54 protein-coding genes (2 of these 54 only partly in view) are annotated in these 55,425 nt (G+C 63.8%); 25 read left to right on the top strand and 29 right to left on the bottom strand.

From position 1 onward, the window contains the following. From WH265_RS01740 to arfB, 6 genes are all read right to left on the bottom strand, one after another. Positions 1–1,494, bottom strand: the 5' portion of a protein-coding gene (locus WH265_RS01740; protein WP_339557128.1) for a TonB-dependent receptor domain-containing protein. It extends 642 nt beyond the left edge of the window; the window shows 1,494 of its 2,136 coding nt (coding positions 1–1,494); it begins with the start codon at positions 1,492–1,494; the stop codon falls past the left edge of the window. 284 nt (positions 1,495–1,778) lie between these two features. After that, complete coding sequence (locus tag WH265_RS24205) at positions 1,779–2,219, bottom strand: SUKH-3 domain-containing protein (protein ID WP_445228129.1); 441 nt, start codon at positions 2,217–2,219, stop codon at positions 1,779–1,781. Positions 2,220–2,240: 21 nt separating this feature from the next. Further along, on the bottom strand, positions 2,241–2,738 hold the full coding sequence (locus WH265_RS01735) for an ankyrin repeat domain-containing protein (RefSeq protein ID WP_339537136.1): 498 nt from the start codon (positions 2,736–2,738) through the stop codon (positions 2,241–2,243). 10 nt (positions 2,739–2,748) lie between these two features. Then, positions 2,749–4,167, bottom strand: a complete 1,419-nt coding sequence (locus WH265_RS01730; protein ID WP_339557127.1) for an ATP-binding protein — start codon at positions 4,165–4,167, stop codon at positions 2,749–2,751. Next, positions 4,164–4,913 carry a response regulator gene (locus tag WH265_RS01725; RefSeq protein ID WP_339557126.1) on the bottom strand — a complete coding sequence of 250 codons (750 nt, stop codon included), beginning with the start codon at positions 4,911–4,913 and terminating at the stop codon, positions 4,164–4,166. Before WH265_RS01725 ends, WH265_RS01730 begins: the two co-directional genes overlap by 4 nt. 73 nt (positions 4,914–4,986) lie before the next feature. Beyond that, positions 4,987–5,403: an alternative ribosome rescue aminoacyl-tRNA hydrolase ArfB gene (gene arfB / locus WH265_RS01720; protein ID WP_339557404.1), complete on the bottom strand. Its 417-nt coding sequence runs from the start codon at positions 5,401–5,403 to the stop codon at positions 4,987–4,989. 356 nt (positions 5,404–5,759) lie between these two features. On the opposite strand from arfB, the gene WH265_RS01715 reads away from it, so the two are divergent. From WH265_RS01715 to WH265_RS01675, 9 genes are all read left to right on the top strand, one after another. Next, the gene (locus WH265_RS01715; RefSeq protein WP_027010657.1) at positions 5,760–7,994 is read left to right on the top strand and encodes an NADP-dependent isocitrate dehydrogenase; all 2,235 of its coding nucleotides are present in this window, start codon (positions 5,760–5,762) and stop codon (positions 7,992–7,994) included. Between the two features lie 355 nt (positions 7,995–8,349). Further along, a complete protein-coding gene (locus WH265_RS01710; RefSeq protein WP_445228472.1) occupies positions 8,350–9,975 on the top strand; it encodes an inorganic phosphate transporter in 1,626 nt (541 codons plus the stop codon). Between the two features lie 556 nt (positions 9,976–10,531). Continuing rightward, positions 10,532–11,635 (top strand): porin, encoded by a 1,104-nt coding sequence (locus tag WH265_RS01705; protein WP_339557125.1) that lies wholly within the window; start codon positions 10,532–10,534, stop codon positions 11,633–11,635. Between the two features lie 88 nt (positions 11,636–11,723). Beyond that, positions 11,724–12,797, top strand: a complete 1,074-nt coding sequence (locus WH265_RS01700; RefSeq protein WP_339518508.1) for a sensor histidine kinase — start codon at positions 11,724–11,726, stop codon at positions 12,795–12,797. Continuing rightward, positions 12,794–13,402 (top strand): response regulator transcription factor, encoded by a 609-nt coding sequence (locus WH265_RS01695; protein ID WP_339557124.1) that lies wholly within the window; start codon positions 12,794–12,796, stop codon positions 13,400–13,402. The genes WH265_RS01700 and WH265_RS01695 overlap by 4 nt, the downstream gene beginning before the upstream one ends. A 374-nt stretch (positions 13,403–13,776) precedes the next feature. Beyond that, on the top strand, positions 13,777–15,885 hold the full coding sequence (gene efeU / locus WH265_RS01690) for an iron uptake transporter permease EfeU (RefSeq protein WP_339557123.1): 2,109 nt from the start codon (positions 13,777–13,779) through the stop codon (positions 15,883–15,885). 45 nt (positions 15,886–15,930) lie between these two features. Beyond that, positions 15,931–17,277, top strand: coding sequence for an iron uptake transporter deferrochelatase/peroxidase subunit (gene efeB / locus WH265_RS01685; RefSeq protein WP_339557122.1), 1,347 nt, complete (start codon positions 15,931–15,933; stop codon positions 17,275–17,277). 140 nt (positions 17,278–17,417) lie between these two features. Further along, the gene (gene efeO, locus WH265_RS01680) at positions 17,418–18,257 is read left to right on the top strand and encodes an iron uptake system protein EfeO (RefSeq protein WP_339557121.1); all 840 of its coding nucleotides are present in this window, start codon (positions 17,418–17,420) and stop codon (positions 18,255–18,257) included. A 130-nt stretch (positions 18,258–18,387) separates the two neighbouring features. Continuing rightward, on the top strand, positions 18,388–18,894 hold the full coding sequence (locus WH265_RS01675) for a DUF6882 domain-containing protein (RefSeq protein WP_021025890.1): 507 nt from the start codon (positions 18,388–18,390) through the stop codon (positions 18,892–18,894). Positions 18,895–18,967: 73 nt separating this feature from the next. Here WH265_RS01675 and WH265_RS01670 read toward each other — a convergent pair whose 3' ends face one another. From WH265_RS01670 to WH265_RS01655, 4 genes are all read right to left on the bottom strand, one after another. Then, complete coding sequence (locus tag WH265_RS01670) at positions 18,968–19,330, bottom strand: VOC family protein (RefSeq protein WP_339557120.1); 363 nt, start codon at positions 19,328–19,330, stop codon at positions 18,968–18,970. Positions 19,331–19,732: 402 nt separating this feature from the next. After that, positions 19,733–20,728 carry a Bug family tripartite tricarboxylate transporter substrate binding protein gene (locus tag WH265_RS01665; protein WP_339557119.1) on the bottom strand — a complete coding sequence of 332 codons (996 nt, stop codon included), beginning with the start codon at positions 20,726–20,728 and terminating at the stop codon, positions 19,733–19,735. Positions 20,729–20,793: 65 nt separating this feature from the next. Beyond that, positions 20,794–21,999: a CaiB/BaiF CoA transferase family protein gene (locus WH265_RS01660; protein ID WP_339557118.1), complete on the bottom strand. Its 1,206-nt coding sequence runs from the start codon at positions 21,997–21,999 to the stop codon at positions 20,794–20,796. Between the two features lie 58 nt (positions 22,000–22,057). Beyond that, positions 22,058–23,011: a hydroxymethylglutaryl-CoA lyase gene (locus WH265_RS01655; protein WP_339557117.1), complete on the bottom strand. Its 954-nt coding sequence runs from the start codon at positions 23,009–23,011 to the stop codon at positions 22,058–22,060. 98 nt (positions 23,012–23,109) lie between these two features. Here WH265_RS01655 and WH265_RS01650 point away from each other — a divergent pair, with 98 nt between their 5' ends. The 4 genes from WH265_RS01650 (at position 23,110) to WH265_RS01635 (ending at position 25,783) form a co-directional block, all read left to right on the top strand. Next, positions 23,110–24,054, top strand: a complete 945-nt coding sequence (locus WH265_RS01650; RefSeq protein ID WP_339557116.1) for a LysR family transcriptional regulator — start codon at positions 23,110–23,112, stop codon at positions 24,052–24,054. After that, complete coding sequence (locus WH265_RS01645) at positions 24,029–24,274, top strand: hypothetical protein (RefSeq protein ID WP_339557115.1); 246 nt, start codon at positions 24,029–24,031, stop codon at positions 24,272–24,274. The genes WH265_RS01650 and WH265_RS01645 overlap by 26 nt, the downstream gene beginning before the upstream one ends. Before the next feature lie 140 nt (positions 24,275–24,414). Beyond that, the gene (locus tag WH265_RS01640) at positions 24,415–24,900 is read left to right on the top strand and encodes an Rrf2 family transcriptional regulator (RefSeq protein ID WP_021025883.1); all 486 of its coding nucleotides are present in this window, start codon (positions 24,415–24,417) and stop codon (positions 24,898–24,900) included. Then, positions 24,884–25,783 (top strand): NAD(P)/FAD-dependent oxidoreductase, encoded by a 900-nt coding sequence (locus WH265_RS01635; RefSeq protein ID WP_339557114.1) that lies wholly within the window; start codon positions 24,884–24,886, stop codon positions 25,781–25,783. Before WH265_RS01640 ends, WH265_RS01635 begins: the two co-directional genes overlap by 17 nt. Before the next feature lie 69 nt (positions 25,784–25,852). Here WH265_RS01635 and WH265_RS01630 read toward each other — a convergent pair whose 3' ends face one another. The 6 genes from WH265_RS01630 to WH265_RS01605 all read right to left on the bottom strand — a co-directional run bounded on the left by WH265_RS01630 (position 25,853) and on the right by WH265_RS01605 (position 32,321). Then, positions 25,853–26,767, bottom strand: a complete 915-nt coding sequence (locus WH265_RS01630) for an NAD(P)-dependent oxidoreductase (protein ID WP_021025881.1) — start codon at positions 26,765–26,767, stop codon at positions 25,853–25,855. Between the two features lie 53 nt (positions 26,768–26,820). Continuing rightward, entirely contained in the window at positions 26,821–28,245 is a 1,425-nt protein-coding gene (locus tag WH265_RS01625; protein WP_339537148.1) for an aldehyde dehydrogenase family protein, read from the bottom strand. An 80-nt stretch (positions 28,246–28,325) separates the two neighbouring features. Then, positions 28,326–29,537, bottom strand: a complete 1,212-nt coding sequence (locus WH265_RS01620) for an ABC transporter substrate-binding protein (protein WP_021025879.1) — start codon at positions 29,535–29,537, stop codon at positions 28,326–28,328. A 68-nt stretch (positions 29,538–29,605) separates the two neighbouring features. Then, a complete protein-coding gene (locus WH265_RS01615) occupies positions 29,606–31,084 on the bottom strand; it encodes an aldehyde dehydrogenase (RefSeq protein WP_339557113.1) in 1,479 nt (492 codons plus the stop codon). Between the two features lie 107 nt (positions 31,085–31,191). Continuing rightward, positions 31,192–31,788, bottom strand: a complete 597-nt coding sequence (locus WH265_RS01610; protein ID WP_339557112.1) for a thiamine pyrophosphate-dependent enzyme — start codon at positions 31,786–31,788, stop codon at positions 31,192–31,194. Next, on the bottom strand, positions 31,788–32,321 hold the full coding sequence (locus WH265_RS01605; protein ID WP_339557111.1) for a phosphonopyruvate decarboxylase: 534 nt from the start codon (positions 32,319–32,321) through the stop codon (positions 31,788–31,790). Before WH265_RS01605 ends, WH265_RS01610 begins: the two co-directional genes overlap by 1 nt. A gap of 108 nt (positions 32,322–32,429) precedes the next feature. Here WH265_RS01605 and WH265_RS01600 point away from each other — a divergent pair, with 108 nt between their 5' ends. Then, complete coding sequence (locus tag WH265_RS01600) at positions 32,430–33,386, top strand: LysR family transcriptional regulator (RefSeq protein WP_339557110.1); 957 nt, start codon at positions 32,430–32,432, stop codon at positions 33,384–33,386. A gap of 61 nt (positions 33,387–33,447) precedes the next feature. On the opposite strand, the gene katG is transcribed toward WH265_RS01600, so the two are convergent. From katG to WH265_RS01585, 3 genes are all read right to left on the bottom strand, one after another. Beyond that, entirely contained in the window at positions 33,448–35,655 is a 2,208-nt protein-coding gene (katG, locus tag WH265_RS01595; protein ID WP_339557109.1) for a catalase/peroxidase HPI, read from the bottom strand. Positions 35,656–35,981: 326 nt separating this feature from the next. Continuing rightward, on the bottom strand, positions 35,982–36,968 hold the full coding sequence (gene rocF / locus WH265_RS01590) for an arginase (RefSeq protein WP_339557108.1): 987 nt from the start codon (positions 36,966–36,968) through the stop codon (positions 35,982–35,984). Then, a complete protein-coding gene (locus WH265_RS01585) occupies positions 36,952–38,040 on the bottom strand; it encodes an ornithine cyclodeaminase (RefSeq protein ID WP_339557107.1) in 1,089 nt (362 codons plus the stop codon). The genes rocF and WH265_RS01585 overlap by 17 nt, the downstream gene beginning before the upstream one ends. A 163-nt stretch (positions 38,041–38,203) precedes the next feature. Here WH265_RS01585 and WH265_RS01580 point away from each other — a divergent pair, with 163 nt between their 5' ends. Next, complete coding sequence (locus tag WH265_RS01580; RefSeq protein ID WP_339557402.1) at positions 38,204–38,629, top strand: Lrp/AsnC family transcriptional regulator; 426 nt, start codon at positions 38,204–38,206, stop codon at positions 38,627–38,629. Between the two features lie 12 nt (positions 38,630–38,641). Here the strand turns inward: WH265_RS01580 and WH265_RS01575 are convergent, their stop codons facing one another. Further along, entirely contained in the window at positions 38,642–39,331 is a 690-nt protein-coding gene (locus tag WH265_RS01575; protein ID WP_339557106.1) for a DUF4336 domain-containing protein, read from the bottom strand. Between the two features lie 117 nt (positions 39,332–39,448). On the opposite strand from WH265_RS01575, the gene WH265_RS01570 reads away from it, so the two are divergent. Next, the gene (locus WH265_RS01570; RefSeq protein WP_230776782.1) at positions 39,449–40,729 is read left to right on the top strand and encodes an NAD(P)/FAD-dependent oxidoreductase; all 1,281 of its coding nucleotides are present in this window, start codon (positions 39,449–39,451) and stop codon (positions 40,727–40,729) included. Positions 40,730–40,772: 43 nt separating this feature from the next. Here WH265_RS01570 and WH265_RS01565 read toward each other — a convergent pair whose 3' ends face one another. Next, positions 40,773–41,363 carry a PAS and helix-turn-helix domain-containing protein gene (locus WH265_RS01565; RefSeq protein WP_021025868.1) on the bottom strand — a complete coding sequence of 197 codons (591 nt, stop codon included), beginning with the start codon at positions 41,361–41,363 and terminating at the stop codon, positions 40,773–40,775. 91 nt (positions 41,364–41,454) lie between these two features. Here WH265_RS01565 and WH265_RS01560 point away from each other — a divergent pair, with 91 nt between their 5' ends. The 6 genes from WH265_RS01560 to mnmH all read left to right on the top strand — a co-directional run bounded on the left by WH265_RS01560 (position 41,455) and on the right by mnmH (position 46,314). Further along, complete coding sequence (locus WH265_RS01560; RefSeq protein WP_021025867.1) at positions 41,455–42,156, top strand: CoA transferase subunit A; 702 nt, start codon at positions 41,455–41,457, stop codon at positions 42,154–42,156. A gap of 10 nt (positions 42,157–42,166) precedes the next feature. After that, positions 42,167–42,805, top strand: a complete 639-nt coding sequence (locus tag WH265_RS01555; RefSeq protein ID WP_021025866.1) for a 3-oxoacid CoA-transferase subunit B — start codon at positions 42,167–42,169, stop codon at positions 42,803–42,805. 163 nt (positions 42,806–42,968) lie between these two features. Next, positions 42,969–43,715, top strand: a complete 747-nt coding sequence (locus WH265_RS01550) for an aldolase (RefSeq protein WP_339557105.1) — start codon at positions 42,969–42,971, stop codon at positions 43,713–43,715. Positions 43,716–43,823: 108 nt separating this feature from the next. Then, positions 43,824–44,438, top strand: coding sequence for a helix-turn-helix domain-containing protein (locus tag WH265_RS01545; RefSeq protein ID WP_339557104.1), 615 nt, complete (start codon positions 43,824–43,826; stop codon positions 44,436–44,438). After that, a complete protein-coding gene (locus tag WH265_RS01540) occupies positions 44,431–44,961 on the top strand; it encodes a GNAT family N-acetyltransferase (protein WP_339557103.1) in 531 nt (176 codons plus the stop codon). The genes WH265_RS01545 and WH265_RS01540 overlap by 8 nt, the downstream gene beginning before the upstream one ends. Positions 44,962–45,261: 300 nt before the next feature. Further along, a complete protein-coding gene (gene mnmH / locus WH265_RS01535; protein ID WP_339557102.1) occupies positions 45,262–46,314 on the top strand; it encodes a tRNA 2-selenouridine(34) synthase MnmH in 1,053 nt (350 codons plus the stop codon). Positions 46,315–46,327: 13 nt separating this feature from the next. On the opposite strand, the gene WH265_RS01530 is transcribed toward mnmH, so the two are convergent. Genes WH265_RS01530 through WH265_RS01515 form a run of 4 tightly spaced genes read right to left on the bottom strand, consistent with a single transcriptional unit; the run spans position 46,328 to position 48,333 of the window. Continuing rightward, positions 46,328–47,011 carry a DUF1294 domain-containing protein gene (locus WH265_RS01530; RefSeq protein WP_339557101.1) on the bottom strand — a complete coding sequence of 228 codons (684 nt, stop codon included), beginning with the start codon at positions 47,009–47,011 and terminating at the stop codon, positions 46,328–46,330. Then, positions 47,001–47,507, bottom strand: a complete 507-nt coding sequence (locus WH265_RS01525) for a DUF523 domain-containing protein (protein WP_312988312.1) — start codon at positions 47,505–47,507, stop codon at positions 47,001–47,003. The genes WH265_RS01530 and WH265_RS01525 overlap by 11 nt, the downstream gene beginning before the upstream one ends. Next, positions 47,501–47,944, bottom strand: a complete 444-nt coding sequence (locus tag WH265_RS01520) for a hypothetical protein (protein WP_339557100.1) — start codon at positions 47,942–47,944, stop codon at positions 47,501–47,503. The genes WH265_RS01525 and WH265_RS01520 overlap by 7 nt, the downstream gene beginning before the upstream one ends. Continuing rightward, the gene (locus WH265_RS01515) at positions 47,941–48,333 is read right to left on the bottom strand and encodes a GFA family protein (protein ID WP_339557099.1); all 393 of its coding nucleotides are present in this window, start codon (positions 48,331–48,333) and stop codon (positions 47,941–47,943) included. Before WH265_RS01515 ends, WH265_RS01520 begins: the two co-directional genes overlap by 4 nt. 386 nt (positions 48,334–48,719) lie before the next feature. Between WH265_RS01515 and WH265_RS01510 the strand changes: the two genes are divergently transcribed. After that, complete coding sequence (locus WH265_RS01510; RefSeq protein ID WP_339557098.1) at positions 48,720–49,358, top strand: C40 family peptidase; 639 nt, start codon at positions 48,720–48,722, stop codon at positions 49,356–49,358. Positions 49,359–49,578: 220 nt separating this feature from the next. Here the strand turns inward: WH265_RS01510 and WH265_RS01505 are convergent, their stop codons facing one another. From WH265_RS01505 to WH265_RS01490, 4 genes are all read right to left on the bottom strand, one after another. Then, a complete protein-coding gene (locus WH265_RS01505) occupies positions 49,579–50,181 on the bottom strand; it encodes an isochorismatase family protein (protein WP_021025856.1) in 603 nt (200 codons plus the stop codon). Between the two features lie 114 nt (positions 50,182–50,295). Continuing rightward, positions 50,296–50,847 carry a hypothetical protein gene (locus tag WH265_RS01500; protein WP_021025855.1) on the bottom strand — a complete coding sequence of 184 codons (552 nt, stop codon included), beginning with the start codon at positions 50,845–50,847 and terminating at the stop codon, positions 50,296–50,298. Between the two features lie 79 nt (positions 50,848–50,926). After that, positions 50,927–51,172 carry a GlsB/YeaQ/YmgE family stress response membrane protein gene (locus tag WH265_RS01495; RefSeq protein WP_021025854.1) on the bottom strand — a complete coding sequence of 82 codons (246 nt, stop codon included), beginning with the start codon at positions 51,170–51,172 and terminating at the stop codon, positions 50,927–50,929. 264 nt (positions 51,173–51,436) lie between these two features. After that, the gene (locus WH265_RS01490; RefSeq protein WP_021025853.1) at positions 51,437–52,636 is read right to left on the bottom strand and encodes an amino acid aminotransferase; all 1,200 of its coding nucleotides are present in this window, start codon (positions 52,634–52,636) and stop codon (positions 51,437–51,439) included. Positions 52,637–52,780: 144 nt separating this feature from the next. On the opposite strand from WH265_RS01490, the gene uvrB reads away from it, so the two are divergent. Both uvrB and iscR read left to right on the top strand, forming a co-directional pair. Continuing rightward, positions 52,781–54,874, top strand: coding sequence for an excinuclease ABC subunit UvrB (gene uvrB, locus WH265_RS01485; protein ID WP_339521217.1), 2,094 nt, complete (start codon positions 52,781–52,783; stop codon positions 54,872–54,874). A gap of 219 nt (positions 54,875–55,093) precedes the next feature. Next, positions 55,094–55,425, top strand: the 5' portion of a protein-coding gene (iscR, locus tag WH265_RS01480; RefSeq protein ID WP_021025851.1) for a Fe-S cluster assembly transcriptional regulator IscR. It continues 205 nt past the right edge of the window; 332 of the gene's 537 nt are visible here — the first part of the coding sequence; the start codon lies at positions 55,094–55,096; its stop codon lies off the right edge, out of view.

The raw sequence follows: 55,425 nt of genomic DNA, 5'->3' as shown, positions 1-55,425 counted from the left end.
ACCGCCGCCGGCGTAGCCGGCAAAGCCGCAGCCCGCGCCTTGCGACTGGCTCACAAAGTTCTCGTTCGACTGGCGCAGGTTGGGCGCGCGGAAGCCTTCGGAGTAGCCGCCACGCAAGGTCCAGGCAGCGCTGGGGTGGTAGACCAGGTAGGCACGCGGGCTGATGTGCGAGCCGTAATCGTCATGGCGGTCACCGCGCAGTCCCAGGGTCAGGGTCAGGTTGTCGCGCAAAAAGATCTGGTCTTCGACAAACAAGGCCTGCGACTTGGCCTGCTTGTAGCTGAGGCCGACCACGCCCGCTTCATTGGCGACCGAGCCCACCGAGTTCGGGTTGTCCAGCTCCTGGCGCTGCCACTGCGCGCCCACGGTCAGCATCTGGTCAAAGCCCCATTTGAAGGGCATGGTCACCGAGCCGTCGAGGATCAGGTCTTCCGAGACCGAATGCGTGCTGTAGGTCTGGGTGGCGGTGCCGCCGGGCACGGGCACAAACTGGCCGTTTTCAATGCGCGGGGCGGTCGTCTCGTTGCTGTATTTGCTGTGGCTGAGCGAGAGCTTGGACGTACCAAAGCTGTATTTGCCCTGGTGGGTCAGGCTGGTGCTTTCGCGCTCCATGTTCGATGGCCCACGGGTGGTGGCAGCCGCCGCAAAGCCGCCCGGGTTGCTGGTAGAGGGCGAGGGGCCACCCAGGGTCTTCCACTCGGCGCGCTGCACATCCAGGCTCAGCTTGTGGCTGTCGTTGATGTCCCAATCGAGGCGCGCGCCCAGCGACTGGCGCTTGGCGCCTTCCCGCCCGCCACCCCAGCGGAAGGCGGTGGTGCCGTCTTCCAGGCCACTGTCGGCCTGGCGGTAGGTTTGCTGGCCATTGAGCTGCAGCTTGAAGCCCTTGCCCAGTGGGCCGCTGATGTTGAAGCCACCGCTGTAGTCATTGCCACGGATGGATTCGGGATTGATCTCGGCACCGGCCGAGACCTGGCCGCTCCATGTATCGCCGCCTTTTTTGGTGATGATGTTGATCACGCCGCCCATTGCGTCCGAGCCGTAGAGCGAGGACATGGGGCCGCGCACCACTTCGATGCGCTCGATCGCCTCGGGCGCAATCCAGTTGAGCTCATTGCGGGTGTAGCGATCAAAGGTCTCGCTGGAGCTGCCTACGCGCACACCATCGACCAGGATCAGGGTGTACTGCTGGGGCAGGCCGCGAATCTGGATGCTGGTGCCGCCATCGGGCGTGGTGGCTTGCGTGAGGCCCGGCACGCGGCGCAGTACCTCGTTCAAATCAGTGGCAGGCACGCGCGCTATGTCTTCGGCGGTCAGCACCGTCAGGCTGGCGGGTGCGTCCTTGACGGCCGTGGCCGTCGCAGCCGCCGTCACGGTGATCGTGTCCAGCGTGGTGCCGGGCTCCGTGTTGCTTTGCGCCGATGCGGCCGATGACAGGCACAGGCCTGCGGCCAGCGCAATGGGAAGAAGGGGGAATGAAGCAGCGGGATGGGACATGACAACAAACAAGGGCAGTAAGACAGCCTGCAGGCGACGCAGCCCTGGGCATTGCCGGGCGGGCCAAAGGTATGCAGAGCGGAGCTGGCTGGCGTGGACGCGGCGCAGAGCCGATCACGTTGGCTGGGTGAGCAAATGAATTCGCAATCAGAATCATTTGCGATGCATGTGGCTGGCGTTTGCCTGTTTGTGTCAGTTTGTGACTTGACTGCAAGACCTCTGGCTTCTGGCAGCCGTCCACGAATGTACTTTGCAGCGAAGCACCAAGTGGAGGTGCATATTGACTAAGAATCTCGAGCTAGCGGTGACGCAAATTTGTAACCCAGAAGCAAGGTGAGCATGGCGTTGCCAAACGAATCTCCCAATGGGTAAAGGCAACTGTCCGGGTCCGTGAATACGAAGTACCGACCCTGGTCGTTGACAAACAGGATCATGTGGTCGTTGTGTGCAGTTGCAAAGGCAGCGCAATTGCCGACCTGGAGTCGCCACGGCGAGGTCACAGCGCTGACGGTCGGGCGGAGCTGGGAATAAAAACTGATATCGCTTTTGGCTTGCTCTACTCCTGAGCCAATTTCGCCTACATGAAGCGCTGCGAACTGTCGCAGTATTGCTGTTGCTAGCCCCTCTGAGTTTGCATTGTCAGCATCCACAGACTTGGACGTGGGATGCGGCCGCCATCCTGCCGTGAGGAAGAGCTGCTCAATGGATGGAGGGAGGCTGAGCATATGGAGTGGGCTGATTTTGGGCTACCGTTGAGCGCAAGCTGAGCCAGCGTCGGCTTGAAGCAGTTTTATGATTTCCTGATGGCCATGAATTACTGCGGATCGAATGGGCGTGTCGCCGTCATCGTTTTTGGCATGGGCCGAAGCCCCACGCTCCAGCAGCAGCTGGACTGCGTCAATATGGCATTGCTCTACCGCTTCATGTAAGGGGCTATAACCGTGCTCACCGGGGCTGTGGATATCGGCTCCAGCATCCAGCAGTGCGGCGATGGCTGCAATATCGCCTTGGGTGGCGGCTATGTGCAGTGGTGTGGAGTTCCAGTTACCACGGGTGTGAACAGCAATGCTTGCGATGCCGATGAATTCAGGCAAAGAGGCAATTTTCTCCAAGAAGTTTTCAAGTACGGAGTCGTTCACAGTATTCAATGCGCGGCGAAAAATAGTCTGGGCTTGATACTGGAGCAGTTTAGCGGCTGGCATTGGCTGTATGGCCTGCTGCACAAATGCCTTGAAATCTGGCATCCAGATGCATTCAAGCCGGCAACTCAATCACCGCCCTTAGCCCACCTTCGCTGCGGTTATGCAGCTTCAGCTCTCCTCCATGCGCCCGCACGCATGAGCGCGCAATCGCCAGCCCCAACCCAAAGCCACCGGTCTCCCCGTTGCGGGCGACCTCCAGCCGGCTAAAGGGCCGAAAGGCCCGCTCCATGTCCTGGGGCGCAATGCCGGGGCCTTCGTCTTCGATTTCCATGCGCAGCGTGCCGGCGGTGCCCGGGTCTGCGGCATCCGGCACGGTCAGCCGGACCTGCACACGGCCGTAGCGCGCGGCATTGTCGATCAGGTTGGCGAGGGCGCGCTTGAGGTGGGCCGGGCGGCAGCGGTAGCTGATGCTGGGGGGCGGCATCCAGTCCACCTGGCGGCCCAGGCTGCGCTGCTGCTCGACGACCTCGCCGACCAGCGCATCCAGGTCTACCGGCTGGGTGGTTTCGCGCATCGCATCGTCCTGGGCAAAGTGCAGGATTTCTTCGACCATGCTGTGCATTTCGTTGATGGTGCTCACCATCGCCTGGCGCAGCTCGTCATCGTCCACCAGCTCGGCGCGGATGCGCAGCGAGGTGAGGGGGGTGCGCAGGTCGTGGCCAATGGCGGCAACCATGCGGGTGCGGTCGTTGACGACGCCGAGCAAGCGGTCCTGCATCTCGTTGAAGGCCTCGATGATTTCGCGCACGCCTTCGGGCCCGGACAGCGGCAGGTGCGCGGAGCGCTCGCCCCGGCTGATGCGCTGGGCCGCCTCGGTGAGCATGCGCAGCGGCTGCATGATGCGCCGGCCAAACAGTACCGCAATGACGATGATGGGCAGCATGCCCACGGGGATGGAAAAACTCAGCACCCGGCTCCAGTGGCTGAGCAGCATGGTCGGCAGGTGCCAGCTGCTGAGCCACTGGCCATCGGGCAGGCGCACATCGACATGCAGCATCCAGCTGCCATCTTCTTCAAACGCCGGGCTCAGCAGCGCGAGGATGTCCTGGTCCACATCGCCGGCCTGGCTGGCTGCCAGGGGTGAGCGCATGCGCAGATGGATGCGCACCGGCGGGTCCGCAGCGTTGGCACCCGCATCCAGCCCCAGGCGCTCTTGCAGCCTGGCGGTGAGCTTGGCTTCCTGCTCGGTGACGGGCTGGCCGTCATCAAAAGGGCGCGGGCGGATGCGGAACTGCGAATCGGGCAGGCTGATGCTTTGCACCAGGCGCTGGGCGGATTCGGGGCTGCTCTCCAGCGCGCGGTAGGCGGCAGCCACCCGGGTCTCGATGGTGTGGGCCGACAACGGGTGGACCACGTCACTGTCCTGGCGCAGCCAGGTGAGCAGCAAGACGGCGGCCAGGTGGGCGACGACCAGGGCCAGCAGCAACAGCGCGAGCAACTGGCCGGCCAAGGTGCGCGGCAGCAGCTTCATGGCGCCAGGCGGATGTTTCTGGCCGCCAGCAGGTAGCCGTCGCCGCGCACGGTCTTGAGCATGCGGGGCTGGCGCGGGTCGGATTCGAGCTTTTTGCGCAGCCGGCTGATCTGGGTGTCGATGCTGCGGTCAAAAAACGCGGCGCCTTCGCGCTGGGTCAGGTCCATCAATTGCTGGCGGCTGAGCACGCGGTTGGGGTTCTCCAGCAGCGCGCGCAGCAGGTGGAACTCCGCGGTGGTCAGCGGCACGGGGCTGAGGCCGGGGTCCTGCAGCTCGCGCGTGGTCAGGTCAAAGGACCAGCCTTCAAAGGTGTAGCGCTTTTCTGCCAAGGCTTCTTGCGCAGGGGGCGATTGCGCTGCATCTTCAGCCCGCCTGCGCGCGCCGCGCCGCAGCACGCTGCGCACCCGGGCCACCAGCTCGCGCGGGTCAAAGGGCTTGAGCACATAGTCATCGGCGCCAATCTCCAGGCCTGCCACCCGGTCGGCCTGGTCGGTCATCGCGGTCAGCAAGATGACGGGGGTGCCGATGTGCTCGGCAACAAAGCCGCACAGCGACAGGCCGTCCTCGCCGGGCAGCATCACGTCCAGGATGATGAGATCGTAGCGGTGGTCCTTGAGCAGTTGCCGCATGGCGATGCCATCACCGGCGGTGTCGACATCGAAGTCATAGCGGCGCATGAATGTGGCAAGAGGGTCGCGGATGCTTTGGTGGTCATCGACGATCAGGATGCTGCGTCGCACGTTCATGGAAATTCAGGCGTTGGCAAATGAGATTACTTCTTATTATCACCGGCCCTTTGCCAGTGGGCGCGGTGCATGGTCAATCCCGCACCTTGCCGCGTTGGGCTTTGACATTGGCACGCAGGCTCTTGCTTTGCAGGCGGCGCTGCTGCGAGCCCCAGGTCGGCTTGGTGGCGCGGCGCTTGCGCGGCTCCACCGCCACGCTGGCCACCAGCGCGTTGAGGCGCTCGAGCGCATCCCAGAGGTTTTGCTCCTGGGTGCGGTAGCTCTGCGCCTTGATGACGACCACCCCATCCTGGGTGATGCGTGAATCGGCCAGTGCCAGCAAGCGGGTCTGCACGGGCTCAGGCAGACGCGATGCACGCACATCAAAGCGCAGGTGGATGGCGCAGCTGACCTTGTTGACGTTCTGCCCGCCGGGCCCCTGGGCGCGGATAGCCGTCCACTGCACATCGGCTTCATGCAAGGTGAGGGCGGAGGGCAGGGGCGTGGTCATGTCGGCAGGCGTGTCGCGGTGAAAAGAGCTGCAAGGCGGTGGATCGGAGGCGGATTGGGGTTTCACAGCGCTGTCGTGCAGCGCTGGCATAACGGCAGCTAGCCCCGTATTTTGCGTCAGCAGGCTCAGATGCCTCAACAAATCGCTGGGCCAACTCTTGTATAAGACTTAAAAAGCAGCGACAATCCTTGGCGTTGAATTCCGTATTGTGATATTGCATTGCAGCATTTGAGGGACAGGCTTCCCAACGGCAGGCGAGCAGTACATCATGACGGAGTTTACGCGGGCGCGCCCTGGGCTGTGGAGACCGGCCAAGGCGCGACGCACATCAGAACTTTTGCCACTTGAAAGACCAGATGACTACCCAGCAACCCACCATCATCTACACCCTGACCGACGAAGCGCCTCGTCTGGCGACCGCAGCGTTCTTGCCGGTTGTTCGCAGCTTTGCGAGCGCCGCTGGCATCAATGTGGCCGAGAGTGATATTTCGCTGGCAGCCCGCATTCTGGGTGAATTCCCCGAGTTTCTGACCGAAGCACAGCGCGTGCCCAACAACCTGGCCGACCTGGGCAAGCTGACCCTGACGCCCGATGCCAACATCATCAAGCTGCCCAATATTTCCGCGTCGGTGGGCCAGCTGCAAGAAGCGATCAAGGAGCTGCAAGACCACGGCTACAAGCTGCCTGACTACCCAGACAGCCCTGCCAACGATGCAGAAAAAGACATCAAGGCGCGCTACAGCAAGTGCATCGGCTCGGCCGTGAACCCCGTGCTGCGCGAAGGCAACTCGGACCGCCGCGCACCGCTGGCTGTGAAGAACTACGCCAAGAAGCACCCCCATTCGATGGGCGAGTGGAAGCAGTGGTCGCAAACCCATGTCTCGCACATGGAAGAGGGCGACTTCTACCACGGCGAAAAGTCCATGACGCTGGACAAGGCCCGCGAAGTGAAGATGGTGCTGGAGACCAAGTCCGGCAAGACCGTGGTGCTCAAGGACAAGGTCAAGCTGCAGGACGCCGAAGTGGTCGACTCGATGTTCATGAGCAAGAAGGCCCTGCTGGCTTTCTACGAAAAGGAAATCGAAGACTGCAAACAGTCGGGCATTTTGTTCTCGCTGCACGTCAAGGCCACGATGATGAAGGTGTCCCACCCCATCGTGTTCGGCCACTGCGTGCGCATTTTCTACAAGGAAGCGTTCGAGAAGCACGGCAAGCTGTTCGATCAGCTGGGCGTGAACGTGAACAACGGTATGGCCAATCTGTACGAAAAGATTGAAACCCTGCCTGCCTCGCAACGCGAAGAAATCATCCGCGACCTGCACAAGTGCCAGGAAGGCCGCCCCGCGCTGGCCATGGTGGACTCTGCCAAGGGCATCACCAACTTCCATTCGCCCAACGACGTGATCGTGGACGCATCGATGCCTGCGATGATCCGCGCCGGCGGCAAGATGTGGGGCGCCGATGGCAAGCCTTACGACTGCAAGGCCGTGATGCCTGAGTCGACCTTTGCCCGCATCTACCAGGAAGTGATCAACTTCTGCAAGTGGCACGGCAACTTCGACCCCAAGACCATGGGCACCGTGCCCAACGTGGGTCTGATGGCGCAAAAGGCCGAGGAATACGGCTCGCACGACAAGACCTTCGAGATCAGCGAAGACGGCGTGGCCAACATCGTCGACATCGCCACCGGCGAAGTGCTGATGAGCCAGAACGTGGAGCAGGGTGACATCTGGCGCATGTGCCAGGTCAAGGATGCGCCAATCCGCGACTGGGTCAAGCTGGCTGTCACCCGCGCCCGCAACTCCGGCATGCCTGCCGTGTTCTGGCTGGATCCCTACCGCCCACACGAAGCCGAGCTGATCAAGAAGGTGCAAACCTACCTGAAGGACCACGACACGAACGGCCTGGACATCCACATCCTGTCGCAAGTGCGCGCGATGCGCTTCACGCTGGAGCGCGCAGCCCGTGGCCTGGACACCATCTCGGTGACCGGCAACATCCTGCGTGACTACCTGACCGACCTGTTCCCGATCCTGGAGCTGGGCACCTCGGCCAAGATGCTGTCGGTGGTGCCGCTGATGCAAGGCGGCGGTCTGTACGAAACCGGCGCTGGCGGCTCGGCCCCCAAGCATGTCGAGCAGCTGGTCGAAGAAAACCACCTGCGCTGGGATTCGCTGGGCGAGTTCCTGGCGCTGGCCGTGTCCTTCGAAGAGCTGGGCATCAAGAACAACAACGAGCGCGCCAAGCTGCTGGCCCAGACCCTGGACCAGGCCACCGGCAAGCTGCTCGACGAGAACAAGTCGCCATCGCGCCGCACCGGTGAGCTGGACAACCGTGGCTCGCAGTTCTACATCGCGCTGTACTGGGCCCAGGCGCTGGCCGCGCAAACCACCGATGCCGAACTGGCAGCCAAGTTTGCGCCCCTGGCCAAGAGCCTGGCCGAGAACGAAGCCAAGATCGTCGGCGAGCTCAAGGACGTGCAAGGCAAGCCTGCCGACATCGGCGGCTACTACCAGCCTGACGCAGCCAAGCTGGACGCCGTGATGCGCCCCAGCAGCACCTTCAACGCAGCGGTGGCTGCACTGGGCTGATAAAGCCCAGGCCTGGGCTGGCTGATGCCGCCCGGGTTGCGATCATCCAAGTAAAACCGGCAGACCCGTGAGGGCTGCCGGTTTTTTTGCGTGTGTTTTATCGCAGCGTGCGGAAGTGCGCCTGGCAGGCAGCGCTGTGTTCGGGAAGGCTCGATCAGCGCCATCCATGGCAGCGGCAGCTGAGTCGGTATGAAGCATTTACGGGTATTTTTTAACAAGATGAAATACGAATGGATGATTTGCAAAAGCAATCAGACATTAGCAAACATTATCTTATGGTAATGATCTTGTCACACACGTTGAACAAAATTGCAAATGTCTAAACACAACACAGTGCCACCGGCACATAAACGACATGAGCAGTTCCATGGCCTCTTCGGCAGGTTTGTCAGCGGGCGCTGTCAAACCAAATTTCGATCAAAGAACCAGCCCCGTGCAGGTCGTGATCTTTCTGGGTTTGCTGGGCATTGGCCTGGGCTATATGGCCTGGGCCTTGGTGACGGACGTCACCGGCTCGCCGGGCGGCAACAGCATCACCATGGTGGCATTCCTGCTGCTGGCGGTGGCGCTGCTGATTGCGCTGGGCTTTGAGTTTGTCAACGGCTTCCACGACACGGCCAACGCCGTAGCCACCGTTATCTACACCCATTCGATGCCACCCAATGTGGCGGTGGTCTGGTCGGGCCTGTTCAACTTTCTGGGCGTGCTCACCTCCAGCGGCGCCGTGGCCTACGGCATCATCTCGCTGCTGCCGGTCGAGCTGATCTTGCAAGTCACGTCCGGCGCGGGCTTTGCGATGGTGTTTGCGCTGCTCATTGCCGCGATCATCTGGAACCTGGGCACCTGGTGGCTGGGTCTGCCCGCGTCGTCATCGCACACCATGGTGGGCTCGGTGATTGGCGTGGGCGTGGCCAATGCGCTGATGCGCGGCCGTGACGCGATGAGCGGTGTGGACGGCCACCAGGTCTGGGGCGTCTTCAAGGCCTTGCTGGTCTCGCCGGTGGTGGGCTTTGTCTGCGCCGCGTTGCTGCTGCTGGCCATGAAGGCGCTGGTCAAGAACCGCACCCTGTACGAAGAGCCCACCGGCAGCGCGCCTCCGCTGTGGATCCGCATTTTGCTGATCTTCACCTGCACCGGTGTCTCATTTGCCCACGGCTCCAACGATGGGCAAAAGGGCATGGGCTTGATCATGCTGATCTTGGTGGGTGTGGTGCCGATGGCCTATGGCTTGAACCATGCCGTGACCGAGCAGCACACGCCCCAGTTTGTCGAGGTTGCCTATGCCACGCAGGCCAACCTGGCCAAGGTCTCGACCCTGCCAGCGCCTGCGACCGATGCGCTGGCGCGCAGCACCGTGTCCGAGTTCATCCGCACCAAGGAGGCCAAGCCCGAGGTGGTTCCCGCCCTGGCCGAGCTGGCCGGCAGCATTGGCAAGCAGGTGCAGGAATACGGATCGCTGGCCAAGGTGCCCGCCACGGCGGTGGGCAATGTGCGCAACGACATGTTCCTGGCCTCAGAGACCATTTCCGTGCTGACCAAGAGCGATGCGATGGCACTGAACGATGCCAGCAAGGCACAGCTCCAGGCCTTTCAGGCCGAGTTGAACACCTCCACCAAGTTCATTCCTGTCTGGGTCAAGGTGGTGGTGGCCATTGCCTTGGGGCTGGGCACGATGGTGGGCTGGAAGCGCATTGTGAAGACCGTTGGCGAAAAGATTGGCAAGACCCATCTGACCTATGGCCAGGGCGCGGCGGCTGAACTGGTCGCGATGACCACCATCGGCGCAGCCGATGCCTTTGGCCTGCCGGTCTCCACCACCCATGTGCTGTCATCGGGCATTGCCGGCGTGATGACCGCCAATGGATCGGGCCTGCAGGCCTCCACCTTGCGCAATATTGCGCTGGCCTGGGTGCTGACCCTGCCATGCGCGATGCTGCTCTCGGGTAGCCTGTACTGGCTGTTCAGCCATGTCTTTGCCTGAGCGAAGCCTGGCTTATGGAGGGCCTGGACGCGGCGCGCAGGGCGCTGGGTAGGCGCCTTGTCCAGGCCTGTTGTCTGCCATCTATACCAAGGTATATGCATGCCATCCCAATGGCGGTGACATGCATGCCCAGGGCCACTGGCAAAGCAGCGATCGGCCTGCGAGAATCCGCTCTGTCGTCGCCGAAGGCATGGCCTGCATAAAAAGCGATGACGCTGCGCCCTGTTCCGTCTCGGCGATTGCCGCCGATGTGCGCTTCAGTTGTTGAAGCAGGGCATGGGTATCCCTCCAAGTTCTTCGCAGGAGAAAAGCCATGGACCCCGATCCTGAGCCTGCCATGCGCTGCTGCAAGCGCTGCCTTGCTTTGCCGTACACAACCTCCTCCTCCTCCTGGGCTGCCGCGCCAAGGCCATCTCGCCGCTGAATGCATGAGAGGGTCCCTGGCGGCGTGCTGCCGCTGTGACATCCCATGCTGCTTTTTCCAATCCTCTCCCACCCTCGCTCCACCGGGCCCCGGCAGCCTCTGCGGCACCAGCCTCGGGCCTGCATATGGCCCTTGTGTGCAGCTTTGCTGGCCGCCATGGTGGCGATGCCGGCCCAGGCGCAGACGAGCGTGCGCCTGTATGGCACCGTCGATGCCGCCATCAGCGCAACCCGGGTGAGCGGGGCGCCAACGCAAAAGAGCCTGCTGAGCGGCGGCCTGTCCGATTCGCTCTGGGGCTTGCAGGGCCGTGAGGCGCTGGGTGGTGACAGCTACGCCGCCTTTGCGCTGGAAGGCGGGCTGGATGCCGCCCACGGCGCGCCCGATGACCCAGCAAGGCCGTTCAACTACCAGTCCTGGGTGGGGGTGGGCAATGCGAGCCTGGGCGAGCTGCGCCTGGGGCGCCAGTACACCGTGGGCCAGGCCTATGTCAGCGCGATCGAGGTGGGGGCCTGGCGCGACTTTGGCGTGGGTGCCTTGTTGCGGGCCTCGGACAACTACCAGGTGTCCAAGCAGCTCAGCTGGCGCAGCCCGCAGTGGGGCGGTGTCCAGCTGGGCGCCAGTTACAGCTTTGACGCAGGTGACGCGCCAGCCGCAGGCACGACGGGCAGCGCCACCTACAAGCTCTATAGCTTGGCGCTGCGCTATGAGGACGGCCCCTGGCTGCTGGCTGCGAGCTGGGAGCAAGCCAGTGCCGTCCGTTGGGACGCCGCCTTGGCTGGCCGGCGCCCCAGCACCGCGCAGTTGGGCGCCAGCTACAACTTTGGCGTGGCACGCCTGGCGGCGGGCTGGAGCCGCCAGCGCAATGGCTTTGTCGGGCGCAATGGCGGCGATGGCCCGGCGCAGTTGCAGGCGGCCGGGCTCAAGGGTTTGGGGCCCATCGAGTTCATCGATGGAGGCCGGCTGGATGCGCTCTATCTGGCTGCGTCCATTCCCTTGGGCCGTGGCGAGTTCCAGATGCAGTGGTCCCAGGCGCGGCCCAACTGGGATTGGCAGGACAGCGGCGCGCGCGCCCGGACCAGCCAGGTGGTGTCGCTGGGCTACATCTACCCGCTGTCGCTGCGCACCAGTGTCTATGCCTTTGCTGCCCATGGCCGGGCTTACGCGATGGATGTGGCCTTGGATGCCAGCCAGCCCTCGGTGAGCCAGCTGGCTTTTGGGCTGAACACCCGTTTTTGATGGGGTGGGCTTTTGCGCCCCATGGCGCCTGGCGTGGTAGCCTTTTGCGGTCCCTGCTACCCAGCGCCGCCTTGTCTGCGTGTTTCTGATGAAGATCCCGTTCCTGCCACCCCAACTCTGGCGCCGCCCAGGCCTGCATGTCATGGGCATGGGGCTTGCGCTGGCGCTGCTGTTTCTGATCGACACGGCGACCCGCTATGAGGTGGCGGTGTCGGTGTTCTACACCGTGGTCATTGTGGCGATGGCCCATGTGCTGGCCTTGCGCGGGCTCATGGCGCTCACCGGCAGCTGCGTCGCCCTGACCTGGCTGAGCTTTTTCATCACCAGCTATGGCGACCAGCAAGCAGGCCGGATCAATATGCTCATCAGCACAGTGGCGATTCTGATCACCGGCTACCTGGCCTGCAGGGCGGAATTGGCGCGCGCTGCCGCCCATGAGGCCCAGGCCAGGCTCTTGCGCATCTCGCGCATCCACAGCCTGGAGGGCCTGACCACCTCGATTGCGCATGAGCTGAACCAGCCCTTGGCGGCGATCGTCACCAGCGGCCATGCCTGCCAGCGCTGGATGGACCAAGACCCGCCCAACCTGGACAAGGCCCGGCAGGCGCTCCTGCGCATCCTGGGCGATGCGGACCGGGCCAGCGCCATCATTGGCCGGGTGCGCAAGCTCAGCAAGGGCGAGCCCGCCAGCCCCAGGCCCTTTGTCTTCAATGCCGCCGTGCGCGAAGTGCTGGCGCTGTCGCAGGCCGAGATGCAGCGCCTGAACATCGCGATGCGTGCCGATCTGGCGCCCGGCCTGCCGCTGGCGCTGGCCGATCCGGTGCAGGTCCAGCAGGTCATCGGCAATCTGGTGCTCAATGCGATGGAGGCCACGGCCTTGGTCGATGTCGCGCGCCGCACCATCCTGGTGGAATCGCTGCAGCAGCAGGACAAGCTGGTGTTTCGGGTATCGGATGGCGGCCCGGGCCTGCCCGCTGGTGCGCAGGAGCAGGTGTTTGAACCTTTCTGGACCACCAAGCACGAGGGCATTGGGGTGGGGCTGAGCATCAGCCGCAGCATTGTCGAGGCCAATGGCGGCCATATCTGGGCGCAGCCCCATGCGCCAGCCGGGGCGGTGTTTGCTTTCAGCCTTCCGGTGGCGCAGGAGGAGGGTGCGGCATGACGGGGCCTGCCATGGTCTATGTGGTTGATGACGACCACTCGGTGCGTGCCGCGCTGGAGGATCTGCTCGCCTCTGTCAGCCTGCCGGTGCGCGCTTTTGCATCGGCTGCCGAATTTCTGGCGCATCCGCCCGCCGATGCGCCCGCCTGCCTGGTGCTCGATGTGCGCATGCCCGGGCAAAGCGGCATGGAGTTCCAGCGCCAGATGCAGAGCCTGGGCCTGCTGCTGCCCGTGGTCTTCATCACCGGGCACGGCGATATTGCGATGGGCGTCAAGGCCATCAAGCAGGGCGCGATTGACTTTCTGGCCAAGCCTTTTCGCGACCAGGATCTGCTCGACGCCATCCACCACGGCATTGCACAAGACCGCGCCCGGCGCCTGCAGGATGCCGACCGCGCCGAGAGCCTTGGCCGCTGGCAGTCGCTCTCTGATGGCGAGCGCGAGGTGGTGCGGCTGGTGGTGCAGGGCCTGCTCAACAAGCAGATTGCCCACCAGCTGCAGCTGAGTGAGGTGACGGTCAAAGTGCGGCGTGGCAATGCGATGCGCAAGCTGCAGCTGAGCTCGCTGGCCGATCTGGTGCGGTTCACCGAAAAGCTCGGCCTGTAGTGGCGTGTCGCAGCGCCTGCCGCTGGCCTTGGGTCAGCTGACTCTGAAGGCAGCCTTACGCCATGTTGGCGGCAGGGGTGTTTTGCGAATGGCGGTTGCTATGTAATTGATAGCTTCAAAGCCTTGTGCGCGATGATAAGATATACGTTTTTGCTTGTAAATGCTGTGCCCGCGTGTAGGCGGCCTTCGGATGCGCTGCCGGGGACGGTGGTTTGGTCTTAACATGCTGCACCTGCCTTTGCTGCATCGCCGCATTGTCTGCCTGCGGCAGGCCCTGGGCCGTTCGGCACGGTTGGGCATTTATCGACAGAACTGAGAAAGATCAGCGGGCGGCGCGGCCCTTGGCCTGCGCCCCAGCTTGAGCAACACATTACATGCTGGTTCCATTTTTGATTATGTTGCGCGAGGGCATCGAGGCCGCGCTGATCGTTGGCATCATTGCCAGTTTCCTTCGCCACACGGGCCGCGCACGCCTGATGCCCGCCGTCTGGGCCGGGGTGTTTCTCGCGCTGGGCCTGTCGCTTTTCGTGGGCGCCGGCCTGCAGTGGATGGCCGCCGAGTTTCCGCAAAAGCAGCAGGAGCTGTTTGAGGGCCTGGTCGGTTTTATCGCGGTGGGCATGCTGACGGGCATGGTGTTTTGGATGCGCAAGGCCTCGCGCTCGATCAAGGGCGAGTTGCAGGCCTCGGTCGACAAGGCGCTCAGCACCTCGGGCAGTGCCAGCTGGGCGCTGATCGGCATGGTCTTTTTGGCCGTGGCCCGCGAAGGCGTCGAATCCGTCTTCTTCTTGCTCGCCATCTTCCAGCAAAGCTCGGGCTGGAGTGCCGCTGCCGGCGCCTTCCTCGGCGTGGCACTGTCGGTGTTGCTGGGCATTGGGCTCTACAAAGGCGGCGTGCGCATCAATCTGCGCCAGTTCTTCCGCTACACCGGTATCTTTATCCTGGTCGTGGCCGCTGGCCTGCTGGCCGGCGCCGTGCGCCGCCTGCATGAGGCCGGTGTCTGGAACCAGCTGCAGCAAGTGGTGTTCGACAGCAGTGCTGTGCTGCCCGAAGACAGCCCGCTGGGCGTGATTCTGGGTGGCTTGCTGGGCTATATGCATGCGCCGGTCGCCGGCGAAGTGCTGGCCTGGGCGTTGTACCTGGCCGTGACCTTGGTGATGTTCTTCTGGCCAGTCAAGGCGGCGCCTGCGGTGGCCGGCGCGCCTGCCGCATCCACCCCCGCCGCTGCACCGACCTCCGTGCCCGCTGCCGAGCCCGCGCCCCGTCTGGGCCCGGTGGTGCTGGGCAGTGTCGTCGTGTTCCTGCTGGGTGCTGCAGCCTTCTTGCAGGCATCGACGGCGCCGCATGCCAGCGGTGCTGCGGCGGGTAGCGCCACCTCGGCCGATGGTGTGCCGGTGGTGACCATTGAAATCAACCAAGGCACCTGCACCCCCAATGCGGTAACGGTGCCGGCCGGCAAGGTGATTTTCCGCATCGTCAACCAATCGCAGCGCGCGCTGGAGTGGGAAATTCTGGACGGCGTGATGGTGCTCGAAGAGCGCGAGAACATTCTGCCGGGCATGACGCAGCAGCTGAGCGCACGCCTGGTGCCTGGCAACTACGAGATGACCTGCGGCCTGCTCAATGCTGCGCGCGGCAGCCTGACGGTGACGACCTCGGACGCCTTCAAGGCCGAGGCGGCCAAGCCGCCGGTGACCGCCTTCCTGGGCGCACTGGCCGAGTACCAGGTCTATATGCTGACCGAGACGGCCAGCCTGCAAGAGATGGTCGATGCGCTGCAGCAGCGCCTGGCCCACCCAGTCGACGCCGGTGCGACGCCGCAGGACGGCTACCCTGCCGATGCACAGCAGCTGGCTGCGCTGGCGCGCGGCCAGTACCAAAAGCTGGCGCCGTTGGCGGTGCAGTATGGTGATTTGAATGCCCGCATCGATGCGCGTGCTGCAGACTTTGCATTGCGCGACAAGGACCCGGCCTTTGTGGGGCTGCAGCGCATTGCCGCTGGCCTGCAAGCGGGTGAGGCAGCGGACCAGCTGCTGCCGCTGGCCACCAGCTTGCAGCAGGATGTGCAGCAACTGGCCCAGCGCCTGGGTGATGCGGCTCTGCAACCCCAGTCGATTGCTGCCGCTGCGGCCAAGGCGCTCGAGCGCGCCTCCACCTTGATTCCTGGCGAGGCGACCACGCCCGAGCAGGGCCTGGCCGTGCTGCAGTTTGTCTACGGCAGCTGGGCTGCGGCCAACAAGGCCCAGCAAGTGCTGGGCCCCGTGCTGGCCAATGCTAACCCGGGCCTGAACCAGCAGCTGCAAGACAGCCTGGCCAAGCTGCGCCAGCGCATGCAAGAGCTGGGCGAGCCCGCCGATGACAGCCAGGTGCCGGGCACCGCCGGTACCGCGTTGAACCCGGTGCAGTGCCAGAACCTGGCCCAGGCGCTCTACCAGGCATCGCAAAGCATGGCCAAGGTCAATGCAGCGCTGGGCTTGCAGCCCTAAACTTTCCGCCTTCTATTTCTACAAATAACACACAGAAAGCACCACATGTCTTTATTCAAGAACAGGAACGCGTCTCAATCCGTCGTGCCGGGCAGCACCGACCCCGCCAGGCGGCGCTGGCTGGGTGAGGCCGCAGGCGTCATGGGCGCCGGTGTGCTGGCCGGCATGCCCGCGCGCCAGGCGCTGGCTGCTGAAGACGCCTCGCCCGGCAACACCCAGGTGGCCGATGCCCCGCATACCAGTGTGTCGCAGCAGCGCGTGCCGTTCTACGGCAAGCACCAGGCCGGTATCGTCACGCCCCGGCCGCTAGCCGGCATGTTGGTCAGCTTTGATGTGCTGGCCAGCAACCAGGCGGAGCTCGAGCGCCTGTTCAAGACCCTGACCGAGCGCATCCACTTTCTGACCCAGGGTGGCACCCAGCCGGTGCTCGACCCCAAGCTGCCGCCTGCGGGCTCGGGCATTCTCGGCCCGGTGGTGCAGCCCGATGCGCTGACGGTGACCGTGGCTGTGGGCCACAGCCTGTTTGATAGCCGCTTTGGTCTGAAGGACCAGTGCCCCAAGCGCCTGACCCCCATGCAGCAGCACCCCAATGACGCGCTGCAGGCCGCGCTCTGCCATGGCGATCTGTCGATCCAGTTCTGCGCCAACACGCCCGACACCAATATCCATGCGCTGCGCGACATCATCAAGAACCTGCCCGATCTGCTGATGGTGCGCTGGAAGCAGGAGGGCTCGGTGCCGCCCATCCCCGCCGCTGTGGGCCAGCCGGCAGAGAGCGCGCGCAATTTCCTGGGCTTCCGCGATGGCTCGGCCAACCCCCAGTCCGATGATGACGCGATGATGCGCCGCATTGTCTGGGTGCAGCCCGAGTCGGGCGAGCCCGCTTGGGCCGCTGGCGGCAGCTACCAGGCCGTGCGCATCATCCGCAATTTTGTCGAGCGCTGGGACCGCACGCCGCTGGGCGAGCAAGAGGCCATCATGGGCCGCGACAAGGACAGCGGTGCGCCGCTCGATGCGCGCAAGAAGACCGAACACGACACGCCGGACTATGCGGCCGATCCCGAAGGCAAGAAGACGCCGATGGACGCCCATATCCGCCTGGCTAACCCACGCAACCATGGCAGCGAGGCCAACCTGATCCTGCGCCGCCCCTTCAACTACTCGAATGGCGTCACCAAGTCGGGCCAGCTGGAGATGGGCCTGCTGTTCATCTGCTACCAGGCCGACCTGGAAAAGGGCTTTGTCACGGTGCAAAAGCGGCTCGACGGCGAGCCGCTCGAAGAATACATCAAGCCCATTGGCGGCGGCTTTTTCTATGTGCTGCCCGGCGTGGCCGATGCCCATGACTGGCTGGGCAGCAGCCTGCTGGCTGCTGCCGCCAAGCAGGCCTGATCCCGTTTCCTAACCAGCCACTGGTGTCTGTACTGCAAGGCCTGGGCGCGTCCATCTTCATGAAGGACGCCAGCCTGGGTTTGGCATTGGGATACTGGAAGCCAAAAATTATCAATCTAACAGTATCTAGGAGTTCTCGTATGTCCATGCGTCGCCAATTCTTGCAAGGCCTGCTTGTGGCCGGCAGTGCCAGCGTCATTCCCCTGTCCAGCTGGGCGGCAGAAGGCGTGTCTGCGCTGGAGCTGGTCAAGCCCCTCACGGAGTACAAGCTGTACGTCAACACCAACCTGCGCGAGCTGGTCAAGGGCGTGCAGGCCTTCACCGATGCGGTCAAGGCCGGCAAGGTGGAAGAGGCCAAGAAGATGTACGCCACCGTGCGCCGCCCTTACGAGCGCATCGAGCCGATTGCCGAGCTGTTTGCCGATCTGGACAAGAGCATGGACTCGCGCGCCGATGACCATGAAAAGGCCGAGAAGGACCCGGGCTTCACCGGCTTTCACCGCATCGAGTACGGCCTCTGGGTTGAAAAAAGCACCAAGGGCCTGACTCCCTTTGCCGACAAGCTGCTGGCCGATGCCAAGGAGCTGCAAAAGCGCGTGAGCGGCCTGACCTTCCCGCCAGAAAAGGTCGTGGGCGGCGCTGCGGTGCTGATGGAAGAGGTGGCTGCCACCAAGATCTCGGGTGAAGAAGAGCGCTACAGCCACACCGACCTGGACGACTTCCAGGCCAACTTCGAAGGTGCGGACAAGATTTTTGAACTGCTGCGCCCCCTGGTCGAGAAAAAGGACAAGGCCTTTGTCGAGAAGACCGCGTCGAACTTCAAGACCGTGTTCGACATCCTGGCCAAGTACCGCAAGCCCGATGGCAGCTTTGAGCTGTACACCAAGCTGAATGAGGCCGACCGCAAGATCCTGGCCGGCCGCGTGAACACGCTGGCCGAAGACCTGTCCAAGCTGCGCGGCATGCTTGGCCTGAACTGATAGCGCCCTCAGCTTGCTGAACGATGGACCGCCCCTGTGCAAGTGGCGGTTTTTTTATGGCCGATGCGGTTGCCGATCGGCAGGCCCGGTTTGGCCGACAATGGCGGCTGCATTTTGAACCGCTAGCGCTATGAACGACACCACCACCAGCCCCAAAGGGGGCGAGACCGACTGGGCCGCCTGGAGCCGCGAGGCCGTTGAGACCATGATGGCCCGCAATACCGAGTGGCCCCGCCAGTTTGGCCTGCACAGCGCGCCGCACTACCACTGGGATCTGCAAACCGCCAGCCTGGTGCTGCAGGCACCCTTGCATGAGGTGCAGGGCACCGTCTGCCTGGTGGGCACCAGCAGCGAGAGCGAAGGCAGCTTTGTGTGGAGCTGGGCCAATGCCAATATCCCCGCCCAGCATGGCCAGGCCTTGGAGGTGGTGCACGACTTTGGCCGTGAGCACCAGCTGGCCTTGCTGACCACCGCAAGCATCCCCGGCGGCCGGCCCGAGGCAACCGAATGCCTCTGCATTGCCGCCCGGCTGCAGCGCGCGATCGGTACCTTTATCGACCAGCAAGGCGATATCACGCTGTACTTCAGCATCCTGCATCTGCAGGTGGTGCAGAACCCGGACCAGGCGCTGCAGTAAAGGCTCGCCGCCCGCAGCTAGCCGCCCGCAACTGGCCGTCCGCAGCTAGCCGCTGGCGACTGGCGGTCCGCGCCTAGCTGCCCGCTGGGCAATGCAAGCCCAGGCTGCAACCAAAGGGGTCCAGCAGCATGGCCGCTGTGGCCCCCAGGCTGGTCGTCATCGGCCCCCGGTAGAGCCGCGCGCCATGCGCCTGCAGACGTTCAATGGCAGCGCCCAGATCGGCGACTTCCCAGTACACCGTGGTGCCGCCCACGCCGCCCGGGCATTTCCCATCGGCGGGGTGAAAGCCGATCAACAGGCCCGGGCCCTGCACAAAGGCATAGTGCGCGTTCTCATGCTGCACCTCCGTGCCCAAGAGCTGCGCATACCAGGCGGCTGCGGCATCGATATCGGCGACAAACAATACGACAGATTCCAGCTTCTTGAACAAGGCCATTTCCGTTGCTTTGGGGGGCGGTGGTGGGCTGCGCGATTGTGGCATGGCGCAGCGGGGCGTGAGCTTCGGTGCAGTACATCCGCGGTGTTTGCTTCATACAAACACTCATTCAGCCTTAGGCAGATATTGTGTTGCATTGACCGGTTGAATTCACAACCCGTTGCAGCGGGCCGCTTCACAAAACTGAACTACAGCAGCGCAGCGATTGCCGTCCTCGCTTTCGTCATCCGAGCTCGAACGATTCAAGATGAATCTGATCCATCAAACGCCGGGGCCAAACACCCAGGGCAGCGGTGGCGATCCAAAGTTTCATAGTGGCAACTCCGTGCGAAAAGACAGTCTCCAAAGCGTAGAGCAGTCTGAATCTGCCTTTTGTTGGAGGAGTTCGATCCATCTGCGGGCTCAATCCATTTTGACTTGTGCGGCTTTCACCGCCGCCTGCATGCGCAGCTTTTCGCTCGCCATAAAACGGGTCGCCACTTCCGGCGGGGTGAGCTGGATCTCGTAGCCCTGGGCGATGAGCGCTTCGCGGGCTTCTGGGGAGGCAATGCCTTGCACAAAGCCTTGGTAGAGGCGATCTATTTCGGCCTTGGGTACACCCGCTGGGGCAATGGCGGCGATCCAGCCGTCCAGCTCGTACTGCGGCAGGCCTTGTTCGGCAATGGTGGGCACATCGGGCAGGCTGACGCTGCGTTTGGCGCTGGTGATGCCGATGGCGCGCAGGTTCCCGGCCTTGATGTGGGCCATGGCGGGTGCGACCGCCACCACGCCCAGCTGCACCTGGCCGCTGAGCAAGTCATTCATCAGCTGGCCCGTGCCTTTGTAGGGGATGTGGGGCACATCGATCTGTGCCTGCTCGACAAACATGGCAGCGCCCAAATGCAGGATGGTGCCATTGCCCGATGAGCCGTAATTGAGCGTGCCGGGATGGGACTTGGCGTGGGCAATCAGCTCCTGCACGGTACGTGCGGGCACCTTGGGGTTGGCCACCAGCACAAAGGGCGTGGTGCCGATGATGGTGATAGGGGCGATGTCCTTGATCGAATCAAAGGGCATGTTTTTGTACAGGCTGGGGTTGACGACGTGGTTGTTGCTGACGATGCCGATGGTGTCCCCATCTTTGGGCGCCCGCACAATCTGCGCCGTGCCAGTGATGCCGCCTGCGCCAGGCAGGTTCTCAATCACCAGGGGCTGGCCCAGGACTTTGCTGATGGGCGTGCTGATGGCGCGAATGGCGCCGTCGGCCCCCGAGCCCGCCGATAGCGGCAAGATGACGCGCAGCGCTTTGTCGTGCCCTGCCGGCTTGGTTTGCGCCAGCGCGGGCAAGGCGCCACTGGTGAGGCTGGCCAGCGCCATGGCCAGTGCGGTGCGGCGGGTGAATGGGCGGGTGGGGTGCATGTTTGTCTCCTGATTGCGGCTTTTCGCCTGTCTATAAAGGATGGCTTGCTCTTATATTGGTAGCATTATGCAGCTGCCTGAGCGGACTGCATGGCGCTGATCTGCGCGGCGTCGTAGCCCAGGCTGGCCAGCAACTCGGCGGTGTGCTCGCCCAGGCGCGGCGGGTTTTTGCGTACGACCAGACGCTCACCTGCCATGCGCAGCGGCAGCAAGGCGGTCTGTGCGGTTTGGCCGGCGCGTTCGCCGTCGGTCAGCGTTACCTCTGCCAATCCGCCGGAGGCCTGCAGGTGCGGGTCGTCCAGCAGTTGTTCTGGCTTACTGATGGGGGCGTAGGGCAGAGCGTTGTCTTCAAAGATTTTGGCGACCTGTGCGACATCCATGCGGATCAGGCGCGCGCGCAGATCGGCGAGCAGGGCCGGGCGCTCACGTACGCGTTCGTTGTTGGTGGTGTAGCGCGGGTTGGCCAGTAGATCGGCCCAGCCAAAGGCCTGGCACATGGTGCGCCACTGGGCATCGCTCACGGCGGCCAAAAAGATCTGCTCGCCGTCTTGGACGGTGAACACGTCGTACACCGACCAGGCCGAGATGCGGTTGGGCATGGGCTCGGCCGCCTCGCCCGTCACGGCGTACTGCATCATGTGCTGGCCGACGAGGAAGACGTTGTTCTCGAACAGCGCCGAGTCAATCTCTTGCCCCTTGCCGGTTTGGGCGCGCTGCATCAGCGCTGCCATGGCGCCGATCGCGCCAAACATGCCGCCCATGATGTCGTTCACGCTGGTGCCCGCGCGCAGCGGGTCGCCGGGGCGGCCCGTCATGTAGGCCAGGCCCCCCATCATCTGGACGACCTCGTCCAGCGCGGTGCGGTGCTCGTACGGCCCGGGCAAAAAGCCGGTGTGGTTCACATAGATCAGGCGCTCGTTCAGCTTGGACAGCGCGGCATAATCCAGGCCGTACTTGGTCATCACGCCGGGCTTGAAGTTTTGCGCCACCACATCGGCAGTGCTGGCCAGGCGAATGGCAGCTTCCAGTCCCTGGGGCTGGCGCAGGTCCAGCGCAATGCTTTTTTTGTTGCGATTGAACATGGGGAAAAAACCGGCGCCCGCACCCAGCAAGTAGCGCGTGCGGTCGCCCTCGACAGGTTCAACCTTGATGACTTCGGCACCCAGGTCGGCCAGCACCATGCCGCAGGTGGGGCCCATGACCATGTGGGTGAATTCGACCACGCGGATTCCGGCGAGTGGGAGCGATGGGGAGAGAGATGGGGTACTCATATTTTGATGGCCACCAGCATGCATGGGGTAAGCGCCAGCGGTTGATTTGGTTTAAAACTTAAGCGCAAATGGCGGTAGAAGCCCGGGGGGCTGCAATCACGCCGGCTTGCCACAGGCTGCCGTACAGCCGCTCGTTGGGCAGCCAGGCGTGCATGCGTTGGCGCAGCTGCAAAAGGGCGGGAACATCCAGACCCGAATCAATGCCCATGCGCTGCAGCATATAGGCCAGGTCTTCGGTGGTCACATTGCCACTGGCACCCGGTGCATGCGGGCAGCCGCCAATGCCGCCCAGGCAGGCGTCAAAGTGGGTGATGCCGGTTTGCCAGGCCGCATAGGCGTTGGCCAGACCCATGCCGCGGGTGTCGTGAAAATGGGCGGTGCGCAGCCGGTCGCCCACCAGGCGCCGGGCTTTTTCAAACAAACGGCGCACGCTGTCGGGGTCGGCATAGCCCACGGTATCGGCCAGGCTCACATGGTCGGCGCCTGCGTCCAGCAAGGCCTGCATCAGGCGCAGCACCTCGCTTTCGGCCACATCGCCTTGCAGGGTGCAGCCAAAGGCCGTACCCACGCCGCCTTCAATGTGGGCGCGGCTGCCCGCTGCGTCGCGCACTGCGCGGATGCGGGCGACTTCCGCCACGACATCGTCAGGTGTTTTGCGCAGGTTGGCCAGGCTGTGCGCATGGCTGGCCGACAAGGGCACGACCATGGACTGCGCGCCCGCTGCCAAGGCGCGCTCGGCGCCTTTGAGGTTGGGCACCAGGACAGAGGCGAGCAAGCCCGGTTTGCTGCAGGCATGGGCGAGAACGGCTTCGGTATCGGCCAGCTGGGGCAGCAGGTGCGCGGGCACCATCGATCCCACCTCCATCTCGCGCATACCGGCGTCGTAGGCGGCGTCAATCCAGGCGCATTTGTCGGCGGTGCTGACGATGCTGGCCAGGCTTTGCAGGCCATCGCGCAGGCCAACTTCGCGAATGCTGGCGTGCGGTGTAGCAAGGGTTGAGGTTGTGGTCATCGTGTCTCCTGGCTTTTGTCGTTGGCTCTGATTTTAGATTTTCCAAAGCATCAGCAATAATCCAATACGGAAGCGGTTTCGTTCCAAAAAGGAAAATCATGTATGACCTGAGTCTGCTGAACCTGCGGCTGTTTGTGCAGGTATGCGAGCAGCGCAGCATTGCCCGTGTGGCGCAGGCCGAGGCGCTGGTGGCATCTGCCATCAGCAAGCGCCTGGCGCAGCTTGAGCACCAGATGGGCGCGCCCTTGTTCATCCGCGAACGGCGCGGCCTGCGCCCCACGGCGGCGGGTGAGACTTTGCTGGAGCATGCGCGCACCATGCTGGCCGCCGCCAACCACATGCAACAAGAGATGGCGGCCTATAGCAAAGGCGTACAGGGGCAGGTACGGGTATTGGTCACGGCGTCGGTGATGGCCGAATCCTTGGCCGACCATGTCGCAAGTTTTTTGCAGCAACCCGCGCACACCAGTATCCGTGTGACTTTGGAGGAGTGCGTGAGCCCGGATGTGGTGCGCGGCGTGCGCGAAGGGCGTGCGGCCATGGGGATTTGCTGGGACGCAGCCGATTTGAGCGGCCTGCAGACCCAGCCCTATAGCAGCGACCACCTGGCCATTGCGGCCCACAAAAGCCACCCCATCGCACGCATGGCGCAAAGCGCAGCAGTGCACTTCTCTGACGTACTGGACTACGAACATGTCAGCATGCCGGCGTTGAGCGCAGTGCAAATTTTGCTCACCCGCGCCGCCGCACAAGAAGGAAAGGCGCTGCGCCACCGCGTGCACGTCTCCAACTTCGATGCCGCGCTGCGCGTGGTCCAGGCCAACCTGGCGATCAGTGTGGTGCCGCGCGAAGTGGCACTGAGCTTTGCCGCCAACACGGATGTTCGGGTGATTCCGCTGGCGGACAGCTGGGCGAAGCGGCAGTTTGCGATCAGCTACCGGGACGCGGCCTTGCTGTCGTCGGCGGCCAAGGCTTTGTTGAGCCATTTGGCGGCGCAGTCGCCGCAGGCGTTGCAGGATGGCGAGGGGCGAGACCTTCCATAGGGCGGGCAAGACCGATATTCTCCTGCGCGAGGGCGACCGCAACGCCTTCATCGCAGAGTGCAAGTTTTGGAAGGGGCCAAAAGCCTTCGGTGAAGCCATTGACCAGCGGCTTGGCTACACCACGTGGCGCGATAGCAAGACCGCGATCCTCGTTTTCAATCCTCTGCCCCTGCACACCCTCTGGCTGAGCTCAAAACACTCCGAGTTCAAACTTCCGTGAGAAAAATTCAAAACCCATGGAGAACCGACAAAAACTTGCAAGGTCGATAGAGATCACAACAAGCGCTTGACCTTAGCGGGGGTGATGGTTCTTTGCGGAGCTGCTGGCACGGATTCATTTCATGTAACTACAATAGTTGCATGAAACACAACAGCCAGTTTTCCGATGTTCTGCATGTGCTGCTGCACTTGGCTGAGGCGCAGGCGCCGCTGACCTCCGAGGTCTTGGCGCAGACCATGGACACCAACCCGGTGGTGCTGCGGCGCCTGATGGCCGGCTTGCGCGATGCGGGCATGGTTTCGTCCGGCAAGGGCCATGGGGGCGGCTGGTTGATTGCGCCCGGCTGGGGCGAGACAACATTGCGCGACATCCACCAGGCGCTGGGCGCACCGGCGCTGGTGTCGCTGGGCTTTCGCGAGGACCACCCCGAATGCCTGGTTGCGCAGGTGGTCAACAGCTCGCTGCGCAGCGCCATGCAGCAGGCCGAGGCCTCGCTGCTGGCCCAGCTGGGCAGCATCACCCTGGCCCAGCTCTCTGCCCAGATCGGCGCTTCGCTGCGCGCGCACCGGCTGGCCAAAACATCCACCCCCCACCGTATAGAGGACCACCATGGACATTCACACTGATTTCGCCATCGTCGGCGGCAGCTACGCCGGCATGTCGGCCGCCTTGCAGCTGGCACGGGCGCGCCGCCAGGTCACCGTCATTGATGCGGGCCTGCGCCGCAACCGCTTTGTGGACGAGGCGGGCAGCACTTCGCATGGCTTTTTGTCGCGCGACGGCATGGCGCCTGCCCAGCTTTGGCAAGAGGCGCGTGCGCAATTGCTGCAATACCCGACCGTGCGCTGGATCGAAGGTGAGGCACGGCAAGCCCGGGTGCTTCCCAGCGGCGAGCTGGCCTTGGAGGTGGGCGGCCAGTTGTTGGTGGCGCGCCGCCTGGTGCTGGCCACCGGGGTGCGCGATGAACTGCCCGCCGTGCCGGGCCTCGCCGAGCGCTGGGGCCACAGCGTGTTCCATTGCCCGTACTGCCATGGCTATGAGATGGGAGGCGGCGCGATTGGTGTGATTGCTGCCTCACCGCTGGCCCAGCACCATGCACTGATGCTGCCCGATTGGGGCCCGACTACCTTGTTCCTCAACGGCGTCTATGCGCCGACGCAGGCGGATCTGGCCGATTTCGCCCGGCGCGGCACCCAGATCGAGGACACGCCGGTGCTGCGCATTGATGGCTTTGCGGATGTGGTGCTGGCCGATGGCCGGATCTTGGCCATGCAAGGCCTGTTCACACAGCCCCGCACCACACCCGCGAGCCCGGTGGCGCAGCAGCTCGGTTGTGTGCTGGCCGATGGCCCGATGGGCCCCTATGTGCAGGTGGATGCCATGCAGCAGACCAGCGTGGCCAATGTGTTTGCCTGCGGCGACGCTGCACGTGCAGCGGGCAGCATTGCGCTGTCGGTCGCGGATGGCGCGATGGCCGGGGTGGCCGCGCACCGCGCCTCGATGTTCTGAGCCAGCAGCAAGATGCAGAAAGCGCCCCTGGGGGCGTTTCCTCCTGGGTGGCGTGCCAGCACTGGGAGATCAGCTGGGCTTCCAGCCCTTGGGCACGCGGGGCCGCTCGATCTTGGCCAGCTCACAGACCACATCGGCGATGCCCGAGAAATCAATGCCGCCAAACTGGCTGGCACGCGCCAGGCTGAAGGATTCATGCACGGCAGCGGCGACGGGCATCGGCACGCGCGCGGCATGTGCGGCGCTGATGACCAGCGACAAATCCTTGTGCGCCAGATCGATGGTAAAGCCCGGCGAGGTGTCGCCAGCCAGCACCTTGTTGGGAAAGTTCATGCGCAGCTGGCCATTGTTGGCCGAGGTGCCCAACAGCACCTGCAGGGTCTTGCTGATATCGAGCCCAAAGCGCTGCGACAGGGCCAGCGCCTCGGCATTGACCTGGCACAAGGTGATGGCCACATAGTTGTTGACCAGCTTGGTGCGCCCGCCCGCGCCGACCGGGCCGCAGTGGTAGGTGGTGGTGCCCATGGCATCGAGCAGGGGCTTGACCTTCGCAAAATCGGCCTCGCTCGCGCCCACCATGAACAGGCTCTCACCCCGGTCGGCATGCTCGGCCAGGCGCCCCACGGGCGCGTCCACCACGGTCATCTGGCGGCCGGCGGCTGCTTTGCTGAGCCGGTCGGTGGCGAGCGGGTCAATGGTGCTCATGTCCAGCAGAATGGTGCCTGGCAGCGCATTGGCAAAGATGCCATCGGCGCCCTGGGCGATTTGCTCAACCTCGACCGAGGACGGCAGCATGGTGATGACCACCGAGCAGCGGCGTGCAATCTCTGGCACCGTGGCGGCCTCCGCGCCCAGTGCTACCAGGGCCTGCACGGCCTCGGGGTTGAGGTCGGCCACCAACAGGCTGAAGCCTTTTTTCTGCAAATTGGCGGCCATGGAACGGCCCATGCGTCCCAGGCCGATAAAACCGATGCTGTCTGTCATGCTGAAGGTCTCCTGCGAAATGTTCTAAGTGGGATGGGGAATGGAAAGAGGGCTCAGTACGCGATGTAGGCCGTCTTGGTGCTGGTGTAGAAATCGACTGCGTAGCGCCCTTGCTCGCGCGGCCCGTAGCTGGAGGCGCGCGTGCCGCCAAAGGGCACGTGGTAGTCCAGCCCGGCGGTGGGCAGGTTGACCATGGCCAGCCCGCTGCGCACATGCAGGCGGAAGTGGTTGGCTGCGCGCAGCGAGGTGGTGCAGATGCCGGCCGAGAGGCCAAAGCGCGTGTCGTTGGCGGTGGCCAGTGCCTCGTCGTAGTCGGCCACCTTGATGACGCTGGCGACCGGGCCAAAAATCTCTTCCTGGTTGATGCGCATGGCGTTGTGGGTTGCGGTGAGCAGGGCGGGCCGCACAAAGTAGCCCGGGGTCGCCGCCTGCACCGGCGTGCCGCCTTCGACCAGCTCGGCGCCTTCGCGCTTGCCCAGGTCCAGGTAGTGCTGGATCTTGTCGAACTGCGATTGGTTGATGACCGGGCCGATCTGCGTGGCCTTGTCCAGGCTGTTGCCGACGACCATGGCACGCATGCGCGCCGTCAGCGCCTCGACAAAGCGGTCATGGATCCGTTCGGTGACGATCAGGCGGCTCGATGCTGTGCAGCGCTGGCCGGCCGAGAAGAAGGCGCCGTTGAGTGCGCATTCCACCGCCACATCCAGGTCGGCGTCATCGAGCACCACCAGCGGGTTCTTGCCGCCCATCTCCAGCTGCAGGCGGATCATCTCGCCGATGGCGGTCTGCGCAATGCTCTGGCCTACATGCACGCTGCCGGTGAAGGACACCGCATCGACGCCGCTGAGCAAGCCTTGCGCCGCATGCTTGCCGCTGCCGTTGACCAGGTTGGCCACGCCCGGCAGCAGGCCTTGCTCATCCAGAATGCGAAAGAGCGCATGGGCTACGCCAGGCGTGTATTCCGAGGGCTTGAGCACCACGGTGTTGCCAAAGGCCAGCGCCGGGGCAATCTTCCAGGCGGGGATGGCGATCGGAAAGTTCCAGGGCGTGATCAGGCTCACGACGCCCAGCGCATGGCGGCTGATCTGCACGCCGATGTCCGGCCGCACCGACGGCAGGCTCTCGCCGCCATAGCGCAGGCATTCGCCGGCAAAGAACTGGAAGATCTGCGCCGCGCGCACCACCTCGCCCAGGCCTTCGGCCAAGGTCTTGCCCGCTTCGCGCGAGACCAGCAGGCCCAGGCTGTCCTTTTGCGCCATCATCTGGTTGGCCACGCGCTGCAAAAAGTCCGAGCGCATCTGCGTCGTGGTGTGCTGCCAGCGCCCAAAGGCGGCGCGCGCAGCGGCCACGGCCTGCTGCATCTGCTGGGCGTCGGCCGCCGCATACTCGCCCACCAGGTCCCGCGTGTCGGAGGGGTTCCAGCTCTGGATGGTGCTCGCGCCCGCCAGCCACTGGCCATTGATCAGGTTCTCGTTCATGTCTCACTCTCAAGGCAATAGGTGGCGCTGCGCGCATGGTGGGCGCGCAGCGCAGTCAGTCGGAAAGCGGGAGCCGGGCTTCAGGCCGCAGGCTTGAGCAGCGGGCAGGCACCTTCCTTCGATGGTGCGTAGGCCTTGTCGCCCGGGATGGTGCTGACCACCTTGTAGTAGTCCCAGGGCTTGGTCGATTCGGCCGGCTTTTTCACCTGCATCAGGTACATGTCATGCACCATGGCGCCATCGGCACGGATGTAGCCCTTGGCAAACATATCGTCGATGGGCAGCGACTTGAGCGCGGCCATCACCTGGTCGGGCTCGGTGCTGCCCGCCTTTTGCACGGCTTTCAAGTAGGTGGTGGTGGCCGAGTAGTCGCCCGCCTGGAAGGTGGTGGGCATCTTCTTGTTCTTGTCGTAGAAGCGCTGCGAGAATGCGCGCGAGGCATCGCTCATGTCCCAGTACCAGCCTTCGGTCAGGTACATGCCGCCGGTGGTGCCCAGGCCCAGGCTGTGGATGTCGGTGATGAAGGCCATCAGCGCGGCCACATTCATCTTCTTGTCGATGCCAAACTCCTTGGCGGTCTTGATGGCGTTGATGGTGTCGCCGCCGCCATTGGCCAGGCCCATCACCTTGGCGCCCGAGCTTTGCGCCTTCATCACATAGGACGAGAAATCGGAGGTGCTGAGCGGATGGCGGATCGCGCCCACCACATTGCCGCCGGTTTGCTTGACGACATTGATCGCGGCCTGCTCCATCGAGTGGCCAAAGGCGTAGTCCGAGGTGAGGAAGTACCAGTCCTTGTAGCCCTGGCCCACCAGTGCAGCGGCCGTGCCGCGTGCCTGGGCCGAGGTGGAATAGGTGTAGCGCACCATATAGGGCTGGCAGGCCTCTTCGGTCAGCGAATCGGCACCGGCGCCGGCGCTGATGAAGACTTTTTTCTTGTCCTTGGACAGGTTGCTGATCGCCAGCGACACGGCCGAGTTCGAGCCGCCGATGATCAGATCCACATTGTCGTTGTCCCACCATTGGCGCGCCTTCGATGCGGCGATGTCGGCCTTGTTCTGGTGGTCTGCTGAGATGATCTCGATCTTGCGCCCCAGCACCTCGCCGCCAAAATCGGCCACGGCCATGCGGATCGCGTCCAGGCCACCGGGCCCGTCAAAATCCGAATACAGACCCGACATGTCGGTGATGAAGGCGATCTTGACCTTGTCGGGTGCGGCCTGGGCGCCGCTGGCGAGCAGGGCGGCCACCGCCAGGGCGGCGGCGGTCAGGGGTCCTTGTGCTTTTCTCATGGTTTTGTCTCCTAGAGCTGTTGGACGAAGGGCCTGCGGTGCTCTGTGTCACCTGCTAGGCGCGGGAACTAACGCAGTACAAAGGGGTTGCTGGTGGTCGCTCCGCTGTTGATCCAGACTGACTTGGTCTGCAGGTATTCATAGATCGCGCTCTGGCCGTTTTCGCGGCCCAGGCCCGAATCCTTGTAGCCGCCAAAGGGCGCCATAAAGCTGACGGCCCGGTAGGTGTTGATCCAGACGGTGCCCGCCTGCAGGCGCTCGGACATGCGCAGCGCGCGGCCGATATCGCTGGTCCAGACGGCTGCGGCCAGGCCAAAGCGCACATCGTTGGCAATGCGCAGCGCATCGGCCTCGTCGTCAAAGGGGATCACCGACAGCACCGGGCCAAACACCTCTTCCTGCGCAATGCGCATGCCGTTGTGTACGCCAGTGAGGATGGTGGGCTCGATGAACCAGCCCTTGCCGCATTCGGCGCGCGTGGCCTTGGCGCCGCCCAGCACCACCCGGGCCCCTTCGGCCTTGGCAATGTCGATATAGGACAGCACTTTCTCGTACTGGGGCAGGGTGGTGACCGGTCCCACCTGGGTCTCCAGGCTCATCGGGTCGCCCATGCGGGCGGTGGCGGCAAAGGCCACCAGGCGCTCGACAAAGGCATCGTGGATGCTACGCTGAACCAGCAGGCGCGAGCCGGCAATGCAGGTCTGGCCCGTGGCGGCAAAGATGCCCGAGATGGCGCCATACATGGCCTGCTCCAGGTCGGCATCGGCAAACACGATGTTGGGCGATTTGCCGCCCAGCTCCATCGAGGCGTGCTTGAGCTGGCCGGCGGCTGCCTGGTTGATGGCGCGGCCCGTCACATCGGAGCCGGTGAAACTGACCTTGGCGACCAGTGGGTGCGCCACCAGGGCGCTGCCGACCTGCGCGCCATAGCCGGTGACCACATTGAACACGCCGGGCGGAAAGCCTGCCTCGTTGAACAGCTCGGCAAACTCCAGGGTCGAGGCCGAGGTGAACTCCGAGGGCTTGACCACCACGGTGCAACCGGCTGCTAGCGCCGGCGCAATCTTCCAGGCGAGCAGGAATAGCGGGGAGTTCCAGGGCGTGATCGCGGCCACCACGCCCAGCGGCTCATGGCGGGTAAAGGCGAAATAGCCTTTCTTGTCCAGCGGCAAGGTGGCCCCTTGCACCTTGTCGGCCAGGCCGCCGTAGTAGTGGAACCACTGCGGGATGTACTGCAGCTGGCCGCGCATCTCGGCGAACAGCTTGCCGTTGTCCATCACTTCGGTGCGGGCGAGCTTCTCGGCATCGCGCTCGATCAAGCTGGCGAGCTTGCGCAGCAGTGCGCCGCGCTCGGTCGCGCTCAGCTGCGGCCAGGCACCACTGCTGAACGCGGTGTGCGCCGCCTGCACGGCCGCCTCCACATCGGCGGCGCTGCCATCGGGTATTTCGGCCCAGGCCTCGCCTGTGTAGGGGTTGAGGCTGGCAATCCATTGGCCGTTGGCGGGGGGCTGGGCTTGGCCGGCAATCTGAAGGGAGTAGCGTTTCATGGCAAAGGGCGTTCGAGGGCTGCGGGCAGCTTGGGGCGGCGCTGGCTAGTGCTGGAGAGAGATGGATAGTGCTGAGAAGGGACGCCGGCCGGCATCCCTGCCAAAGGCTAGAACGGCTGCAGGCCCAGCGCGCTGCGAAAGCGGTTCTTGATAAAAGGGCCATCGCGCGGCGGCAGGGCGCGGGGCGGCTCATCGGCATGGATCAGCGCCTGCACAAAGGTGGTGGCCTTGCGGGCGTTGATATGCGCGGCCAGCGCGTCGGCTTCGTCCAAGGTGCGCAGCTGCTGCACCTCGGCAATGCCAAAGCCGCGCGCCACGGCCACCAGGTCGGTGCCCAGGCTGCTATGGCTTTTTTGCATGCCGGTCTCGCCGTAGTGGCCGTTGTCCAGCACCACGATGCTGAGGTTGGCGGGCGACTTGGCGGCAATCGTGGCCAGGCTGCCAATGCCCATCATCTGCTCGCCGTCGCCGGTGATGACCACCACCGGGCGTGTGGGCTGGGCCAGCGCAATGCCCAGCGCCACCGACGAGGCCCCACCCATCGCGCCCCAGAGGTAGTAGTTGTGGTCGCGGTCACCGGCGGCAAACACATCGTAGGAGGCCGAGCCCAGGCCGGTGACGACCAGTGCATCGGGGGCCTTGGCCAGCAGGCGCGCCACAAACAGGCGGCGGTCCATGGCGGCGGAATTCTCGCGGGTCTGCATTACTTTCTCTCCCATTTCTTGCGGCCGATCACGTCCTGGCCAATCAGCACGGCGATGCGGGCGCCGGCCATGAAGGCGCCATCAAGCGCCGCGCTAACGACCTCTTGCGCATCTTCGGGGCGGCGCACGCGCATCACATGGATGCCCATCAGCTCCATCGCCGCCTGCGTGGCCCGGCCCATCGGCGCTTGCCAGGGGTTGAACTCGGCGTACTCGCCGCGCATCGTGACGATGGTGACAAAGGGGATGTCGGCGGCGCTGAGCAGCGAGAACATGTTGATGCAGTTGCCGACACCGCTGCTTTGCATCAGCAGCACCGCGCGCTGGCCGCCCAGCCAGGCGCCAGCGGCCACGGCCACGCCTTCTTCTTCGGTGGTCAGTGCCACATCGGTGATCTCGGGATCGGCGATCGCGCTCTTGATGACATAGGCGTGGCCGGCATCGGGCACATAGGCCACTTGCTGCACGCCGGCATCCTTGAGGGCCTGAAAAATGTCTTTTTGCCAGGGTGGTGGGTTGGGGTTGGCGTTCATCTGCTTTCCGTTTTGTGAACCAGTGAAGGCATCATAAAATGTGATGATGTGATTTGAATAATCACCATTTCTGATATCACTATCACGCAATCTGATCGAGGCTGCAGCATGGATTTCAAGCAACTCAAGGCCTTTTTGACCGTGGCCGACACCGGCAGCGTGACCCGCGCATCGGAGCTGCTGCATGTGGTGCAGCCGGCGGTGTCGCGCCAGCTGAAGCTGCTGGAGGAAGACCTGGGCTGCGCGCTGTTTGAGCGCGAGCGCCATGGCATGGTGCTGACCGAGCAGGGCCAGGAGCTGGCGGGCTACGCGCGCCGCGCCTTTGGCGAGCTGGAAAAGGCGCGGCTGCAGCTGGCTGGCACGCAAGAAGAGGTGACGGGCTTGGTCACCATTGGCCTCTTGCCCAGCACCTGCGATGTGGTCTCCAGCGCGCTGGTCGCCGCGCTGGGCAGCCGCTACCCGGGCATCAAGCTGCGCCTGACGGTCGCCTATGCCGGCACGCTCAGGCCCTGGCTGGCGAGCGGCCAGGTCGATGTGGCCTTGCTGTACGCGGCCGAGAAGCAGCCCGATCTGGTGCTGGAGCCGCTCATCGAAGAGGAGCTGTGGGGTCTGGGCCCCAAGGGCTGCGGCATGGCTGGTGCCACGGCCGTGCGCATGGCCGATATGGCGGGCCGGGCGCTGGTGCTGCCCAGCAACCCGCATGGCATTCGCCTGCTGGTCGAGCATGCCTGCGCGCTGGAGAACCTGCAGCTCAACATCTGCGTGGAGACCGATGCGCTGCCAGTGCAGCGCAGCGTGGTGATTGATGGCCTGGGCTACACCATCTTGCCGCCGATTGCGGTGGTCAGCGACCTGGCAGCCGGCAGGCTGGAGGGCGCGCCCTTGACCGAGCCCGAGCTCAAGCGGGTAATTGCGCTGGCCTACGCGGCCAACCGCAGCATGACCAGGCCGGTGCGCGCCACCTTGGCGGTGCTGCGCGAGATTCTGGCGGCGGCCGTTGCCTCGGGCGGCTGGCCCAGCGGCAAATGGCTGGGCGCTGCAGCGGCCAAGGCGAGCCCACCATGAAAAATGCCCGCCCATCCCTGCGGCAGGGATGGGCGGGCGCCTTCGGGTGGGGCAGGGAGGCTTACTTCAGGTCAAAGCGGTCCAGCTCCATCACCTTGGTCCAGGCGGCGACAAAGTCCTTGACCATTTTTTCCTTGGCGCCGGTCTGGGCATAGACCTCGGCCACGGCGCGCAGGATGGCGTTGGAGCCAAAGACCAGGTCGGCGCGGCTGGCCGTCCAGCGCTGGGCACCGCTCTTGCGGTCCACGCCGACAAAGCTGCCGTCGTCCTGAGGCTTCCACTGCGTGCCCATGTCCAGCAGGTGCACAAAGAAGTCATTGCTCAAGGTGCCGGGCTTGGCCGTCAGCACGCCTTGCTGGTTGCCTGCGGTGTTGATGTTGATGGCGCGCAGCCCGCCGACCAGCACCGTGAGCTCCGGCGCGGTCAAGGTCAGCAGCTGGGCCTTGTCGATCAGCAGCGCCTCGGCCGGCGCGGCAAAGCGGCCTTGCAGGTGGTTGCGGAAACCGTCTGCCTTGGGCTCCAGGTATTGGAAGGATGCGGCATCGGTTTGCTCGGCCGTGGCATCGCTGCGGCCAGCATGGAAGGGCACGGTGGCGGGCACACCGGCATCGGCAGCGGCCTTTTCGACGCCGGCATTGCCCGCCAGCACGATCAGGTCGGCCAGCGAGATGCGCTTGTCGCCATCGGCGGCCTTGTTGAAGCTGCGCTGAATGCCTTCGAGCACGCCCAGCACCTTGGCCAGTTGCTCGGGTTGGTTCACCTCCCAGTCCTTTTGCGGGGCCAGGCGGATGCGGGCACCATTGGCGCCGCCGCGCATGTCCGAGCCGCGGTAGGTGGAGGCCGAGGCCCAGGCCGTGCCCACCAGCTCCTGCACCGTCAGGCCCGATGCCAGCACCTGCGCCTTGAGGCTGGCCACATCATCGGCATTGACCAGCGGGTGGTTGACTGCAGGGATCGGGTCTTGCCAGACCAGCTCTTCCTTTGGCACTTCCGGGCCCAGGTAGCGGCTGCGCGGGCCCATGTCGCGGTGGGTCAGCTTGAACCAGGCGCGGGCAAAGGCTTCGGCAAAGGCCTGGGGATTTTCCAGAAAACGGCGCGAGATCTTTTCATAAGCCGGGTCCTGGCGCAGCGACAGGTCGGTGGTCAGCATGGTGGGCTTTTTGTTCGGGCCGCCATGCGCATCGGGGATGACATCGGGCGCATCCTTGGCCACCCATTGGATCGCGCCGGCAGGGCTTTTCTCCTGCACCCATTCGTACTTGAACAGGTTCTCGAAGAAGAAATTGCTCCACTGTGCGGGGGTCTGCGTCCAGGTCACTTCGAGGCCCGAGGTGATCGCATCGCGCCCCGAGCCGGAGCCAAAGCTGCTGGTCCAGCCCAGGCCCTGGGCTTCGATGCCATCGGCCTCGGGCTCGGCGCCCACATGGCTCGCTTCCCCAGCGCCATGGGTCTTGCCAAAGGTGTGGCCGCCGGCGATCAGGGCCACGGTTTCTTCATCGTCCATCGCCATACGGGCAAAGGTCTCGCGGATGTCGCGTGCCGCCGAGATCGGGTCGCCATTGCCGTCCGGGCCTTCGGGGTTCACATAGATCAGGCCCATCTGCACGGCAGCGAGCGGGTTTTCCAGGTCGCGCTCACCGCTGTAGCGGCTGTTGGCCTTGTCGCTGGTGGCCAGCCATTCCTTCTCGGCGCCCCAGTACACATCCTGGTCGGGTGCCCAGGTGTCGACGCGGCCACCGGCAAAACCGAAGGTGCGAAAGCCCATGGTTTCCAGCGCGACGTTGCCGCACAGGATCATCAGATCGCCCCAGGAGAGTTGGTTGCCGTATTTTTGCTTGATGGGCCACAGCAGGCGGCGCGACTTGTCGATATTGACGTTGTCCGGCCAGCTGTTGAGCGGTGCAAAGCGCTGCTGCGCGCGGCCTGCGCCGCCCCGGCCATCCTGCACGCGGTAGGTGCCAGCGGCATGCCAGGCCATGCGGATGAACTGCGGGCCATAGTGGCCAAAGTCGGCCGGCCACCAGTCCTGCGAGTCGGTCATGACGGCGCGCAGGTCGCGCTTGACGGCTTCGTAATCGAGCTTCTTGAATTCGTCGGCGTAGCGGAAGTCTGCGCCCAATGGGTTGTTGGCGGGGTGGTGCTGGCTGAGCAGGTCCACACGCAGCTGGTTGGGCCACCAGCTTTGGCTGGTCGTCCCATTGCCTTGGGCAGCCGTCTCGCTGTTGCGTGCAGTAGCGCTGTGAAAGGGGCACTTGGATTCTGTGGTCATGTGGGGTTCTCCGGTTCAAGCTGACGGGACGCCAGATACCGCGCGGGTATCCGAAAGAAGGAAATTCCGATGAATATAACGGTTTCCATGGTTTTTTATTATGAACGCCTTGGGTCTGCCCAGCACGCTTGCGCCGATTGAATATCCGCAACGCGGTGATTGAGAAAAACCACACACACCGCAGGCGCGCGGAGCGGACGGGCGCAAGAGAAGGCAGACAGGGGCCATTACAGCATTGCTTCCCAAGCCATGGCCGTCAGACAATGCCTACAAGCGTTCGCGCTGATCAGGCGGCATGCGCGGGCAGAGGCCCGCGCCGTCAGTGCTCAGCCGCGCACATCCTTGACCAGGGTGCTTTTGCCAAACAGGCTCTGCACCAAGTCCACCACCAGCTCTGCAGTCTGGTTGCGCAGGTCGAGCGCCGGGTTGAGCTCGACGATATCGATGGAGCCCAGAAGGCCGGTGTCGGCAATCATCTCCATGCACAGCTGCGCTTCGCGGTAGTTGGGGCCACCGCGCACGGTGGTGCCGGTGCCGGGGGCAATCTCGGGGTCGAGAAAATCCACATCAAAGCTCAGGTGCAGATGGGTCTGGCTCGGGTCACAGCCGGCCAGCGGCGCCAGCGCGCGCAGCATGGTTTCGCGCATGCCCAGCTCATCGATGGCGCGCATGTCGAACACATCGATGTTGTGGGTCTTGATCAAATGCTTTTCCTGCGCATCGACACTGCGCAGCCCGATCTGGCACAGCGACTGCGGGCCCAGCGCCGGTGCAAAACCGGCCAGGTGGGTGAGTTCGCGCGGGCCCAGGCCCGAGAGGCAGGCCACCGGAATGCCATGGATATTGCCCGAGGGAGAAGTCTCGGGCGTGTTGAAGTCCGCATGGGCATCGAGCCAGAGCACAAAGAGGCGCTTGCCGGTGTCGCGGCAGTGGTGCGCCACGGCGCTGATCGAGCCGACCGCCAGGCTGTGGTCGCCGCCCAGCATCAAGGGCATGCGGCCTGCCGCCAGCTGCCCGTGCACGGCATCATGCACCGCCTGGTTCCAGGCAACGGCTTCGGCAAAGTTGCGCAGATCGCCATGCCCGGCATCGCGCGGCTTGCGCTGGTTGGCCGGGCCCGCCAGGTTGCCCAGGTCGCGCACCTCGCAACCCAGCTCCGTCAAGGCGGGCCCCAGCTGCGCCACGCGCAAGGCATCGGGCCCCATCGCGGCGCCCAGGCGCCCGGCACCGATGTCGGTGGGCACGCCGATCAGGCTGATGGGGGTGGCAGGGGTGTGCAGCGGCGCGGCGCTCAGGTCAGGCAGGGATGGCATGGCGGTGGGCTTGGGCGGGGTCGTTGGGGCGGGCGGGCGGCAGCAGCAGCTCAAACAGGTTTTTGGGATTGCGCAATTGTGGCAGCAGCGCCAGCGGTTGCAACAGCTGGTGCTCGCGGGCCAGCGCATGCATATAGCGCAGCGCGGTGTAGTCCTCCAGCGCAAAGCCGACCGAGTCGAATACTGTTATTTCGTCCTCGTGCTGGCGGCCCGCTTGCTCGCCGCGCAGCACCTGCCACAGCTCGGTTACGGCAAAGTCCTCGGGCATATGCTGGATCTCGCCTTCGATGCGGCTTTGCGGCGCAAATTCAACGAAGACCTGGGCGTCGGGCAGGATTGCCGCATCCAGCTCGGTTTTTCCGGGGCAGTCGCCGCCGACCGCGTTCAAGTGCATGCCGGGCTGCACCATCGCGCGGCTGACGATGGTCGAATTGGCCTTGTCGGCCGTGACCGTGGTGACGATATCGGCCCCTTGCACCGCCTCGGCCGCGCTCGTGCAGCGCTGCAGCTGCACGCCGGGGAGCTGCGTCCTGAGGTTGTGGATGAGCTTGTCGGTGGCGGCAGGGTCAATGTCAAACAGGCGCAGGCACTGGATGCCCAGCAGGCCTACAAAGGCCAAGGCTTGGAACTCGCTCTGCGAGCCATTGCCGATCAGCGCCATGGTTCGGCTGCTGCGCCGCGCCAGCAGCTTGGCGGCCATTACCGAGGTGGCGGCAGTGCGCAAGGCGGTCGTCAAAGTCAGTTCGCTGAGCAAAATGGGCGCGCCGGTGTCGGCCCGCATCAGCGCGCCAAAGGCCATGATCGACGGAATGCCCAGCTGCGGGTTCTTGGGGTGGCCATTGACATACTTGAACGCGAAGTGGCTGGCATCGGCCACGGGCATCAGCTCCATCACGCCGTCTGGGGTGTGCTGGGCCAGGCGCGCAGTCTTGTCAAAGTCTTGCCAGCGCGAGAAATCCTGCTCCAGTGCGCTGACCAGGCCGCGCAGCAGTTCGGTCAGGCCCACACGCTGCACCAGCGTGGCGGCGGCATCGGTGCTGAGAAAGTCAACTTGGCCGGGGTGGTTTGTCATGGTGGTGGCTCCTGGTTTGTCGTTATCGCTGCCCGCTGCGCAAGCCCCAAGGCGGTGCCGCAGCGTCTGCAACCAGTGTCTGTCCAAGCGCCCATAAAGCAAAGTGCAAAAAATGGTAGAAAATGACAGGATTCAGAGCAATTAGTCAGGCTGCATTGTGCATATCGATAATATTGACCAAGCCTTGATCAGCCTGCTGCGCCAGAATGCGCGCGAGAGCGTGGCCACCTTGGCGGGCAAGCTGGGCGTGTCGCGCGGCACCGTCACCAACCGCATGGAGCGCCTGGAGCGTGATGGCCTGATCGTCGGCTACAGCGTGCGCCTTCGGCCCGATGTGCAACCCGACGTGCTGCGCGCCTGGATGAGCATCGAGATCACTGGCAATGACACGCGGCGCGTGATGGCGTCCTTGCTCGGCGAGCCCGGCGTCGCCGCGCTGCACAGCACCAATGGCCGCTGGGATCTGCTCGCCGAGCTGCAGGTGGCCAGCCTGGAGGCGCTGTCCCAGGTGCTGGAGCGCATTCGGCTGATCAAGGGCATCAGCAACAGCGAGACCAGCATCCACCTGGAGAGTTTTCGGGTGTCCTGAGCGATCTTCTGTTCAGGGCTTGTCGCTCAGCAAAAATGCCAGCGCCTGCTGCAGTTGCTGCTGAGCGTCTTCAGTGATGAGCGCATCATGGGCCAGCACCAGGCGCTGCACCGGCCAGGCGCAGATGCGGGTAGCGGCCGCGCTGGCAGCGACCCGGTCGCGGATTGCGAAGCGCAGCGCGCGCGGCATGGCCAGGCGGCTGCGCGTGCCATTGAGGCTATTGAAGAGGCGCGCCGACAGCGACAGATCCTGCGGGTAGTACTGCAGCACATCGGTCACGACCAGGCTGGCGCTGGGCTGGTGCAGCCAGACGCATTCATTCAGGATGGGCAGGCCCGCAAACGCCTGCATCTGCAAAGCGGGCTGCCAGGCTGCCGGCAGTGCCTGGTTCAAGCTGTGCAGCTGGGGCAGATCCGGGCGCTTGGCCGCGAGGCCCGCTGCGCCCCATAGCGCTGCCAGCGGGTAATGCGCCTGCCATGCACCGGCAAACAGGTGGTGCATGCGGTTGGGCGCAACGATCCAGCGCACATCGCCCAGGGCATCCAGCGCTGCGCGCAGCGTGGGCGCGGGCGCAATGGGCGAATGCAGCCACAGCGCGCCACCGGGCAGGCGTACCACGGTCATGCGCGTGCGCACCGGCAGGCCGTGTACGCTGATCTGTTGGGTGGCGCTCCAGAGGTCGTTGGTGATCCGTTCAAGCATGGTGGGCCTGGTTGCAGTGGAGGGGAATGCCTTGGATTTTCATTGTGAATCCGGGCGCGCAGGTGCAGAAAATCTGGCAATGGTCAACAATGGCAGCCATCTTTTGAGGAATCGTACATGCACTATGACGTGGTGATTGTGGGCGGCGGTGCAGGTGGACTGGAACTGGCCGCACAACTGGGGCGCAAACTGGGCGCGCGCGAAGGGCGCGAGCGCGTCTTGCTGGTGGACAAGATGCCTTTCCACATCTGGAAGCCCACCTTGCACGAAGTGGCGGCTGGCACGCTCGATGCACACCAGGAAGGCCTGTCCTACACCGTGCTGGCGCGCCGCAACCATTTCAGTTTTGCGATGGGCGAATGCATGGGGCTGGATGCCGCCAAGCAAAGCATTGTGCTGGCACCGGTGATCAACGATGCCGGCAAGCAGGTGGTGCCCGAGCGCGTCATCAGCTACCAGCATTTGGTGCTGGCGATGGGCAGCGGCTCCAATTCTTTTGGCACGCCCGGGATCGAGCATGCCTATTTGCTCGAGAGCGTGCGCGATGCGCAGCGCTTCCATGCCGACTGGCTTGGCGCCTGCGCACATGCCTCGTATGCCGAGCCGCGCTCGCTGGCCGTCGCCATTGTGGGCGCCGGAGCGACCGGCGTGGAGCTGTCGGCCGAGTTGATCGAGGCGCACCAGATGCTGCTCGAGAGCCTGTCGGACAGCCAGCGCTTTAGGCTCGATATCAGCCTGATCGAAGGCGGCGAGCGCATTCTGGGCGGACTGCCTCCGCGCATCTCGGAGCAGGCCCGTGTGGCGCTGGAGCGCAAGGGCGTGCGGGTAATGACCGGCACGCGCGTGCAGTCGCTGGCGCAGGGCCAGGTGATCACCTCCAACGGCGAGGTGCCGGCGGATCTGATCGTCTGGGCCGCGGGCATCAAGGCAGCCGACAGCAATGCGCGCCTGGGGCTGGAGGTCAACCGCATCAACCAGTTTGTTGTCGATGACCACCTGCGCACCAGTGCCAGCCGCATCTATGCGATGGGTGACTGCGCCGCTGCCACCTGGACCGAAGGCAAGACCGTGCCGGCCCGTGCGCAGGCGGCGCACCAGCAGGGCAGCTATTTGTGCAAGCTGCTGTTTGCGGCGCTCAAGGAACGCTCGTTCAACGAAGTGTTTGTCTACCAGGACTTTGGTTCGCTGGTCTCGCTGGGCGACAACAAGGGCGTGGGCAATCTGATGGGCGGGCTCTCGGGCAAGAACTTCTTTGTGCAGGGCCTCATTGCCAAGTGGATGTATATGTCCCTGCACCTGATGCACCACCGCGCCATATTGGGCACCGGCAAGACGGCGGTGCTGGCGCTGGCCCGTTTGCTGCAGCAACGCGTATCGGGCCGCATGAAGCTGCACTGATGCGCAACTGCCTGGCAGGTTCAGGCAGTTTTTTGCGTGGCGTTCAGATATCGTCCGGGCCCAGCACGATATCGAGCGAGCTGCCGCCGGCCAGCAGCTTTTGCACCAGCTCGGCCGATGAATCTGCGCCATATTTGCGCATCAGCCGGGTGCGGTAGATCTCGACCGTGCGGTGGCTGATGCCCAGGCCCCGGCCAATTTCCTTGCTGGTCATGCCTTCGAGCAGGTGGGCGGCCACTTCGCGTTCGCGGGCGGTGAGCTCGGCGCGCACCGGGCGCAGCGCGCTCAAGTCCTCAAAGCTCCAGACGCCGCCTTCATGCGGGTCCTCGCGGTTGAAGGCGCGGCCCATCACATGGCACCAGAACATCTCGCCATTGGCGCGCTTCATGATGCGGTTGTCCGAGTACAGGCCGTGTGCGCCCATGATGGGGGCGATGCGCCGGCCCAGGCGCTCGAACTCGTCGGCACTGGGGTAGAGGATCTGGAAGGACTGGCCCATCATCAGCTCGCGCGAGGTGCGGAACATGTCGCAGACCTGCTCATTGCAGTCGATCATGACCCGCCGGTGGGACACCACCAGGCCCACAGGCGCCATTTCGAAGGCTTGTCGGTAGTCGAGTGGTGTCACTGCCATGGCAAAAATTGTCCCCTTTACGAAATACTACGTATCCTAATACGTAGTATGCTTGATTGGCGAAACAAGCCCTTCTTATCAGGAGACAAGTGTGAACAAGATCTACCCCAGTGCTGCGGACGCGCTCAAAGGCGTGGTGGCAGACAAGCAGTTAATGGCCGTGGGCGGCTTTGGCCTTTGCGGGATTCCCGAGGCCTTGATCGAAGCGCTGCGCGACAGCGGTGTGAAGGACCTGACGGTGGCATCGAACAATGCCGGTGTGGACGGTTTTGGCCTGGGCAAGCTGCTGGAGACGCGCCAGATCAAGAAGATGATCGCGTCCTATGTGGGCGAGAACAAGGAGTTCGAGCGCCAGTACCTGGCCGGCGAGCTGGAGCTGGAGTTCACCCCCCAGGGCACCCTGGCCGAGAAGATGCGCGCTGGCGGCGCCGGCATCCCCGCCTTCTTCACCAAGACCGGTGTGGGCACGCAAGTGGCCGAGGGCAAGGAGCTGCGCGAGTTTGATGGCGAGACCTATGTGATGGAGCGCTCCATCGTCGCGGACGTGTCGCTGGTCAAGGCCTGGCGCGCGGACAAGAGCGGCAACCTGCAGTTCCGCCTGACGGCACGCAACTTCAACCCGGCAGCAGCGACCTGCGGCAAGGTCTGCATCGTCGAGGTCGAGGAGATTGTTGAAGTCGGCGCCTTGAAGCCCGACGAGATCCATCTGCCGGGCATCTATGTGCACCGCCTGGTGCTCAACGCCACTCCCGAGAAGCGCATCGAAAAGCGCACCATTACCGAAAAGCACTAAGGAGCCAGTCATGCCTTGGACCCAAGACCAAATGGCCGCACGTGCGGCGCAAGAGCTGGAAGACGGCTTCTATGTGAACCTCGGTATCGGCATTCCTACCTTGGTGGCCAACCACACCGGTGACAAGGAAGTGTGGCTGCAATCGGAAAACGGCATGCTGGGCATCGGCCCCTTCCCAACGGAAGAAGCCATCGACGCCGACTTGATCAATGCCGGCAAGCAGACGGTGACGACGATTGCCGGCTCGTCCATCTTCAGCTCGGACCAGTCCTTTGCGATGATCCGTGGCGGCAAGATCAACCTGTCCATCCTGGGCGCCATGCAGGTGTCTGAAAAGGGTGACCTGGCCAACTGGATGATTCCAGGCAAGATGGTCAAGGGCATGGGCGGCGCGATGGACCTGGTCGCCGGCGTCAAGCGCGTCATCGTGCTGATGGAACATGTGGCCAAGAAGAAGGACGGCACCACCGACTTGAAGATCCTGAAGGACTGCACCCTGCCATTGACCGGCGTGGGCGTGGTGGACCGCATCATCACCGACCTGGGTGTGTTCGATGTGGTGCCCGAAGGCCTGAAGGTGGTCGAGCTGGCTCCCGAAGTCAGCTTTGACGACGTGCAGTCCAAGACCGGCGTCAGCCTGATCCAGTAAGCGCAGCCGCCCAGCCCTTGCGGGCTGGCACAGCACGAGCGGGCCCGCCCATCGGCCGATGGCGGGCTTTTTTATGGGCGGGCAGCGGCTGTCGCTTTCCCCATTGCCGGGCCAGGGAGCAGACGACATACTGCGCATATCCCTGCAAAGAATCTTCAGCCCCATGAACGCTCCCTTCGCGCCCGCCGATCTCTCCCACCCTTTGTTTATCCGCCCCGATGTGCTGCGCATGCGGCAAGACATGGCGCTGGCCTTGCGGGCTGCTGCGCATTTTGGCCTGGGGGAGGGCGTGTGCAACCATTTCAGCATGGCGCTGCCCGATGGCCAGCATTTTCTGCTGAACCCGCGCGGCCTGATGTGGAGCGAGATCCATGCGGATGATGTGGTGATGGTCGATGCCCAGGGCAGCGTGGTCGCTGGCGGCCATGTGGTTGAGCCGACCGCAATGTTCATCCATGCCGCCGTGCACCGCATTGCACGCAAGACCTGTGTGCTGCACACCCATATGCCCTATGCCACCGCCTTGACCCTGACCACGCAGCGCGCGCTGGACACCACCCTGAGCCAGAACGCCATGCGCTTCCATGGCCGCCTGGCCATCGATGCGCAGTACAACGGCTTTGCACTGGACGACAGCGAAGGCGCGCGCATTGCGCAGGCCATGCAGGGCGCGGACATCAGCTTTTTGGGCAACCACGGCATCATCGTCTGCGGCGAGCGCATGGACTATGCCTTTGACGACCTGTACTACCTGGAGCGCGCCTGCCAGGCCCAGGTGCTGGCGCAATCGACCGGTGTGCCGCTCGCGCCCTGCGATCCGGCGCTGGCTGCGCGCGTGGCCGAGCAGGCCAATGGCGAGCGCCTGCAGTCGACGCTGTTTTTTGAGGCGCTGCGCCGCCAGATCCCCTGATATTCCCTGCATATTTCTCTTGAGATTCGCGCCGCTTGCCATCCGGCAGGAAGTGCGCGTATGTTGAAAATCCAATATACAGGAATTAATTTCTGTTAAAGTGGATGCATGACGGTTGACGAATTGCTCTCTACCAAGGTGCGTGCCCTGCGCAAACAGCGCGGCCACACCTTGGAGGTGCTGGCCCAGCGCAGCGGTGTCAGCCGGTCGATGATTTCTTTGATCGAGCGCGGGCAGACCAGTGCCACCGCCGCAGTGCTGGGCAAGCTGGCCCAGGCCTTGCAGGTGCCGCTGGCAGCACTCTTTGCCGATGACCGCCAGGCGCAGGCGCCGCAGCCCCTGGCGCGCGCAGCTGCCCAGCCGCGCTGGCGCGACCCTGCAACCGGCTATGAGCGCCGCCAGCTGAGCCCGGTGGGGTTTTCTGCGCCGTTTGAGATGGTGGAGGTGGTGTTCCCGCCCGGCCAGCGCGTGGCCTTTGACAATGGCCTGCGCAGCCAGCCGCTGCACCAGCAGCTGTGGCTGCTGCAAGGCGAGCTGCAGCTGAGCCTGGGCATGCAAAGCTGGCATTTGCAGGCGGGAGACTGCCTGGCGATGGTGCTCGACCAAACCCTGGTATTTAGCAACCCCGGCCCCGAGCCCGCCCGCTATTTGCTGGCGCTGGCGGCGCTGGGTGATAGCCTGCCGGCCTTGCCTGTGGTTTTTCCTGGAGAGATGGATGACTGAGAGACACTGGGTGCGCTGCACCCACGACCGGCATGCGCCGGCAATTTTGGCGATTCTGAACGACGCCATCGTCAACAGCACGGCGCTGTATGACTACCAGCCCCGCAATGCGGGCAATATGCGTACCTGGTTTGACGCCAAGCTCAAGGGCGGCTACCCGGTGATTGGTGTTGAGGATGCCGCCGGCGAGCTGTTGGGCTTTGCCAGCTATGGCGCCTTCCGCGCCTATCCGGCCTACAAGTACACGATGGAGCATTCAGTCTATGTACGCGCCGACCAGCGCGGCCAGGGCCTGGGCCTGCAGCTGATGGAGGCCATCATCGACGAGGCGCGCAAGCAGGATGTGCATGCACTGGTGGGCGCGATCGATGCGGACAACGCCGGCTCGATCGCCTTGCATGAGCGGCTGGGTTTCAAGTCCGTCGGCCTGATGCCCCAGGTGGGCTTTAAATTTGGGCGTTGGCTGGACCTGGCCTTGTACCAGTTGCTGCTGCAAACACCGGCGAATCCGGTAGACGGCTGAGGCTGCTGGGCGCGCACCGCTGGGCGCGCACTGCTGGCCGTGCGCCACTCGCCGTGCGCCACTGGCCGCGTGCCACTGGCCGTGCACCACTAGCCGTGCGCCACCCACAGCAGCCCACGCTGCCATGGGATAATCACTTTTTTCGCGCAGCGCAGGCCCGGCGCTGGTCAATCGACCGCACCGGCTTGCGATGGCTGTATCGAGGCTCGATCACTCTGCGCAGTGGCCGCGCAACCTCTGGGTTGCCCGCGGCACTTGCCCTGATCCTTGGACTGGCACTTCGCTGCCAGCATCTGCCTTATGTCCCATCGCCAGCCTGTTCGCATCAGCGACATCCACAAGTTCGACACCATTGTCGACGCCCGCTCCCCTGCCGAATTCGCGCTGGACCGCATTCCCGGAGCGATCAACTGCCCGGTGCTCAGCAACGAAGAACGCGCCCAGATCGGCACCATCTACAAGCAAGTCAGTCCCTTTGAGGCCAAGCGCCTGGGCGCTGCCTATGTGAGCGCCAATCTGGCCCGCCACCTGCACGATACCTTCCATGACCGGCCCGCGAACTGGAAGCCGCTGGTCTATTGCTGGCGCGGCGGCCTGCGCAGCGGCTCGATGGTGACCTGGCTGCGCCTGGTGGGCTGGGATGCGCAGCAGCTGGCCGGCGGCTACAAGGGCTTTCGTGGCCATGTGATCGAGCGGTTGGAGTCGCTGGTGCCGCGCCTGCGCCTGCAGGTGCTCTGCGGCGCCACCGGCAGCGCCAAGACCCGGGTGCTGCATGCGTTGGCCGAGCAGGGCGCGCAGGTGATTGACCTGGAAGGCTATGCCAGCCACAAGGGCTCGCTGCTGGGCCAGCTGCCTGGCGTGGAGCAGCCAAGCCAGAAGCACTTTGAGACCTTGCTGGCCACGCAGATCGGCCAGTTCGATCTGGAGCGCCCGGTGTTTATCGAAGGCGAAAGCGCCAAGATTGGCCGCATTTCCGTGCCGATGGCCCTGGTCGAGCATATGCGCCAGGCGCCGGTCATCGAGGTGCAGGCATCCGCACAAGCCCGCCTGGCCTATTTGCTGCGCGACTATGCCTACCTGGGTGCCGATGCCGGTGTGCTGGCCACCAAGCTCGGTTACCTCAAAGAGCTGCAAGGCAAGGAAGTCGTGGGCCGCTGGCAAGGCTGGGCGGCGCAAGGCGAGCTCGCGCCGCTGTTTGCCGAGTTGATGGACCTGCACTACGACCCGCATTACGAGCGCAGCCAGGCGCGCAATTTTGTCCACTGGGCCGCGCGCCAAAGCCTGCAGACCGATGACCTGTCGGATGCGCGCATTGGCGAGTTGGCCGCGCAGATCCGGCAACTGGCTGTTTAGGCCTGATTGGGCATCAGAACGTTGGCAGCCCGAATCGCTGGCCCAGTGGCGAAAAAAGCAGGCACAGCGCCACCAGGTTGAGCAGCACCGTCAGCCAGAACACCTGCAGAAAATCCCGCTTGCTGGATTTGTGGCGCAGCCAGCGCTGGGCCAGCAAGGCGCCCGGCCAGCCGCCCAGCAAACCCAGCAGCCACAAGTGCTTCTCCGGGGTGCGCCAATGCCCTTGCTGCGCGGCAGCCTTGTCCCAGGCATACCAGGCAAAGGTGACCAGCGAGGCCAGCAGATACCAGCCTGCAGCGCGCCAGGTGGAGCCAAAGCTCAGGCCGAGGACCAGCAGCAAAGCGGCCAATGCGGGGATGAACAGCAGGGCTGCGCCGCCGGATGGGCCTGATCTGGCAGTGCTGGCAGCCTGGCGCTGAGGGCGCGTGGCTGCGGCCCGTGGGCGAGCGGCATGTGGTGATGGCGATGCTGCTGCGGCTGGTGCGCCCGCGCCCAGCACACGGGCGCGGCTGGCCCGGGGTTTGTCGCCTGCGGGCTTGTCCAGCACATAGCTCAGCCGCTGGCGGGCTTGGGGCCGGGCGGCAGGGTTTTGGAAGGCGGAGATATGCACAAACACCTGGGGGCCGCCGCCATCGGGGGCGATGAAGCCAAAGCCGCGCTCATCGTTCCAGGATTGCAGGGTGCCTTCAAGCAGCATAGGCCTCCAGCTGCGCAGCGGCTTCTTCCCATTGGTTCTCGCTGAAAACGGCAACACCCGCCTGGCGCAGCAGGCTGCAGGCCAGGCCTTCGCCGGGCACGGTGCGGCCGGCAAACTGCCCGTCATAGACCTGGCTGGAGCCGCAGGTCGGGCTGAACTCCTTGAGCACCGCGACGCGGATGCCATGGCGCTGCACCAGTTGCAGCGCCAGGTGCGCGCCATGCACAAAGGCGTCGGTCACATCGTTGCCCGCGCTGTCGCGCACCTGGGCGGCATGGCGCAGCACCGCGATGCTGGTGCCGCCAACGATTTCGGCGGGCAAGCGGGGCGTGGGCAGGCCAGCAGCCATCTCGGGGCAGAGGCTCACCACCTGCTGCTGCGCCAGCCAGCGGTCAAGCACCGCATGCTGCGCCCATTTGTGGCTGCCGTCATAGCGCACGGGTTGGCCGAGCAGGCAGCCGCTGACCAGCACCTTGGGGAGCGCGGGCCTCAGCATGCCAGCAGCTCCACCTGCTGGGCCTGCGCGCTGGCCTCGCAGCGCATGCTGCTGCCGCTCAGCTGCAATTGCAGCCCATTGGCAAATTGCAGCTGCAGGCTGAGCGCCTCTGCCTGGTAATCACTGGGCACTGGCAGCGTGCTGAGCCGTTGCTGGCCTAGCTGCAGCCAGCCGCCGGCCAGCAAGCCAAAGGCTTGCGTTTCGTGTGCGAGTGTGGGCGGGCAGGGGGTCAGCACCAGGCGCAGGCCATTGCTGTAGCAGCGCTGGGTCTCACTCCCCTGGCGCTCGCTGATCAGTGCGGCTGAGAATTCGATGCTGCAGCCTTCCGCAGTGGGGTGGATGCGGCTGATTTCGGAGTCGGCAAATTCAAACTGGCGAGGCATTTGGCGATTGTCGCAGACCCAGGCTGCGGCCTGCAGCAGATCTGCTGCGATCATGCAGCCCCGGATGGCGCCACGCAATCAGCCAGCCAGGGCATCGCTGATGCGGTCCAGATCTGCCGCTGTGGCGGCAGCTGCGCGCGCTCTTCCACGCAGCCCAGGCGGATGACCACGAACTCCGGGTTCTGTGCGGCGCAGCCATACAGCGGCGTTGCGCAAACCGGGCAGAAGACCTGGTCGCGGCGCTGGCCGCTTTGCGCGGTCTTGGTATAGGTCTGTACCGTGCCCTGCAGCGAGAAATCAGCGATTGCTGCCTTGACGATGGCGCGCATCGGTGCGCCAGACAGCACCTGGCAGTCGCTGCAATGGCAAACGCAGACCTGGCTGGGGTCGATCAAGGCAGTAAAGCGTACCGCTTGGCAATGGCAAGCACCGTGGATGAGCATGGGCAGGACCTGGAAGGAGGTGGACGAGGGGAGCTGTCTTTGTACTGCATCACAGCTGCCCCGTGTGCGCCTGGGTGGCATGACTCTTGCATAACTGTCAACAAGCGAAAGCGGATCAGTTCGGCAAGCTCTGTAGGAATATCTTTACAGTTTCTGGTGCAGTAACTATGGTTGCATATAGAAACAACCAAGGGTTCTGTGTGAAAGCTTGATGAATTGCGGAAAATCAATAAAAACAATTGGTTATGGAGTAGTTAAGCCAAAGCTCATGCATAATTTCACAAAGTTCCACGGGAAAACCCCGGTAATTTGGGGAATAACTGGTTTGGATTTTGTTACATATTTATGAATTGTCTTCAAAATAAACCGTGCTAAAGTCGCCCGCTATGTCACCGAAATGGATTTGCACCCTCATCGTCGCCGCGTCTGTCAGCGCACATGCCGCCCCCGAGAGCGAACAGAAGCCATCCGATCTGGATTTGCTGCTGGGCATTGGCCAAAGCAGTCTGTCCAAGCTCGATTCGGTGCATCACCAGGTCAAGGACCAGGCCAATGTGCTGATCAGCAATGCGCTGAGCCTCATTGGTGTGCCTTACCGCCGTGGCGGTAACAGCGCAGAGACGGGCTTTGACTGCAGTGGTCTGGTTCGCGCTGTGTATGCGGAGAGCTGGGGCAAGATCCTGCCGCGCCGCGCAGAAGAGCAGGCTGCTGCGACCGACAAGATTGAAAAAGCGGAGCTCAAGCCCGGTGATCTGGTGTTCTTCAACACCATGCGCCGGGCTTTCAGCCATGTGGGGATCTATATGGGGGATGGCAAGTTCATCCACTCGCCCCGTACCGGCAAGACCGTTCGGGTCGAGAGCATGGATATTGCCTACTGGGAAAAGCGCTTTGACGGCGCCCGCCGTGTGGAGCTGAGCGACGAGGCGCGCACCAAGCTGATGCAGCAGGTCAACCTCGATGGTGCGGAAGCGCAGGACCTGATCGGCCGCGTGATGTCCAAGGCCAATATGCGCGTGAACTGAGCGCCAAGTCATCTGCAGCAGGCGCTGCAAGCGAACCAAGCTTCCTTCGGGAAGCTTTTTTGTGGCCTGCGCGGTGCCGGTTGGCTGCCCTGTAGTGTGCGGAGACGGATATAAGTCCTGCACCCCCTCTATATAGAAGCGGCACGGAGTACCGGCGTAAAAAAGGCTGCCTCTGGGGCAGCCTGGGTGGGCGACTGGCTGGACAGGATCCAGCAAGGTCTTACTTGACCATCTGCAAGATTTCGCGGAAGTCTTCGTGCTCGCAACTGCGCAGCCATTCGAAGATGACCATTTCGGTGGTGACCAGCTCAGCGCCGGCGCCGGCCAGGCGGTCAAAGGCGGCATCGCGGTTGCGCTCGGTGCGGCTGCTGCAGGCATCGGTGACCACGCAGACATCGAACTCGTCTTCGAGCAGCTCCAGCGCGGTTTGCAGCAGGCAGACATGGGCCTCGCAGCCGGCAATGATGATGCTGTTGCGCTCAGGCGCGGCTTGCTGGGGCTTTTGCAGGTGCTTGGGCAGGCTGCGGGCATTGCCGCCCTGGGGCTTGGCGGGAGGGCGCAGCCATTCGTTCAGGCCCTCTGGCACGGCGCTGAAGAACATCTTGGCCAAGGTCTTGTTGCACAGGCCGCGCAGCTGCGCAGCATTGGGGCCGAGCTTGCTGGGGTTTTGCTCGGTACCAAACACGGGCACCTGCAGCTGCTGGGCTACCTGGGCCAGCAGGGTGGCGTTCTTCAACACCTGCGCGCCATCAAAAATGGCGGGCATCAGTTTTTCCTGGTAGTCAACCAGCACCAGCTGGGATTCTTCAAAGTCTATAAGCATGCCGCATTTTACCCGTGGCGGCGAGCGGCTGCTGTGGCGGCGTGGCGCAGGCGTGGGAGGGGAGGGAGAAATGCACTGGCGCGCGGCGCAGCGCCGAGCCAGCCGGGCGCAGATTTAGCGCTTGTCCTGGTCCAGCGCAGGCGCATAGACCACCGGCAGCACAATCCCCGCTTCATGCGCCACGCGCACGCAGTCGCGCAGGTGCTGCTCGCCCAGGTAGCGCAAGGTGGCGTAGCCCAGGGCGGCCGATACGGCCTGGCCGGCAATCGGCACATACTTGCTGGCCTGCTGCACCGTCAGGCGCATGCCCAGTGCCTTGGCGCCGCGCATGATCACATCCTTGGTGATCAGCTTGCCCACCAGCACGCCGCCGAGCATGTTGACGGTGTTTTGCACCTTGGCGCGTTTGGCAGGGGTCAGGCGCGCAATCTGCTCGTCGCTCAGGCCAAAGTAATTGCTGATTTGCGGAATCAGCCGCGACAGCAAGGCCGCATCCACCGCCATGTCAAGCCCGGGCACCGGTGTGGCGCTGGCCAGAGCGGCCATCAGGGCTTTGCGGTGCAGCAGCTTTTGGGACTGCTCAACCGCCTCCAGCAGCGCAGGGTTGCCGGTCTGGGCGGCCAGTTGCAGTGCGGAGAGGGGGCGGGGCTTGCGTCCAAGTTTCATGGGGGTCAGGAAGTGAGGTCAAAAGCGGAAAAAAACCTGCGGCAGCGGGTGGCCCCGGCTGGCGCAGGCTGCCGGGTGCTTAGCGCTTGCGGACCAGGCCGTAGAGCACCAGCAAGATGATGGCGCCGACGATGGAGGCGATCCATCCTGCTGCCTGGCCTTCCTGGTACCAGCCCATCGCCACGCCGGCGTAGGTGGCCAGCAGCGAGCCGGCAATGCCCAGCAGGATGGTCATGATCCAGCCCATCTTGTCGTCCCCGGGCTTGATGGCGCGTGCAATGAGGCCAACAATCAGGCCGATGAAAATGGTTCCAATGATGGACATGCGTGGTTCTCCGTTGAGCTGTGAACGCCAGTGCCTCGGGTTGAGGCGGCCCTGGCCAATACGCCCTGAAGCGTACCAAGGCACTTTAAGGCTGTTTGTAGGAGAAGGCTTCAAATCCTGCGGCTTTACGTCATAAACAACGGTGAACTGGCGCTGTCATGCGTATGAAAAAAGCAGCCGGTGCCGTTGCCGGCGCGGGCTGCTTTTGGCCGGACCTGGCCGGACCGGGCCGCGAAGGGCCCAGTCCGGAGGGCGGTCAGAGAATTAAGCGACGACCTTGGCGATCGATGCGCAGACGTGCTCGATGTTCTTGCTGTTGAGCGCAGCCACGCACATGCGGCCGGTGTCCGTGCCGTACACGCCGAACTCGGAGCGCAGGCGCACCATCTGGTCCTTGCTCAGGCCCGAGTACGAGAACATGCCAATCTGGGTGGTGATGAAGCCCATGTCTTGCTTCACGCCAGCGGCCTTGAGGCCGTCCACCAGCTTCTGGCGCATTTCCTTGATGCGCACGCGCATCTCGCCCAGTTCCTTTTCCCACAGCGCGCGCAGCTCGGGGTTGTTCAGCACGGCGGCTACCACGGCACCACCGTGGGTCGGTGGGTTGGAGTAGTTGGTGCGGATGACGACCTTGAGCTGGCTCAGCACGCGGCTGGCTTCTTCCTTGTCAGTGGCAACCACGGACAGCGCGCCCACGCGCTCACCGTAGAGCGAGAAGCTCTTGGAGAACGAGGTGGACACAAAAATGTTCAGGCCCGCAGCGATGAACTTGCCGATCACGGCGCCGTCTTCGGCGATGCCGTGGCCAAAGCCTTGGTAGGCCATGTCCAGGAAGGCGACCAGGTTCTTGGCCTTGACGACTTCGATGACCTTGTCCCACTGGGCGGCGCTGATGTCGTAGCCGGTGGGGTTGTGGCAGCAGGCGTGCAGCACCACCACGGTGCCAGCGGCGGCTGCGTTCAGGTCGGCGATCATGCCGTCGAAATCGATGGCGCGGTTGGCCGCGTCGTAGTAGCGGTAGCTGGCCACTTCAAAACCGGCGTTCTGGAAGATCGCGCGGTGGTTTTCCCAGCTGGGGTCCGAGATCAGCACCTTGGCTTGGGGGTTCAGGCGCTTGAGGAAGTCCGCACCAATCTTCAGGCCGCCCGTGCCGCCCACGGCTTGCACGGTGGCCACGCGGCCGGAAGCCACGACTTCGGAATCCGCGCCGAACACCAGGGCCTTGACGGCGTTGTCATAGGCAGCGATACCGTCGATAGGCAGGTAGCCACGGGGCGTGGGCTTGTCCATCATGGCTTTCTCTGCGGCCTGCACGCACTGCAGCAGCGGCAGCTTGCCGTTGTCGTCGAAATACACACCCACGCCCAGGTTCACTTTTTGCGGGTTGGTGTCGGCGGCATACTGCTCATTGAGACCCAGGATGGGGTCGCGTGGGGCCATTTCGACGGAAGAGAAAAGAGACATGTGTAGTCCTTGGTAGGTAGAAATCTGGCTTTGTACCCCCAAATGCCAAACAAGAGGCCATCGCCTCCACCGCAATTTTGCAGTACGCTTTGGGGTTAACCCCGTATTCTAGCGACGCCCGCTCGCGCGTGGCATACCCGACCTATGCACGAAGTCACTCCAGAGGCACCCCGCGAGGGGGAATTCATCCAATATCCGGGCTCGCCCTTCACCTTGTTCCAGCCGTATCCGCCTGCGGGCGACCAGCCGGCAGCCATTGATGCGCTGGTGGAAGGCATTGATGACGGTGAGGCCTTTCAGACCTTGCTGGGCGTCACGGGCTCGGGCAAGACCTTCACGATGGCCAATGTGATCGCGCGCACCGGGCGCCCGGCCATCGTGTTTGCGCCCAACAAGACGCTGGCCGCGCAGCTGTACAGCGAGTTCCGCGAGTTCTTTCCGAAGAACGCGGTGGAGTACTTCGTCAGCTACTACGACTACTACCAGCCCGAGGCCTATGTACCCCAGCGCGACCTGTTCATCGAAAAGGACAGCGCCATCAACGAGCACATCGAGCAGATGCGGCTGTCGGCCACCAAGAGCGTGCTCGAGCGCCGCGACACCATCGTCGTGGCCACCGTCTCGGCCATCTACGGCATCGGCTCGCCCGAGTCCTATACCAAGATGCGCTTTATCCTCCGCGTGGGTGATGAGCTGAGCCAGCGCGATGCCATCGGCCAGCTGGTGCGCATGCAGTACAAGCGCAATGATGCAGATTTCTCGCGCGGTACCTTCCGCGTGCGGGGCGACACCATCGATGTGTTTCCGTCCGAGCACAGCGAGATGGCGGTGCGTATCGAGCTGTTTGACGACGAGGTCGAGAGCCTGCAGCTGTTTGACCCGCTCACCGGCCGCGTGCGCCAGAAAGTGCCGCGCTTCACCATCTACCCCAGCAGCCACTATGTGACCCCGCGCGACCAGGTGCTGGTGGCCGTCGAGACCATCAAGGAAGAGCTGGCGCTGCGCCTGAAGCAGCTGGTGGGCGAGGGCAAGCTGGTGGAAGCCCAGCGCCTGGAGCAGCGCACCCGGTTCGACCTGGAGATGCTGACCGAGGTGGGGCACTGCAAGGGTATTGAGAACTACAGCCGCCACCTCTCGGGCGCGGCGCCGGGCGATCCGCCGCCGACGATGACGGACTACATGCCCAAGGACGCGCTGATGTTTCTCGACGAGAGCCACCAGATGATCGGCCAGCTCAATGCCATGTACAACGGCGACAAGGCGCGCAAGACCACCCTGGTCGAGTATGGCTTTCGCCTGCCCAGCGCCTTGGACAACCGCCCGCTCAAGTTTGGCGAGTTCGAGCAGCGCATGCGCCAGGTGGTGTTTGTCTCGGCCACGCCGGCCGAGTACGAGAAGACCCATGCGGGCAAGATCGTCGAGCAGGTGGTGCGGCCCACCGGCCTGGTCGATCCCGAGGTGGAAGTGCGCCCTGCGACCCACCAGGTCGACGATGTGCTGCAGGAAATCCATGCCCGGGTGAAGGTGCAGGAGCGGGTGCTGATTACCACGCTGACCAAGCGCATGGCCGAGCAGCTGACCGAGTACCTGACCGACAACGGCGTGAAGGTGCGCTACCTGCACTCCGATGTGGAGACCGTCGAGCGCGTCGAGATCATCCGCGATCTGCGCCTGGGCACCTTTGATGTGCTGGTGGGCATCAACCTGCTGCGCGAAGGCCTCGATATCCCCGAGGTCTCGCTGGTGGCCATCCTGGACGCCGACAAGGAAGGCTTTTTGCGTGCCGAGCGCAGCCTGATCCAGACCATTGGCCGTGCAGCGCGGAACATGAACGGCAAGGCGATTCTCTATGCCGATCGCATCACCGACTCGATGCGCAAGGCGATGGACGAGACCAGTCGCCGCCGCGAGAAGCAGATGGCCTTCAATGCGGAGCATGGCATCGTGCCGCGCAGCATTGTCAAGCAAGTGCGTGATTTGATCGATGGCGTCTACAGCACCAAGGCCAGCGACGACATGGACCGCGCCCAGCAGGTGGCGATGAGCCGCGCCCAGGTCGAGGACATGTCCGAGAAAGAGATTGCCAAGGAAATCAAGCGCCTGGAAAAGCAGATGCTGGAGGCGGCGCGCAACCTCGAATTCGAGGCCGCAGCCCAGGCCCGCGACCAATTAACCATATTGAAACAAAGGGCTTTTGGTGGGGCCTCTCCAGAGGCAGGGAATACCCGCAGCCTCTAGGGATGTCAGTTTCTGTAAGTAATCTTTGCTTACCCGAGCGAATTCAGGGGGCATTGTGCTATACTGACACAAATTACTCAACAACAAGAAAAAAGCCTATCGATGAATGGGACCTACCCTGCATGCAGGGTGGAGCGACAGGCTACGACGATGTCATTGCGGGTGGCTTGCTTGCATTGGGCGTCTATGGTTATCAAGCCTGACCTCTAAGGAACGATTATGCGTCTCACCACCAAAGGCCGATTTGCAGTGACTGCAATGATTGATCTGGCTTTGCGCCAGAACAATGGCCCGGTAACTTTGGCTGCGATCAGCCAGCGTCAGCAGATCTCGCTGTCGTATCTGGAGCAGCTGTTTGGCAAGCTGCGCCGCCATGAACTGGTGGAGTCCACCCGCGGCCCCGGTGGCGGCTACACCCTGGCCCGCAAGGCCGCTGAGATCACAGTTGCCGACATCATTGTCTCGGTAGATGAACCTATTGACGCCACGCAGTGTGGCGGCAAGGAAAACTGCATGGGTGAGGCCGGTCGCTGCATGACGCACGAACTCTG

This window comes from Comamonas sp. MYb396 (assembly GCF_037479555.1).
Taxonomy (GTDB): Bacteria; Pseudomonadota; Gammaproteobacteria; order Burkholderiales; family Burkholderiaceae_C; genus Comamonas.
This window is presented reverse-complemented; position numbering and strand designations above follow the sequence as displayed.

What these genes read in the sequence shown, in the direction of transcription:
- WH265_RS01585 (WP_339557107.1), bottom strand. Translation starts at nt 38,040, where the DNA reads ATGACAAACCACCCCGGCCAAGTTGACTTTCTCAGCACCGATGCCGCC.
- WH265_RS01600 (WP_339557110.1), top strand. Translation starts at nt 32,430, where the DNA reads ATGGATTTCAAGCAACTCAAGGCCTTTTTGACCGTGGCCGACACCGGC.
- WH265_RS01655 (WP_339557117.1), bottom strand. Translation starts at nt 23,011, where the DNA reads ATGACCACAACCTCAACCCTTGCTACACCGCACGCCAGCATTCGCGAA.
- WH265_RS01510 (WP_339557098.1), top strand. Translation starts at nt 48,720, where the DNA reads ATGTCACCGAAATGGATTTGCACCCTCATCGTCGCCGCGTCTGTCAGC.
- mnmH (WP_339557102.1), top strand. Translation starts at nt 45,262, where the DNA reads ATGTCCCATCGCCAGCCTGTTCGCATCAGCGACATCCACAAGTTCGAC.
- WH265_RS01520 (WP_339557100.1), bottom strand. Translation starts at nt 47,944, where the DNA reads ATGATCGCAGCAGATCTGCTGCAGGCCGCAGCCTGGGTCTGCGACAAT.
- WH265_RS01695 (WP_339557124.1), top strand. Translation starts at nt 12,794, where the DNA reads ATGACGGGGCCTGCCATGGTCTATGTGGTTGATGACGACCACTCGGTG.
- WH265_RS01670 (WP_339557120.1), bottom strand. Translation starts at nt 19,330, where the DNA reads ATGGCCTTGTTCAAGAAGCTGGAATCTGTCGTATTGTTTGTCGCCGAT.
- arfB (WP_339557404.1), bottom strand. Translation starts at nt 5,403, where the DNA reads ATGACCACGCCCCTGCCCTCCGCCCTCACCTTGCATGAAGCCGATGTG.
- WH265_RS01550 (WP_339557105.1), top strand. Translation starts at nt 42,969, where the DNA reads ATGAACGCTCCCTTCGCGCCCGCCGATCTCTCCCACCCTTTGTTTATC.
- WH265_RS01490 (WP_021025853.1), bottom strand. Translation starts at nt 52,636, where the DNA reads ATGTCTCTTTTCTCTTCCGTCGAAATGGCCCCACGCGACCCCATCCTG.
- efeU (WP_339557123.1), top strand. Translation starts at nt 13,777, where the DNA reads ATGCTGGTTCCATTTTTGATTATGTTGCGCGAGGGCATCGAGGCCGCG.
- WH265_RS01640 (WP_021025883.1), top strand. Translation starts at nt 24,415, where the DNA reads ATGAAACACAACAGCCAGTTTTCCGATGTTCTGCATGTGCTGCTGCAC.
- WH265_RS01635 (WP_339557114.1), top strand. Translation starts at nt 24,884, where the DNA reads ATGGACATTCACACTGATTTCGCCATCGTCGGCGGCAGCTACGCCGGC.
- WH265_RS01620 (WP_021025879.1), bottom strand. Translation starts at nt 29,537, where the DNA reads ATGAGAAAAGCACAAGGACCCCTGACCGCCGCCGCCCTGGCGGTGGCC.
- WH265_RS01575 (WP_339557106.1), bottom strand. Translation starts at nt 39,331, where the DNA reads ATGCTTGAACGGATCACCAACGACCTCTGGAGCGCCACCCAACAGATC.
- WH265_RS01500 (WP_021025855.1), bottom strand. Translation starts at nt 50,847, where the DNA reads ATGAAACTTGGACGCAAGCCCCGCCCCCTCTCCGCACTGCAACTGGCC.
- WH265_RS01675 (WP_021025890.1), top strand. Translation starts at nt 18,388, where the DNA reads ATGAACGACACCACCACCAGCCCCAAAGGGGGCGAGACCGACTGGGCC.
- katG (WP_339557109.1), bottom strand. Translation starts at nt 35,655, where the DNA reads ATGACCACAGAATCCAAGTGCCCCTTTCACAGCGCTACTGCACGCAAC.
- WH265_RS01725 (WP_339557126.1), bottom strand. Translation starts at nt 4,913, where the DNA reads ATGAACGTGCGACGCAGCATCCTGATCGTCGATGACCACCAAAGCATC.
- WH265_RS24205 (WP_445228129.1), bottom strand. Translation starts at nt 2,219, where the DNA reads ATGCTCAGCCTCCCTCCATCCATTGAGCAGCTCTTCCTCACGGCAGGA.
- WH265_RS01630 (WP_021025881.1), bottom strand. Translation starts at nt 26,767, where the DNA reads ATGACAGACAGCATCGGTTTTATCGGCCTGGGACGCATGGGCCGTTCC.
- WH265_RS01495 (WP_021025854.1), bottom strand. Translation starts at nt 51,172, where the DNA reads ATGTCCATCATTGGAACCATTTTCATCGGCCTGATTGTTGGCCTCATT.
- WH265_RS01570 (WP_230776782.1), top strand. Translation starts at nt 39,449, where the DNA reads ATGCACTATGACGTGGTGATTGTGGGCGGCGGTGCAGGTGGACTGGAA.
- WH265_RS01565 (WP_021025868.1), bottom strand. Translation starts at nt 41,363, where the DNA reads ATGGCAGTGACACCACTCGACTACCGACAAGCCTTCGAAATGGCGCCT.
- WH265_RS01555 (WP_021025866.1), top strand. Translation starts at nt 42,167, where the DNA reads ATGCCTTGGACCCAAGACCAAATGGCCGCACGTGCGGCGCAAGAGCTG.
- WH265_RS01700 (WP_339518508.1), top strand. Translation starts at nt 11,724, where the DNA reads ATGAAGATCCCGTTCCTGCCACCCCAACTCTGGCGCCGCCCAGGCCTG.
- WH265_RS01665 (WP_339557119.1), bottom strand. Translation starts at nt 20,728, where the DNA reads ATGCACCCCACCCGCCCATTCACCCGCCGCACCGCACTGGCCATGGCG.
- uvrB (WP_339521217.1), top strand. Translation starts at nt 52,781, where the DNA reads ATGCACGAAGTCACTCCAGAGGCACCCCGCGAGGGGGAATTCATCCAA.
- WH265_RS01625 (WP_339537148.1), bottom strand. Translation starts at nt 28,245, where the DNA reads ATGAACGAGAACCTGATCAATGGCCAGTGGCTGGCGGGCGCGAGCACC.
- WH265_RS01660 (WP_339557118.1), bottom strand. Translation starts at nt 21,999, where the DNA reads ATGAGTACCCCATCTCTCTCCCCATCGCTCCCACTCGCCGGAATCCGC.
- WH265_RS01645 (WP_339557115.1), top strand. Translation starts at nt 24,029, where the DNA reads ATGGCGAGGGGCGAGACCTTCCATAGGGCGGGCAAGACCGATATTCTC.
- WH265_RS01710 (WP_445228472.1), top strand. Translation starts at nt 8,350, where the DNA reads ATGAGCAGTTCCATGGCCTCTTCGGCAGGTTTGTCAGCGGGCGCTGTC.
- WH265_RS01605 (WP_339557111.1), bottom strand. Translation starts at nt 32,321, where the DNA reads ATGAACGCCAACCCCAACCCACCACCCTGGCAAAAAGACATTTTTCAG.
- WH265_RS01540 (WP_339557103.1), top strand. Translation starts at nt 44,431, where the DNA reads ATGACTGAGAGACACTGGGTGCGCTGCACCCACGACCGGCATGCGCCG.
- WH265_RS01505 (WP_021025856.1), bottom strand. Translation starts at nt 50,181, where the DNA reads ATGCTTATAGACTTTGAAGAATCCCAGCTGGTGCTGGTTGACTACCAG.
- WH265_RS01545 (WP_339557104.1), top strand. Translation starts at nt 43,824, where the DNA reads ATGACGGTTGACGAATTGCTCTCTACCAAGGTGCGTGCCCTGCGCAAA.
- rocF (WP_339557108.1), bottom strand. Translation starts at nt 36,968, where the DNA reads ATGCCATCCCTGCCTGACCTGAGCGCCGCGCCGCTGCACACCCCTGCC.
- efeB (WP_339557122.1), top strand. Translation starts at nt 15,931, where the DNA reads ATGTCTTTATTCAAGAACAGGAACGCGTCTCAATCCGTCGTGCCGGGC.
- WH265_RS01525 (WP_312988312.1), bottom strand. Translation starts at nt 47,507, where the DNA reads ATGCTGAGGCCCGCGCTCCCCAAGGTGCTGGTCAGCGGCTGCCTGCTC.
- WH265_RS01515 (WP_339557099.1), bottom strand. Translation starts at nt 48,333, where the DNA reads ATGCTCATCCACGGTGCTTGCCATTGCCAAGCGGTACGCTTTACTGCC.
- WH265_RS01650 (WP_339557116.1), top strand. Translation starts at nt 23,110, where the DNA reads ATGTATGACCTGAGTCTGCTGAACCTGCGGCTGTTTGTGCAGGTATGC.
- WH265_RS01735 (WP_339537136.1), bottom strand. Translation starts at nt 2,738, where the DNA reads ATGCCAGATTTCAAGGCATTTGTGCAGCAGGCCATACAGCCAATGCCA.
- WH265_RS01610 (WP_339557112.1), bottom strand. Translation starts at nt 31,788, where the DNA reads ATGCAGACCCGCGAGAATTCCGCCGCCATGGACCGCCGCCTGTTTGTG.
- WH265_RS01730 (WP_339557127.1), bottom strand. Translation starts at nt 4,167, where the DNA reads ATGAAGCTGCTGCCGCGCACCTTGGCCGGCCAGTTGCTCGCGCTGTTG.
- efeO (WP_339557121.1), top strand. Translation starts at nt 17,418, where the DNA reads ATGTCCATGCGTCGCCAATTCTTGCAAGGCCTGCTTGTGGCCGGCAGT.
- WH265_RS01530 (WP_339557101.1), bottom strand. Translation starts at nt 47,011, where the DNA reads ATGCTGCTTGAAGGCACCCTGCAATCCTGGAACGATGAGCGCGGCTTT.
- WH265_RS01715 (WP_027010657.1), top strand. Translation starts at nt 5,760, where the DNA reads ATGACTACCCAGCAACCCACCATCATCTACACCCTGACCGACGAAGCG.
- WH265_RS01615 (WP_339557113.1), bottom strand. Translation starts at nt 31,084, where the DNA reads ATGAAACGCTACTCCCTTCAGATTGCCGGCCAAGCCCAGCCCCCCGCC.